The organism is Scleromatobacter humisilvae, assembly GCF_023231945.1.
Lineage (GTDB): Bacteria > Pseudomonadota > Gammaproteobacteria > Burkholderiales > Burkholderiaceae_C > Scleromatobacter > Scleromatobacter humisilvae.
The window spans coordinates 1-56,977 of record NZ_JAJLJH010000009.1 but is presented as its reverse complement, the minus strand read 5'-3'; the positions used below and the strand labels follow the sequence as shown (position 1 = coordinate 56,977).

General features: G+C 70.8%; 49 protein-coding genes (1 of these 49 cut by a window edge). 19 read left to right on the top strand and 30 right to left on the bottom strand.

Features of this window, described 5'->3' with window-relative positions; genetic code table 11:
- The 17 genes from LPC04_RS22770 to LPC04_RS22690 form a co-directional block, all read right to left on the bottom strand.
- On the bottom strand, positions 1–2,160 hold the 5' portion of the coding sequence (locus LPC04_RS22770; RefSeq protein WP_275684595.1) for a phage tail protein. Its footprint begins 888 nt before the window's first position; the window shows 2,160 of its 3,048 coding nt (coding positions 1–2,160); its start codon is at positions 2,158–2,160; its stop codon lies beyond the left edge, outside the window.
- Positions 2,160–4,466, bottom strand: coding sequence for a baseplate J/gp47 family protein (locus tag LPC04_RS22765; protein ID WP_275684594.1), 2,307 nt, complete (start codon positions 4,464–4,466; stop codon positions 2,160–2,162). Before LPC04_RS22765 ends, LPC04_RS22770 begins: the two co-directional genes overlap by 1 nt.
- Positions 4,467–4,477: 11 nt before the next feature.
- A complete protein-coding gene (locus LPC04_RS22760) occupies positions 4,478–4,864 on the bottom strand; it encodes a GPW/gp25 family protein (RefSeq protein ID WP_275684593.1) in 387 nt (128 codons plus the stop codon).
- Positions 4,861–6,924 carry a hypothetical protein gene (locus tag LPC04_RS22755; protein WP_275684592.1) on the bottom strand — a complete coding sequence of 688 codons (2,064 nt, stop codon included), beginning with the start codon at positions 6,922–6,924 and terminating at the stop codon, positions 4,861–4,863. Before LPC04_RS22755 ends, LPC04_RS22760 begins: the two co-directional genes overlap by 4 nt.
- Positions 6,925–6,934: 10 nt before the next feature.
- On the bottom strand, positions 6,935–7,651 hold the full coding sequence (locus LPC04_RS22750; RefSeq protein ID WP_275684591.1) for a phage baseplate assembly protein V: 717 nt from the start codon (positions 7,649–7,651) through the stop codon (positions 6,935–6,937).
- Positions 7,652–7,672: 21 nt separating this feature from the next.
- Positions 7,673–8,740 (bottom strand): phage late control D family protein, encoded by a 1,068-nt coding sequence (locus tag LPC04_RS22745; RefSeq protein ID WP_275684590.1) that lies wholly within the window; start codon positions 8,738–8,740, stop codon positions 7,673–7,675.
- Between the two features lie 10 nt (positions 8,741–8,750).
- Positions 8,751–8,942, bottom strand: coding sequence for a hypothetical protein (locus LPC04_RS22740; RefSeq protein ID WP_275684589.1), 192 nt, complete (start codon positions 8,940–8,942; stop codon positions 8,751–8,753).
- Positions 8,939–9,733 carry a CIS tube protein gene (locus LPC04_RS22735; RefSeq protein ID WP_275684588.1) on the bottom strand — a complete coding sequence of 265 codons (795 nt, stop codon included), beginning with the start codon at positions 9,731–9,733 and terminating at the stop codon, positions 8,939–8,941. Before LPC04_RS22735 ends, LPC04_RS22740 begins: the two co-directional genes overlap by 4 nt.
- Positions 9,730–10,200, bottom strand: a complete 471-nt coding sequence (locus tag LPC04_RS22730; RefSeq protein ID WP_275684587.1) for a phage tail protein — start codon at positions 10,198–10,200, stop codon at positions 9,730–9,732. Before LPC04_RS22730 ends, LPC04_RS22735 begins: the two co-directional genes overlap by 4 nt.
- On the bottom strand, positions 10,197–13,046 hold the full coding sequence (locus LPC04_RS22725; RefSeq protein WP_275684586.1) for a hypothetical protein: 2,850 nt from the start codon (positions 13,044–13,046) through the stop codon (positions 10,197–10,199). Before LPC04_RS22725 ends, LPC04_RS22730 begins: the two co-directional genes overlap by 4 nt.
- Before the next feature lie 4 nt (positions 13,047–13,050).
- Positions 13,051–13,506, bottom strand: a complete 456-nt coding sequence (locus LPC04_RS22720; protein WP_275684585.1) for a phage tail protein — start codon at positions 13,504–13,506, stop codon at positions 13,051–13,053.
- Positions 13,507–13,528: 22 nt separating this feature from the next.
- Positions 13,529–15,448, bottom strand: a complete 1,920-nt coding sequence (locus LPC04_RS22715; protein ID WP_275684584.1) for a phage tail sheath family protein — start codon at positions 15,446–15,448, stop codon at positions 13,529–13,531.
- A gap of 45 nt (positions 15,449–15,493) precedes the next feature.
- Positions 15,494–16,393: a hypothetical protein gene (locus tag LPC04_RS22710; protein WP_275684583.1), complete on the bottom strand. Its 900-nt coding sequence runs from the start codon at positions 16,391–16,393 to the stop codon at positions 15,494–15,496.
- A complete protein-coding gene (locus tag LPC04_RS22705) occupies positions 16,390–16,980 on the bottom strand; it encodes a Pvc16 family protein (protein WP_275684582.1) in 591 nt (196 codons plus the stop codon). The genes LPC04_RS22710 and LPC04_RS22705 overlap by 4 nt, the downstream gene beginning before the upstream one ends.
- A gap of 4 nt (positions 16,981–16,984) precedes the next feature.
- Positions 16,985–17,260: a hypothetical protein gene (locus LPC04_RS22700; RefSeq protein WP_275684581.1), complete on the bottom strand. Its 276-nt coding sequence runs from the start codon at positions 17,258–17,260 to the stop codon at positions 16,985–16,987.
- 319 nt (positions 17,261–17,579) lie between these two features.
- The gene (locus tag LPC04_RS22695) at positions 17,580–18,701 is read right to left on the bottom strand and encodes a sigma-54 interaction domain-containing protein (protein ID WP_275684580.1); all 1,122 of its coding nucleotides are present in this window, start codon (positions 18,699–18,701) and stop codon (positions 17,580–17,582) included.
- 698 nt (positions 18,702–19,399) lie between these two features.
- Positions 19,400–22,006 (bottom strand): ABC transporter permease, encoded by a 2,607-nt coding sequence (locus LPC04_RS22690; RefSeq protein WP_275684579.1) that lies wholly within the window; start codon positions 22,004–22,006, stop codon positions 19,400–19,402.
- Between the two features lie 259 nt (positions 22,007–22,265).
- Here LPC04_RS22690 and LPC04_RS22685 point away from each other — a divergent pair, with 259 nt between their 5' ends.
- Entirely contained in the window at positions 22,266–24,584 is a 2,319-nt protein-coding gene (locus tag LPC04_RS22685) for a molybdopterin-dependent oxidoreductase (protein ID WP_275684578.1), read from the top strand.
- Between the two features lie 51 nt (positions 24,585–24,635).
- Here LPC04_RS22685 and LPC04_RS22680 read toward each other — a convergent pair whose 3' ends face one another.
- The gene (locus tag LPC04_RS22680) at positions 24,636–25,325 is read right to left on the bottom strand and encodes an ABC transporter ATP-binding protein (RefSeq protein WP_275684577.1); all 690 of its coding nucleotides are present in this window, start codon (positions 25,323–25,325) and stop codon (positions 24,636–24,638) included.
- A 336-nt stretch (positions 25,326–25,661) separates the two neighbouring features.
- Between LPC04_RS22680 and LPC04_RS22675 the strand changes: the two genes are divergently transcribed.
- The gene (locus LPC04_RS22675; protein WP_275684576.1) at positions 25,662–26,432 is read left to right on the top strand and encodes a GGDEF domain-containing protein; all 771 of its coding nucleotides are present in this window, start codon (positions 25,662–25,664) and stop codon (positions 26,430–26,432) included.
- 57 nt (positions 26,433–26,489) lie between these two features.
- Here the strand turns inward: LPC04_RS22675 and miaA are convergent, their stop codons facing one another.
- Genes miaA through mutL form a run of 3 tightly spaced genes read right to left on the bottom strand, consistent with a single transcriptional unit; the run spans position 26,490 to position 30,995 of the window.
- The gene (miaA, locus tag LPC04_RS22670) at positions 26,490–27,452 is read right to left on the bottom strand and encodes a tRNA (adenosine(37)-N6)-dimethylallyltransferase MiaA (protein ID WP_275684575.1); all 963 of its coding nucleotides are present in this window, start codon (positions 27,450–27,452) and stop codon (positions 26,490–26,492) included.
- A 1-nt stretch (position 27,453) separates the two neighbouring features.
- Entirely contained in the window at positions 27,454–28,983 is a 1,530-nt protein-coding gene (locus tag LPC04_RS22665) for a pseudouridine synthase (RefSeq protein ID WP_275684574.1), read from the bottom strand.
- Positions 28,984–29,030: 47 nt separating this feature from the next.
- A complete protein-coding gene (gene mutL, locus LPC04_RS22660) occupies positions 29,031–30,995 on the bottom strand; it encodes a DNA mismatch repair endonuclease MutL (protein ID WP_275684573.1) in 1,965 nt (654 codons plus the stop codon).
- A 47-nt stretch (positions 30,996–31,042) separates the two neighbouring features.
- Between mutL and LPC04_RS22655 the strand changes: the two genes are divergently transcribed.
- Both LPC04_RS22655 and LPC04_RS22650 read left to right on the top strand, forming a co-directional pair.
- A complete protein-coding gene (locus LPC04_RS22655) occupies positions 31,043–31,675 on the top strand; it encodes a VTT domain-containing protein (RefSeq protein ID WP_420854760.1) in 633 nt (210 codons plus the stop codon).
- 218 nt (positions 31,676–31,893) lie between these two features.
- A complete protein-coding gene (locus tag LPC04_RS22650) occupies positions 31,894–33,531 on the top strand; it encodes a nucleobase:cation symporter-2 family protein (RefSeq protein WP_275684571.1) in 1,638 nt (545 codons plus the stop codon).
- A gap of 6 nt (positions 33,532–33,537) precedes the next feature.
- Here LPC04_RS22650 and LPC04_RS22645 read toward each other — a convergent pair whose 3' ends face one another.
- From LPC04_RS22645 to tsaE, 3 genes are read right to left on the bottom strand one after another with little or no spacing between them, the layout of a single operon-like run.
- The gene (locus tag LPC04_RS22645) at positions 33,538–34,350 is read right to left on the bottom strand and encodes a transglutaminase family protein (protein ID WP_275684570.1); all 813 of its coding nucleotides are present in this window, start codon (positions 34,348–34,350) and stop codon (positions 33,538–33,540) included.
- A gap of 59 nt (positions 34,351–34,409) precedes the next feature.
- Entirely contained in the window at positions 34,410–35,828 is a 1,419-nt protein-coding gene (locus LPC04_RS22640) for an N-acetylmuramoyl-L-alanine amidase (RefSeq protein ID WP_275684569.1), read from the bottom strand.
- On the bottom strand, positions 35,825–36,319 hold the full coding sequence (gene tsaE / locus LPC04_RS22635) for a tRNA (adenosine(37)-N6)-threonylcarbamoyltransferase complex ATPase subunit type 1 TsaE (RefSeq protein WP_275684568.1): 495 nt from the start codon (positions 36,317–36,319) through the stop codon (positions 35,825–35,827). The genes LPC04_RS22640 and tsaE overlap by 4 nt, the downstream gene beginning before the upstream one ends.
- Here tsaE and queG point away from each other — a divergent pair.
- From queG to xerD, 3 genes are read left to right on the top strand one after another with little or no spacing between them, the layout of a single operon-like run.
- Positions 36,302–37,429: a tRNA epoxyqueuosine(34) reductase QueG gene (gene queG, locus LPC04_RS22630; protein ID WP_275684567.1), complete on the top strand. Its 1,128-nt coding sequence runs from the start codon at positions 36,302–36,304 to the stop codon at positions 37,427–37,429. The genes tsaE and queG overlap by 18 nt on opposite strands.
- A 33-nt stretch (positions 37,430–37,462) precedes the next feature.
- On the top strand, positions 37,463–38,125 hold the full coding sequence (locus LPC04_RS22625) for a chalcone isomerase family protein (protein ID WP_275684566.1): 663 nt from the start codon (positions 37,463–37,465) through the stop codon (positions 38,123–38,125).
- Positions 38,126–38,174: 49 nt separating this feature from the next.
- Positions 38,175–39,068, top strand: coding sequence for a site-specific tyrosine recombinase XerD (gene xerD, locus LPC04_RS22620; RefSeq protein WP_275684735.1), 894 nt, complete (start codon positions 38,175–38,177; stop codon positions 39,066–39,068).
- Between the two features lie 7 nt (positions 39,069–39,075).
- Here the strand turns inward: xerD and LPC04_RS22615 are convergent, their stop codons facing one another.
- The 5 genes from LPC04_RS22615 to LPC04_RS22595 form a co-directional block, all read right to left on the bottom strand.
- A complete protein-coding gene (locus tag LPC04_RS22615; protein WP_275684565.1) occupies positions 39,076–39,555 on the bottom strand; it encodes a hypothetical protein in 480 nt (159 codons plus the stop codon).
- Positions 39,556–39,689: 134 nt separating this feature from the next.
- The gene (locus LPC04_RS22610) at positions 39,690–40,448 is read right to left on the bottom strand and encodes an SDR family NAD(P)-dependent oxidoreductase (protein ID WP_275684564.1); all 759 of its coding nucleotides are present in this window, start codon (positions 40,446–40,448) and stop codon (positions 39,690–39,692) included.
- Between the two features lie 122 nt (positions 40,449–40,570).
- A complete protein-coding gene (locus LPC04_RS22605) occupies positions 40,571–40,951 on the bottom strand; it encodes a DUF427 domain-containing protein (protein WP_275684563.1) in 381 nt (126 codons plus the stop codon).
- Positions 40,952–40,965: 14 nt separating this feature from the next.
- On the bottom strand, positions 40,966–41,712 hold the full coding sequence (locus LPC04_RS22600) for an SDR family NAD(P)-dependent oxidoreductase (RefSeq protein ID WP_275684562.1): 747 nt from the start codon (positions 41,710–41,712) through the stop codon (positions 40,966–40,968).
- 105 nt (positions 41,713–41,817) lie between these two features.
- Complete coding sequence (locus LPC04_RS22595) at positions 41,818–42,426, bottom strand: TetR/AcrR family transcriptional regulator (RefSeq protein ID WP_275684561.1); 609 nt, start codon at positions 42,424–42,426, stop codon at positions 41,818–41,820.
- A gap of 111 nt (positions 42,427–42,537) precedes the next feature.
- On the opposite strand from LPC04_RS22595, the gene LPC04_RS22590 reads away from it, so the two are divergent.
- On the top strand, positions 42,538–43,137 hold the full coding sequence (locus tag LPC04_RS22590) for a MarC family protein (protein WP_275684560.1): 600 nt from the start codon (positions 42,538–42,540) through the stop codon (positions 43,135–43,137).
- A gap of 7 nt (positions 43,138–43,144) precedes the next feature.
- Here LPC04_RS22590 and LPC04_RS22585 read toward each other — a convergent pair whose 3' ends face one another.
- Positions 43,145–44,614 (bottom strand): APC family permease, encoded by a 1,470-nt coding sequence (locus tag LPC04_RS22585; protein ID WP_275684559.1) that lies wholly within the window; start codon positions 44,612–44,614, stop codon positions 43,145–43,147.
- A gap of 387 nt (positions 44,615–45,001) precedes the next feature.
- On the opposite strand from LPC04_RS22585, the gene LPC04_RS22580 reads away from it, so the two are divergent.
- From LPC04_RS22580 to LPC04_RS22530, 11 genes are all read left to right on the top strand, one after another.
- Positions 45,002–47,416: a TonB-dependent receptor gene (locus tag LPC04_RS22580; protein ID WP_275684558.1), complete on the top strand. Its 2,415-nt coding sequence runs from the start codon at positions 45,002–45,004 to the stop codon at positions 47,414–47,416.
- 128 nt (positions 47,417–47,544) lie between these two features.
- Positions 47,545–48,321 (top strand): ferritin-like domain-containing protein, encoded by a 777-nt coding sequence (locus tag LPC04_RS22575; protein WP_420854759.1) that lies wholly within the window; start codon positions 47,545–47,547, stop codon positions 48,319–48,321.
- Between the two features lie 102 nt (positions 48,322–48,423).
- Entirely contained in the window at positions 48,424–48,972 is a 549-nt protein-coding gene (locus LPC04_RS22570; protein WP_275684557.1) for a gamma carbonic anhydrase family protein, read from the top strand.
- A 4-nt stretch (positions 48,973–48,976) separates the two neighbouring features.
- Positions 48,977–49,927 (top strand): Hsp33 family molecular chaperone HslO, encoded by a 951-nt coding sequence (gene hslO, locus LPC04_RS22565; RefSeq protein WP_275684556.1) that lies wholly within the window; start codon positions 48,977–48,979, stop codon positions 49,925–49,927.
- A gap of 122 nt (positions 49,928–50,049) precedes the next feature.
- On the top strand, positions 50,050–50,499 hold the full coding sequence (locus LPC04_RS22560) for a type IV pilin protein (RefSeq protein ID WP_275684555.1): 450 nt from the start codon (positions 50,050–50,052) through the stop codon (positions 50,497–50,499).
- Positions 50,500–50,506: 7 nt separating this feature from the next.
- Positions 50,507–51,031 carry a pilus assembly FimT family protein gene (locus LPC04_RS22555; protein WP_275684554.1) on the top strand — a complete coding sequence of 175 codons (525 nt, stop codon included), beginning with the start codon at positions 50,507–50,509 and terminating at the stop codon, positions 51,029–51,031.
- The gene (locus LPC04_RS22550; RefSeq protein WP_275684553.1) at positions 51,028–51,528 is read left to right on the top strand and encodes a type IV pilus modification PilV family protein; all 501 of its coding nucleotides are present in this window, start codon (positions 51,028–51,030) and stop codon (positions 51,526–51,528) included. The genes LPC04_RS22555 and LPC04_RS22550 overlap by 4 nt, the downstream gene beginning before the upstream one ends.
- Complete coding sequence (locus LPC04_RS22545; RefSeq protein ID WP_275684552.1) at positions 51,525–52,745, top strand: PilW family protein; 1,221 nt, start codon at positions 51,525–51,527, stop codon at positions 52,743–52,745. The genes LPC04_RS22550 and LPC04_RS22545 overlap by 4 nt, the downstream gene beginning before the upstream one ends.
- A 23-nt stretch (positions 52,746–52,768) precedes the next feature.
- Entirely contained in the window at positions 52,769–53,344 is a 576-nt protein-coding gene (locus LPC04_RS22540; protein ID WP_275684551.1) for a hypothetical protein, read from the top strand.
- Complete coding sequence (locus LPC04_RS22535) at positions 53,341–56,541, top strand: pilus assembly protein (RefSeq protein ID WP_275684550.1); 3,201 nt, start codon at positions 53,341–53,343, stop codon at positions 56,539–56,541. The genes LPC04_RS22540 and LPC04_RS22535 overlap by 4 nt, the downstream gene beginning before the upstream one ends.
- Before the next feature lie 44 nt (positions 56,542–56,585).
- Complete coding sequence (locus LPC04_RS22530) at positions 56,586–56,831, top strand: hypothetical protein (protein ID WP_275684549.1); 246 nt, start codon at positions 56,586–56,588, stop codon at positions 56,829–56,831.
- The last annotated feature ends 146 nt before the right edge of the window (positions 56,832–56,977 follow it).

Sequence of the window (56,977 nt, the reverse complement as noted above, 5' to 3'; positions counted from 1 at the left end):
GGATCGAAGCCCATCGCTGGCGCCCGGATCGGCCGCCATCGCCGGCGCGCCCGGCGCCAGGCGCGACTGGAACGCCTCGACGATGCGGATCCGCCCGGCATCGTCGTCGTCGGCGCCGGGGCCGTCGAACATGGCGGGGTCGAAGCACGGGTCGAAGGCCAGCGACAGCGCGATGCGCAGGCCATGCACGGTGCCGCGCCAGCGGAAGAAGTCCATCGCCCGCTGCACCAGCAGGCGGTGGCGGCGCTCGTCCCACGCCGGATCGAGCGCGAGGTCGAACCATTGCGCGAGCCAGGGCAGGGCATCGTACGGCACGGTGCGGGCGTCGAACAGGCGCTGCAGCGTGGCGATGCGATCCTCGACCTGCGTGAACGTGCCCTCGAGGTTGGCCAGCCAGCGCTCGAGGAAGCCGCCCTGCACCGGATCCTCGCGATAGACCGCCGGCAGGAAGCGTTGCGTGTACGAGAAGCGCGGCTCCCACGCACGCAAGGCGCGCACGCGCGGCGTGCCGCCGCCATTGATGCTGACGAAGCGCAGGCGCAGCTGCAGGTAGCGTCCCTGCGCGGCCTGCAGCAGCAGCTCCCAGGTGCCCGCGCCCGCCGACTTGCGCGTCGCGCGCGCGGCGTCGCGGCGCAGCCACGGCAGCTCCGGGCCCGTCGTGCGCAGTTGCAGCGGCGGCTCGGGCGTCCAGCGGCCGACGACCTGCCGCGGCTCGAGGCCGTCGAGGCCGTCGCAGTCGTCGCCGGCGCGGCTGTCGATCTCGATGCGGCTGTCGGACGGCACGGCGGCGTCGAGGAACAGCTTGTCCCAGGTCGTGCCCAGCTCGGCGCTGTCGAACACCGGTGTCACGAACTCGGCGAGCGTCGCGAAACGCTGGCGCGGCTGCTGAACGATGCGCGTCCAGCGCGGCGTGGCCGGGCCGCAGTCGTAGAACGCCTCGCCCTGCACGGCCAGCAGCGCGCGGCCGCCGAAGCGGCGCAGCGGGTAGAGTTCGGCCGGCGCCTGCAGCACGAGGCCCGGCTCGCTCGCGACGATCTCGAACGGATGCGCCTGGTTGCCGATCGTCGTGGCGATCAGCAGCGCGGCCCGGTCGGCCTCGTACAGGCGGGCGACGCTCGCCCAGGTCATGTCGTGCGCGAGCGCGGGCAGGTTCGGCGCCGGCACGGCGGGACTGGCGCTGCCGGACCGCACGACGTCCAGCCATTGCGAGGCATCGCACGACCAGGTCGCGCCGTCGCGCCGCACGCGGAGCAGCCGCGAGCGGGCGTTGGCGTCGTCGCGATCGAGCAGCAGCACGGCATCGTCCAGCGGCACCAGCGCGATCGCGCGGACCGCGTCGATCGGTGCGGCGAGCAGGTCGAGGCCGGCCGGGAAGTCGAGCGCCGGACGGCCGCGCGCGGGCCCGGCGAGCGGCTGGAAGTCGTCCACCTGCGCCGCGGCGACCGGCGCGAGCGCCTGCCCCGGCCGCACCGCGCCGAGCGCGCGGTCGAACTCCCACAGGCGTTGGCGCACGAGATCCAGCGCCCAGACGCCGCCGCACTCGCGCGCGCAGAGCGCGAACGCATCGAACGCGATCGAGGCGGGCCACAACGTCTCGACCGGCGATCCGCCCGCCACGAGGTCGAAGCACATCAGGCCGCGCGCCGCGCCACGCGCGAACGCGACGACCAGCGCGTCGTCGCAGGTCGTCGCCAGCGCGAGGAACACGTCGGCCACGGACGCCGCCGGCACGGCGCTGGCGTCGAAATCGAGTTCCGCGCGCGCACGCCGCGGCGCGCAGTCGGACGGCGTGGCCGGCCAGAACGCCGACTCCACGCCGGAGCCCACCGAGGTGACCAGCAGCGCGCTCCGGTCGTCGCTGACGCGATAGATGTTGCCGTTGCGGTCGGCGGCGGCGCTGCGGCGCGCGTCCAGCGTCAGCGGCGCTTCGCCGGGCGTCTGGGGCAGCGCGATGGCCTGTGGCGCGAGCGTGATCTCGTTGCTCACGTCATCCCAGCGCGGCAGGGTGGCGGGCGCCATCGTCGCTTCCAGCGCCGGACTGCCGGCCGCCCCCGACCACCACGCCGACAGCGGCAGCGCCGCGGCATCGTCGCCGTCGAGGCAGCGCGCCCAGTCGCTGCGTCCCAGCAGGAGGTGGAAGCTCGCGCCGTTGACGTTCATCAGCAGTTCTCCGGCACGATGGGGACGGGCAGCAGCTGCGTCGTCGTGGTGGTGGCCGTGGCGCTCGCCACGCCGCGCACGGCATCGATCGGCACCGGATCGCCCGCCACCACCGAGATGCCCAGCAGGCGCGGCAGCTGCAGGCCGGTCATGGCCACGCTGTCGCTCGCTGCCTGGCCGTCCTGGGCGAGCAGCACGTCGGCGACGGCCGTCACGCCCGCGACGCGCGCGACCTCGGCCAGCAGCACGCGGCTGGAGACGGCGGTGCGCAACGGCCAGCCGCGCGCGGGGTGGACGCTGCCGGGCGGCGCGAAAAGCGGCGTGTCGTCGGGCGCGCCGCCGGCCGGACCGATCGGCGCGAGGAAGGCCTGCAACCGGGTCTTGGCGGCGTCGACCACGGCGGCGATCGACAGGCCCGCGGCGACGTCCACACCCACCGAGATCCAGATGCCGACGTAGTCCGGCCCGCGCAGCAGCAGCTCGGTCGTGACGAGGCGGCGCGGGTCGAGGTAGACGCACAGCGTGTTGAGGAACAGGCGATCGGCGCGCGGGGCGTCGGGCTGGCCGGGGTCGAAGGCCGGGATGGCCATCAGCGTCACCACGCCCGGCGCGCCGCCGGGCTCCGCCGGCGCGAAGTCGGGATGGAACGCGGGCAGCATCTCGATGCGGCCGATCTGCACGCCCGGGGCGCGATAGGCGATGGTCGCGAAGTCCTCCGCGCTGACGAGGCGGTCGCGATGCTGCAGGTAGCGCCGCACCTGCTTGTCGCCGTCGTCGGCGGTCTCCGAATCGGCGCCGCCCCAGGTCTGCACCGGGTTGGTCACGCTGAAGCCCGAGCCGAGCAGCGGCGCCGAGTTGATCGCGCCGGGCTGCACGTTGCCCGCCGCGCCCGAGCAGGTGTCCGAATTCGCGAACACCTTCGCGCCGGCCGGCAGGCGCCAGCCGTTGAAGCCGTCGCCGAAGGTCAGCGCGCCGGCCTCGGCGTCGAGCTCGAACACGTAGCTGGGCGCCGCCGACGCCGCGGGCAGCGCGAGCGTGGTCGCGCGCGGATCGCTCACCGGCACCTCCGGCGCGGCCGCGGCGAGGTCGTCGATCTGCGTCCAGGTGGTCGGCGCCGCGGTGCCCACGCGCGCGGTCACCGTGACCGAGCCGTCCAGGATCGGCGCGTGCGCCAGCGTGCGCACCTGGCCGGGCGTGCCGTCGCCGTCGGCCAGCGGCTCGGCGACCGTGTGCTCGATCTGGCGCACCCAGGTCGCGTTGAGGCCGGCCCAGCGGATGCGCGCCTGCGCGGCGCCGGTGATGCGCATGCGCAGCCACGTCACCGTGCGCGCGGCGAGCGCGAGGTCGTCGAGCACGGGAGGCAGGTCGCCGACGCCGCCCTCGAGCGCGTCGACGCCATCCCACACCGCGAGATCGGCGGACGCCGGCAGCTGCAGCTGAACGACGCCGGGTTCGGCCAGCACGTCGGCATCGGTGGCGGGCGCGAGCTGGCGGTAGGCCGGCGCAGGCCGGTCGTCGGCGTCGCGCGAGAGGCTGCCGTCGGCCGCGACGCTGGGCACTTCGAAGGTCAGCAGCGTCGACGCCTGCGGCGGCCCGCCGGGTTCGATCTGGACGCCAACGTCGTCGAGCGCCGGCACCACGCCCAGCGACAGCGTGCGGCCGCCGATCAGGTCGCGCGCCGCCTTGAGCGGGTCGGCGGCGCTGGTGTCGACGTCGCCCGCGCGTGCCAGCAGCGCGATCCACAGCGAGCGGTCCGGCGTGTCCTGGTTCAGGTCGACGCTCTCGACGACGCTGCCGTCCAGCGCGACGGTCTCGTACAGCTGGACGTCGGTGGGGAAGTCGGTCTGGTAGCTCGCGTAGAGAAGCCGGTAGTAGTCGAGCAGCGCCGCGCTCGGCGCCGGCAGTGTGCGCTTGAACACGACGCGCGCCTCCAGCGGCAGCACCTCGACGCCCATCTGCGTGCGGAACGGCACCGCGCCGGCGCGCAGCTCGAAGTCCTCGGCCACCAGCTGCGCCTGCATCGGCCCGCGGTCGTTGGTGATCGCGACCAGGCCCTGCGCCGCAGACGCCGACGTCAGCGGCACGCGCAGCATCTGCAGGAACTTGATGCGGTTGCGCTCGGGCATCAGGTTGGCGCGATACAGCAGGTTCTCGGTCAGGAACGCGAACAGCTGCACCAGCGTGACGCCGGGGTCGCTCTGGTTGAAGTTGGTCCACTCGGGCGTGTACGACTGCGCCCGGTTGAGCGTGTCCTGCACCAGCTGCGCGAAGCGGCGGTCGTCGATGGGGGGCGGCGTGAGCGGCATGGCGGCTCTCGTCAGGTGGCGCCGAGCGCGACGGACACGCCGATGCGCTCGCGCGCGTCGGTCGCCACGAGGCGATAGGTGATGGTGGCGATGGCGGACTGCGCGTCGCCGGGATCCGCATCCACCTCCACCGACTCGAGCGCGATGCGCGGTTCCCAGCGCACCAGCGCGCGCATCATGGCGTCGCGCACGCTCGCGCGCGTGGCCACGTTGTTCGGCTCGAACAGGAAGCGCGCGAGGCCGGCGCCGAAGTCGGGCACGCCCACGCGCTCGCCGGGCTCCGTCTTCAGGATCAGCGCGATCGCCTCGCGGATGTTGTCCTCGCCGCTGGACCACACGAAGCGGCCGTCCGCGCCCACGCGCGGCGGAAAGGACAGGCTCTGGCCGAAGACGCTCACGACGACGCTCCCTTCTTGCCCTTGAGCCCCGGCACCGGGAAGCACAGGATGAAGTAGGGCAGCCAGTGGAAGATGAGATCCAGCAGCGAGATGATGATCATCAGCAGGATCAGCGCGCAGATGGTGATGATGGGGATCGACAGCGAGCAGATCATCCCGATGTTGATGCCGCCGGACTGGCACGGGCCGCCCTCGCCGACGTCGAGATCCTTGTGCAGCGGCCACGGCAGCACCGACAGCACGAGGTCGATGAAGCCCAGCCCCTTGGCGCGCTGCACCTGGCCGCAGAGCATGTCCGACAGCACGAAGGCCGTGTTGCGGTTGAACTTGCGCAGGCCGGCCGGGCTCGTGTCGATCGGCAGCGAGATGCGGATCGGGCGCGCGGGCGCGTCGGCGTCGAAGAAGCTGGCGACCTTGAAGCGCGCGCTCGGGGCCGACAGCACCGGCGGATGCAGTGGCCCGCAGTCGGCGTTGAGGTAGACGTGGCGCACCACGAACCAGCCGCCGTCGAGGAAGTCGCCCGGGTTCGCCGCCGCGGCCTTGGCCACCTGCGCGGCGAACGGCAGCGGCGGGCCGCCGACGGGCGGAGTCGGGTCGAGCGCGCGTGCGAACTGCGCGGTCAGCAGGTCGACCCACTGCGCCTGCGGCACGAAGAACGCCGGGCCGATGACCGGATCGGACGGCACCGGCACGGGCATCGGGCTGGACGCCAGCGACGTCAGCGCGGTGAACGGGCCGTCGGCGACGAACGCGCTGGTGAGCCCGGCCAGCGCGAAGTGATTGGCTGGCCAGCCGGCGGCCGAGGCGGTCGCGGCGTTGTACGCCACGGTCTGCGCCTCCAGCGCGTCGCCGACGCCGGCCTTCGCGATGCCCACGAGCGCGTCGCGCAGGCTCGCCCAGGGCGGCTTGACGTCGTTGGTCGTGCCGGGCACGTACAGGCCCTGGCGCAGGCCGGTGGACATCGCGGCCGTCCCCAGCCAGTCGTACAGGCCCTGGCGCGGCGCCGACAACGCCGCCCGGCCGGTGCCGTTGGCCAGCACGACGTTCCACAGGTCGGGCATCTGGGTCGAGAGGTGGTTCGCGAAGTCCAGCAGGATCAGCCACGACGCGCCGGCCTGCGCGAGGTTGTGGTTGAACGCGCGCGCCTGCTGCTGGTCCGATGGCTCGGAGTCCGAGCCGATCTTCTGCGTGCCGGCCATGTCCTTGGCCAGCTTGACGCTGGAGCGGATCAGCGTCTTCCACGGCTCGGCGACATCGAGCTGGAACTGCACCATGCGCGCCTGCACGGAGTCGGCCGACGTCGTGGCGGCCGGTGCGGCAGGCACCAGCGACTGGCGCTGGCCCTCCGCGAAGGACGACGCGACCGACGGATCGACGCGCGCGCCGAGATATTCCTCGCGCCGGCCCACCGGCACCAGCGCGGCCCACAGCGCGCGGCGCAGGCCCGAGTCGTCGCTGAAGGACAGCGCGAACGTCGGCACGCGATCCTCGTCGGCCACCAGCACCGACGGGTCCGCGCCGCAGCGCTGCCAGCGCGCGCCCTGCGCGTCCTTGACGTAGGCGAACTCGACCAGCGGCGGCGTGGTCGCCGATGACGACGGATCGGGCATCAGCCGGCGCATCACGAGCGACACCTGCTCCGCGCCGCCGGGCACCACCGAGCGGTCGGGCAGCCCGTGCTGGCGACACACCAGGCTGGCCGCCGCGATGTAGTAGCGCTGGTGCGCGGCCTGGTAGAGCTTGAGCGGGCGCGCGTCGGCCGGCGCGGTGCGAACGGGCAGGGCCGCGCCCTTGCGCACGCGGGCGATGGCGCCGCGCAGTCCCGCCTGCGACACCGCCGGCAGCGGCACGCGCGTGGCGGTGTCGGTGCCGTCGGCGGCGGGCTCGCGCCAGGTCTCCCAGCGCGCGATGCGCTGCGCGATCTCGGCCGGATCGCGCGCCATCGAGCCGAGCAGCTGCTCCATGAAGTCGTCGCTCGCGAAGCGCAGCAGCGCCGGCGCGTCGGCGCTGGCGAGCGGCGTCCACAGCGGCTGCGGCGAGGTCCAGGCGATCGGATGCATCGTCGTCCCCTCACCAGATGTTGCCGGCGCCCGGCGTGTACGAGGCGCTGATGATGCTGTTGCAGATCACCGTGTCGGCCTGCACCACGCCCGAGAAGCGCGACATGCCCGCATCGACCGTGACCATCGACGCGCTGACCGCGACCTGGCTCGCGCTGACCGTGACCTTGGCCGACGCGGTGATCGTGATGCCGCTCGCGCCCAGCTTGATCGAGTTGCCGTTGCTGTCGATCACCTCCAGCGCGCCGGGGCCGTCCTTGAGCGTCACGCTCTGGCCACCGGGCGTCTCGAGTTTCAGCTGCTCCTGGCCATCGTTGTCGTCCAGCGTCACCTTGACGCCGTTGCGCGAGCACAGCACCTTCTTGTAGTTCTTGCCGGCGCCGTCCATCTTCTCCGGCGCGCCGTCGCGGCCGTTCCAGAGGCCGCCGACCACATACGGTCGACGGGGATCGCCGTGCTCGAAGGCCAGCAGCACCTCGTCGTCGACGTCGGGCACGAACCAGCTGCCACGGTTGTTGCCGCCGAACAGCGTCGCCAGGCGCGCCCAGCCTTCGTAGCGCTGGCTGCTGGCGTCGGGCGACCAGGGCAGCGTGACCTTCACGCGGCCCTGGTTGTCGGGGTCGCGGATGTCCGTCACCAGGCCCACGCACACGCCGTACCAGCGCCCGCCCCAGCCGCCGGGCACGCGCTCCTGGAACTGCTGCTCCATCGGGGGAAGGTCGTGCATGTGCATGGTGGGTTGGCGCCGTCAGGGGCGTCCGATGAACGGGCGGTCGCAGCCGAATTCGGTGCGCAGGCCCTGGCGGTTGTCGAAGCGGATGCAGACGTCCGTGGCCGTGTAGTCGCCGTTGAACAGCGGCCCGAGGCCGGCCAGCGTGAGCGTGGCGCCGACACGCAGCGCGGCCTGCGTCTCGGCGACGCCCCGCCCGACCACGAAGCGCCGCGCGAGATGGCGGAAGCTCGCCTCGGCCAGCACGCGCGCCTCCGCGGCAGAGGCGGGCAGGCCGTGGGCGAGGGTGTCGACGCGCTCGCCGAACGCGTTTTTCAGCGTGTCGGCGCCGCCGACGCCGCCCTTCAGTTCCGACGAGACGGCGCTGGCGTCGGCGCGGTTGCTGGCGGCCTGCTTGCCGGAGACGTCCCAGCCCGTGGCCACGAGCGCGGTGCGCTGGTGCGTGAGGTCGGCGCCGACGTGGAACTCGCGCAGGGTGCCGGCCCAGGCCAGCGTGACGCCGCCGCCGTTGCGCTGCGTGCGCTGCGCGGCCTTCAGCGTCGAGCCCTCGACCCAGACCTGCGCGTCCTCGCGGCGCGCGAGGTCGCGCGCGAACGCGAGGTCGCTCTGGTTGACTTGCGCGAGCAGCGCATAGGTCGCGCCCTGCAGCGAGACGTCGGCCGTCAGCCCGTGGTCGCGCGCCACCTGCTGCAGCACGTCGGACAGCGACGCGTTGGCGAAGCTGCGGGTGCGGCGCGTCATGCGCAGGTCCTGCAGCCGGTCCTCGGCGCTGATGCGGACCTGCGGCGGTCCGCCGTCCGGGAAGATGCCCGTGATGGCCGTGACCCGGCCGTCGAACAGCGTGTCGTCGCCGAGCGCGATCGACAGGCGCTTGCCGAAGTCGATCACGTCGCGGCCGAAGTACTGGAAGCCCAGGCCCGACGGACCGCCCCAGTTCCCCAGCAGCAGCTCGCAGCGCGCGAGGCCGTCGGCCGACTCGGCCACCGACAGCTCCAGCATCGCGCTGGTGAGCGTCGCGTTGCGCTGGCCGTCGACGAGGACGGCCGGACGCGAGACGCGCAGCGGGAAGTTGGCGAGTGCGGCCATGGCGACGCTTTCAGTGGGCCCAGGTCCGCAAGGCCTGCTCGTGCAGCGCGCGCAGCGCCTCCTGCACGACACGAGGCTCGGGCGGCGGCGGCTGGTCGCTCGCGTGACCCGACGCGGCGGCGTCCTGGCGCGCGGCGGGCGCGGCCTCGGGCAGGACTTCGAAATCGTTGATGACGACGGCCATGCGACGGGTTCCCTTCATCCAATGGAGACTGAGCCGCCGAGGCTGGCTCCGGCGTTGACGCGCACGACGACGGCCGGCGGGCTGATCACCGCGCTGACCGGCGACGTCGGCGTGCCGAGCGCCGCGCCGAGATCGACCAGCGCGCCGGGGGCCATGCGCAGCGGATCCTCGATGCCGTTGGCCGAGGCGACCGACTGCCACGAGTCGATGCCGGCGCGTCCGGCCATCGCCTGCAGCGTGTCGCCCTGGCGCGCGCTGGTCAGCGGGTTCTGCCCGGGCTTGCTCGCGACGCCGTTGTCGGGCAGCTTCTGCGCGAGGATCTTCTGCTGCGACAGCGTCAGGCCGATGCTGGCGCGCAGCGGCTTGCCGTCGGGCGAGAAGAACTCGAGCGACTGCTCGATGCCGTCGACGACGCCGTCAAAGATGAACGAGCCCCACTGGAAGCGCACGGGAGGCGGGACGAGCTTGTCCTTCTCGTCCGCGGACTTGGGCGTCGAGTTCTTCTGCGGCGTCATGAAGAAGATGACTGGCTGCGTCAGGCGGCGCACGTCGTCGACGGGGTTGGTCTCCATCGCCGTGACGTCGAACCACAGCTGCAGCGCGAGCTTGGTCGTGCCCTCGCCGACGAACTGGCGACCCGGCGTGCCGGCGGCCTGGTCGCCGCCCTTGGGCTGCACGATCTGGTTGGCGTACGTGATCTTGAGCGTCTCGGGATTGAACTGGACGTCGGCCGTCGCGCCCTTGTCGAGCGGGCCGGACAGGTCGTCCGCCAGCTGGATCAGCTTCGCGTGCACGAGGCCGGCGGTCATGCGAACGCTCCCAGCGGCCCGAGCTTCAGGGTCTCGTAGGCGACCTGCAGCTCCTCGATGGCGATCGCGCCGTCGCGGGCCGACAGCGCCGGCGCCTTGATCTTGACCGGCAGGCAGCGCGTGAGCTGGAAGCGCGCGCGCATGGTGCGGCCGTCCTGCGCGAGCAGCACGATCTCGGCGCTCGCGCGCAGCGTCGGGTCGGCGATGCTGCGGTTGAACCAGTCCCACAGGCCGAAGTCGGCGGTCATGCCGCGCTTGAGCGTCAACTGGCCGAAGGCCACCGGGCCGGGCAGGCGGATCTGGCGATCGTTGCTGCCGCCCTCGCGGATCGTCTTCACTTCCTGCGTCATCTCGAGGCCGTCGCAGTCGGAGAACGCCGCGTCGACCAGCGGACGCGCGTCGCCTGCGAGCGCGATCTCGACCGCGAAGTTGAAGGTGGAGAACGGATGCGCCTGCACGTCGGTCATGAGGTCTCCTCGGCGACGCGGGCCTGCCCGCCGCTCTGCGCGAGCCGCACGGCGATGAAGCGCATCGGCAGCGACGGCGCGACGCGCAGTTCGACGATGAAGCGGCCGGCGTCGACGTCCTCGGGCGTGTTGAGCGAATCGTCGGTGACCACCTGGAACGACTGCTCGGGCGTCGCGCCCGCGAACGCGCCGCGGTCGAACAGCAGCTTCATCAGCTCGCCGAAGCCGCGCTGCACCGCGCGCCGCAGCGCCGGCCCGTTGGGCTCGAAGACCCAGGTGGCGCCGCGCTGCAGCGCGATCCGGCGCAGCAGGATCAGCAGGCGGCGCACGTTGATCGGCGTGGTCGCGTCGTCCTGCGACAGCGTGTCGGCCGACAGCGTGAAGAAGCCGCGCGGATCGTCGCGCAGCAGGTTGATCTGCGCGTCCTGCAAGGCCTGGCGGTCGCGATCGGCGACGAGCGGCGTCAGCGCGACGACCTGGCTCATCGGCTCGTTGGCGGCGGCGATCCAGGCGCCGCGCCCGGCCGCGCGCGCCGCGAGGATGCCCGTGGCCACGCCGTCCGGCGGCACGATGACGATCGCGCCGGCGGTGTCGGCGCTCGCGCACTGCAGCCATGGAAAGTACAGCGCGCCGTAGCTCAGCGCGCGCGCCTCGCGGGCCGTGAATGCCAGTGCGTCGACCACCGCCGGCGGCTGCTGCACGCCGCGCAGCCGCTGGGCGTAGCGCAGGGCCTGCGCCGTGCGGAAGTGGCGCGGCATCGCCAGCACCGCGAGCAGGTCGCCGCCGGCCGCGGCCAGGCGCAGCGCCGCGCGGTGGATCGCCAGCCAGTGCGGCTCGGTGGCCACGCTCGCGACGTCGGCGTCGAGCTGTTCCCAGTCCTCGGCGCGCACGAGCACGGTGACCGGGTCGGACGGCGCGCTGCGGTCGTCGCCGTGCTCGGCCAGCACGCGGTAGTGGTAGACGCCGTCGCGCTGCAGCGAGACGACGGCCTGCGTGCCGGCGCCGCGGAAGATCTCGGCCTCGTCGCCGAAGTCCGCCGAGCCGGCCTGCGTCAGCACGTAGTCGGCGCCGGGCTCGCTGTCGCTCCACGCCAGGCGGTAGCTGCCGGGGCGCACCTCGCCCGCCGGGCCCGTGAGCGTCGGCGTCGCGAGGCGGCGCGTGTCGCTGTCGATGAAGTTGCCGAAGTCGGGGCCGGCCAGTTCGGGCAAGTCGCCCACCGCGACGCAGGCGCCGCGATGTCGCGCCCATTGCGGCGGCGCGGGCACGGCATCGGGCGCGAGCGGCGGCGTCGCATCGATGGCGCGCCGCCGCCAGCCCAGGTGGATCGCATCCGGCAGCGCGAGCAGCGACGCCTCGTTGTAGAGGCCGCCGACATCGACGCCCAGCATCGCGTGCATGCCCAGCAGCGGCCGCCGCTGCGGCGAGATGATGCGCACGAGCTCGGCATGGTCCGCGAGGTCGTCGACGGCGTCGGCGGCCAGCGCCGGATCGATGAACAGGTCGGACGCGAACAGCGACAGCCCGTCGCGCTCGAGCGCCGTGCCGGCGGCGGGCAGGGCGCCCACGCCCGCGCCGAACAGTGGCTGCACGCCCAGCGGCAGCCAGGCCAGCGGCGGCGCCGCGGCGGAGTCGGGCGCGATCGGGAAGCGCGGCGCCAGCGTCCGCGCCACGCCGCTCGCGTCGTCGGGCGGCAGGAACCAGCTGGCGTCGTCCTGCTGCTCCCAGAAGCTGCCGCTCGCGGCGGGCGAGAGCGCGAGCCCGGGCAGGCGCTGGTCGCTGCCGTCGGCGGCTGTCGCGCGCAGGTCCAGCGCCAGGCGCTGCGCACGCGTCGGATGGGCGATCGCGGGCGGCAGCAGCGCACCCAGCTCGCGCCACACCGGGCCCAGCACCGTGGCCAGGACGGCGGTCGTGCTGCTCGCCGGCGGGCTGCCCTCGAAGGCCGGTGAGCGATCGATCTCGTCGATGCGCAGCCACGCGACGCCGGCCGCATCGACGACGCGGACCCACTGGCCGGGCGCGAGCTGGTCGCTGACCGGCAGGCCCAGTTGCAGCGTTCCCGCGTCCAGCCACAGCGCGGGGCCGGCGCCCAGCAGTCCCGCGATCTCCGCGGTCGCGGCGCTCGGCGACGGCGACGTCGCGGCCTGTTCGAGCTCGAAGGCCGCGCACAGGTGCACGGCGACCTCCAGCGGCCCGCCGGCGAGCACCGCGGCCCGGGTGCGCTCGACGAGCGCATAGGCGCAGGTGCTCGCGTCGTCGCCGAGTTCCAGCAGGTCGCCGGCGGCCAGCGGCTGCAGCGTGGTGAACGTGAAGTGGCTGGCCGGCGAGTCGGCGGCCTGCCAGTCGTCGAGGAGGAAGCCGGTGCGCTGCAGCGCCGTGTCGAGGCGCACCGCGTCCGACCACGAGCCTTCGCAGCGCGCGATCGCGTCGGCGGCGACGCACGCGCCGCCGGCCGCCGGCAGTGCCAGCACGCCCGGGATCGCGAACCGGTTCGACGTGGCCAGCGGCGCCGCGGGCAGCGCCGATCGGCCGGCCGCCGCCTCCAGCGCCGCGTTGCGCGCCACGCGCGTGACCCAGCAGCGCGCGCCGCCGTTGGCGAAGAACAGGCGCACCGCCGCGCCGAGGCAGGCGAGCACCGGCGCGTTGGTCTGCACATCCCAGGCGAGCGGCGCGTCGCCACCGAACACCGCCGCATACTCCGCCGGGCTCTCGACCGCCACCGGCAGGTGCAGCGGCCCGGTCGACGCGAAGCCGACGAAGGCCGCCACGTCCATGCGCGGCAGCGCCGCCACGGGCGGCGGCGGCGCGACGGTCATGGAGATGCCGGGCAGGCGGCGCGGAGCGGACATCGCCTCACTCCATCTCGAGCCGCTCGTACGCGAGCACCATCTCTTCCATCGCCACGTCCGTGCCCTTGGCGTTGAACGGGCCGCTGGTGTGCTTGATGATGCGCGCGCGCAGCAGCTTCCAGGTCATCACGGTGTCGGTGTGATCCTCGTTCTGCAGGTGCACGTAGACCGTGCGCAGCGCGTCGGGGTCGCCGTTGCGGATCTGGTCGAGCCACTGGTACAGGTTCAGCGAGCCGATGACGCCGCGCTTCAAGGTGACGTCGGTCATCTTGTTCAGCGTCGTCACCTTCATGACGCTGTTTTCCTTGTGGTTGCCATTGCGGTATTCCGCGACCGTCACCTCCATGCCGATGCCGGTGACTTCCTGGAAGCCGGCCTGCAGGCCTTCGGTCACGTTGTCACCGAGGTCGACGAGAAAGTTGAACGCTGCATACGGGGCGCGGGGAGTCAGTGTGGCCATGAGTGCTCCTGGCGGATGGGGGTCAGTTGGTGCTGTCGGCGGTCCACTGGCCGATGCGGAAGATCACGAACTCGGCGGGCTTCAGCGCGGCGACGCCGACCAGGCAGACGAGGCGGCCGTTGTCGAGGTCGTCCTGCGACATCGTCGAGCGGTCGCAGCGCACGAAATACGCCTGCTCGGGCTTGTCGCCCAGCAGCGCGCCGTTCTGGAACTGCCCCAACAGGAACTCCTGCACGGCGCGCCGCAGGTTGGCCCACAGCAGCGGCCCGTTGGGTTCGAACACCGCCCACTGCGTGCCCTTGTCGATCGAGTGCTCGAGGAAGGCGAAGTAGCGCCGCAGGTTGACGTACTTCCACTCGGGGTCGGAGCTGATCGTGCGTGCGCCCCATAGCCGCATGCCGCGGCCCTCGAAGTATCGGAAGCAATTGATGCCCTCGGGGTTGAGCACCTCCTGCTGCGCCTTGTTCAGGAAGCGCTCGAAGCCGAGCGCGAGGTTGACGACCTCGTTGGCGGGCGCCTTGTAGACCGCCCGGTTGATGTCGTTGCGCGCATAGATGCCGCACACCGAGCCCGACGGCGGGACGTAGATCTCCTGCTGCGACAGCGGGTCGAGGATTCGTATCCACGGGTAGTAGAGCGCGGCATAGCTGGAGTCGAGCTGCGCGCGCATGGCGCGCACGTCGGCGATCGCCTGGTCGTTGCCGCTGTCGATCACCGCGATGCGGTAGCGCATGCGCTCGCAGTGGTCGATCAGCAGATGGATGATGGTCTGGGCGGTCGGTTGGTAGGACGCGTCCTCATAGCCGAAGGTCGAGCCCGGCGCGGCGACGATCGCGATGTCGTCCAGGTCCTCGAACTGCATCAGGCCGGTCTTGCGATCGGTGACGGGATCGACCTGGCCCTCGTACTCGTCGGCCTCCGGACGCTGGCCATCGCTGCCGCCGGACATCACCATCCACAGGCCGCGCGCGGCGGCGGAGCTCGCGGGATCCGTCAGCGCCGTCCGCACGCCGGGCGCGGCGGCGAGCAGCGAATTCAGGACGTCCAGGCCGGTGCCCAGCGCGGCGACCTCGGCGTCGAGCAGCAGGAGCGGCAGCGTGCGCGCCCGCGACTGGTTGGCGGGCTGCTCCGCGAAATAGGCGAAAAGCGAATCCGGGCTGCCGCCGCGCTGGTGCATCGGATCGAGCGGCAGGTCGGCCACGACGAACTCGCCGGTGCTGCTGGCGAGCGGATCGACGTTGACCGTCGTCGTCACGATGCGCAGCTCCCAGTGGGCGGGCAGCAGGTCCGACAGGTGCACGCCGGCAGTGGCGAAGTCGTCGCCCGTGCTGGAGAAGCGCCAGCTGTCGGACGACGGGTCATACAGCGCGAGGTAGAAACCGGCGCTCGGCGCGGTTGGCGGCGACGTGGCCACCGGCGGCGACGTCGGGGCCCCGCCCTTGCTCCGCAGCCACACCACATCGCGCGGGAGCATCGAGCGCACGGCCGGCGTGCCGCCGTCGTTGACCAGCACGTTCTGGCCCGCCTTGAGCGTCAGCGTCACGCGCGCGTCGCCGGCGGCGCCGGGAAAGCGCGAATAGATGGTCAGCGGCGACGGGCTCGTGTCGAAGAAGCCGGCGGCGTGTCCCGGCAGCGAGCTGTCGCTGTCGGGCGGCGTGTACACGCGGCTGATGTACAGGCGCGTGCCGCCTTCCTCGAAGAACGAGCGCACGGCGTGCCACATGTAGTTGTCCATCGGCTCGCCCGAGTACACCAGCTGCTCGCGGCCGCCGTAGGTCCGCTCGAACTCCACGAGGCTCGTGATGATGTCCGGCTCGATGTCGAGCGGGCCGTACCGGGTCGGCCCGACGAAGCCGGTCGTCGTGGTGCCGACCCCCTCGATGGACTTCGTTTGAAAAGAGACTTCCTCGACGAATACGCCGGGTGCGAGGTATTCAGGCATCTGCTTTCTCCTGGACTCGGGGGGCTCGGGGACGAAGAGCGCGCATCACGCGGACAGCAACAGGAACGACGCGTCCGTGGGCGGCTGCGCCTCGGTGCGGGCCGTCATCGGAATGCGGTACTCGAGACGACGCGGCGTCGGCGTTCCGCTGACGGCGTCGACGACAGGACACGGAGACGCGAGCTGGCCGAGGATGTCGGCGAGGTCGGGGGCGGCGAGGGTGGCGGCACGCCAGGCCTGCAGCGTGACGGTCCAGCGGAAGTCGAACTGCGCCACCGAAGGCGAGGTCAGCGGCTGGGCGGGCGGATTCGGGTAGGGGAACATCACCGCGACGCGGCCCTGCGTGTCGGCGAGGCCGAGGCCGCGCAGCCGGCCGTCGATGCTGGCGCCCAGCAGCGTCCATGCCGGGATCTCGAGCGTGCCCTGCACGCGCATCTGGGCGTAGACGACGGCGAGCGGCGACGGGACGGCGCGGCTGGGCGTGGAGAACAGCGGCACCTTGGCGGCGAGCGTCGTCGGCGAGGCGACGTTGTCGTCGGGCCAGAGCGGCAGCGCGGGCGCGCTGACCGGCACGAGCGAGGACACGTCGAGCAGGCCCGGCTGCGGCAAGTCGACGTCGAAGCCCATGGGCAGGAAGCGGCCCAGCGGATCATTGACCTCGACCCGGTAGGCCGGCGATGGCGAAGTCGGGCCCTGCCACCACGGCAGGTCGCGGGGCGAGGCGACGACCTGTTCGAACTTGCGCTGGCCGGCAACGTCGATGGCGGCGTAGACGTCGTTGGCGTTGCGTCGCAGCTGTCGGCGCGCGAGCGGATTGGCCGCGGGAAAGACCTGGACATCCAGCCCCTCGACGATGGACGTGCCGCCCGCGAGATCCCAGAAACGGATGCCCAGCGGGGTGTTGCGCTGGAACGACCCGAGGCGCTGCGACACGACGGCGCTCATGCCGGGCCTCCCTCTCCATCCACGAGGATGGACTGAACGCGCGGACCTTCGTCGACCGACTGCTCCGAGTCCAGCATCACCGCGCGGATGCGGTACGTGGCCGACACCGGCAGGCGCGGACGCAGGCGATCCCACAGCGTGAGGTAGTCGGCGAGCGACAGCGGCTCGCACACCACCTCGAGGCCCTCGTTGTCGGCGAACGCATCGCCCTGCGCGAGGTAGTGGTTCAGGTGGCCGGCGCTGAGCACGCTGTTGTCCTCCAGCATGCGCATCACCCAGCCCAGCATGCGGTGCTGCATCTGGACGTCGGTTGCCCAGGTCGAGATCATGTAGTGCAGGTCCAGCGGCAGCGAGGGCCGCACGCGCCGGCCGTCCGGCCTGCGGCGCAGCGCGAGGTTGCGCATCGTCGGATTGACGCCGACGTGGAACAGGAACACCGAGAAGCCGTTGTCCATCGGCGCCTCGAAGTCGCGCGTCTGGTAGAGGCTCACCTGGACGCCGGCGTCGAACTCGTCGCGCGGATACTGGTCGCGGATCATGCCCTCGAGGGCACTGCTGACGGCGGCGATGGCGCGATAGGTGGCCATGGCTTCAGGCGCCGGGGTGGCCCTGCAGGAGCGCGTCGATCTGCAGGTCGCTCGCGGTCCGGCGGTAGCGCAGGTGGCCGTCGAGGGCCGCCACCGGCTCGACGATGCGGTGTTCGACCATCCAGGCAAGAGCGGGCAGCAAGAGATCCATCGGCACTTCGGACTCCATGTCAAACCACCAGAGGCGGATGCCTTCGGTCGTATCCGACGCATGCGGGTTGAGGCGCAGGTAGCAAGCCAGCGCCCGAACGACCTCATGGATTTCGAGGGACTTTCCCATCGCGCTTCGACTGGTGTGCCAGGACTGTTTGCAACGACCGTGCCAGTCGCCGGCGTCTGCCAAGTGCTTGATTCGCCGACATCTCAGGTTGGCGAGGCAGGATGATTTCGTCTGGCCAAGGAGAGGGAGGTCGTGCGCGATGGCCCCGCGCCGCGAGCGTCGGACGTCAGGGCGGAAATGTCCGTGTACCCGGCTGAAATAGTCCTGGCCGGATCGCGCGCGAGCGCGCCCATGCGCGTCGCGCGATGGATGCGAAGCGGCATCGGGATAGGATGGAAATGGCGCCGCGGTGGCGGCACGCCAGCGGCCTGCGGGCCGGTCAGGCCGCGCGCTGGCGGAAACGCTCGGGCTCGATCCGGTGCTTGCGGATCAACTCGAAGAACGCACGCCGGTCCTTCTTCGCTGCCAGCGCCGCATGCGTGACGTTGCCGCGATGCAGCAGAAGGGCCTGCTCGATGTAGTCGCGCTCGAAGCTGTCCACGACGCGCGACTTTGCAACCTGGAAGGATTCGTCGCCGGCGACGGGTGCGGCGGCGCCGCCATCGTCGATGTCGAGGTCCTCGGCGCGCAGCACCGGTCCCGGCGCGAGCAGCACTGCGCGTTCTATCGTGTGGCGCAGCTCGCGCACGTTGCCCGGCCACGCATGAGACAGCAGCTTGCGCAGCGCGGTGGGCGACAGTCCCGGGATTGGCCGCGCGAATTCATGGCTGAACTCGCGCAGGAAATGAAGCGCCAGCACCGGGATGTCCTCGCGGCGCTCGCGCAGCGCCGGCAGCCGGACGTTGAGTACGTTGAGCCTGAAGAACAGGTCCTGCCGGAAGCGGCCGTCGCGCGCGAGCTGGCGCAAGTCGCTGTTGCTGGCCGCGATCACGCGCACGTCCGCGCGCAGCGCCGCCTGCGAGCCGACTGGACGGAACTCGCGCTCCTGCAGCAGCCGCAGCAGCTTCGCCTGTGCGGCGAGCGGCAGGCAGTCGACCTCGTCGAGGAACAACGTGCCGCCCGCGGCCTCGCGAACGATTCCGGCCTGCGCAGCGTGTGCGGCGGTGTACGCGCCCTTCGCGTGGCCGAACAACTCGTTCTCGACCAGTTCGGCGGGGATCGCCGCGCAGTTGACGGCGACCCAGGGCTGCGCCGCGCGCGCCGACAGGTAGTGCACCGCCTGCGCGCAGACCTCCTTGCCGGTGCCCGTCTCGCCGGAGATGAGCACGTTGGCCTGGCAGCGCGCCATCACGGGCAACTGCGCCGCCACCAACGCGCAGGCCGCGCTCACATGCACGAAGCCGCGGATCTCGATGTCGGACGCCGGATGCATCGCTTCGCAGGCGGGTTCCTCGAGCGGCCCGGCCGCGCGCGACAGGCGCACGAACAACTCGGGCGCGCTCGTGGGCAGGCAGACGAAGTCGCGCACGCCCGCGCGCACCAGGGCGCTGAGCGCTGCCATGTCCAGGTCGGGGGCCGCGCAGACACTCGCGCACTCCGGATGGCGGCGTCGCATGGTGTCCAGGACGTGCAGCGTGGCATCCAGATGCGATGCGTCAGTGACGACGACCAGTCCGCAGATGCCCGCGCCAATCGAGTCGGGGTCGCAAACGACGCGTTCGACGGTGAATCCTTCGCCGCCCTCGCCGAGTGACAGGAGGCTGTCCGCACAACTCTCGAGACCGGCGTGCGAGTAGATTGCCCATCGAGTGCAGGACACCGCCATACCTCCCTGACGTATTGATCGTCAGTCTTCAGAGTCTGCGGCGCCCCGTCGGGCGAGGGCCATCCCTAGTCTGTCGAGCAGGAGGGTCGTTCCTCGAAACGTGGGAACGCGGTGGCGCGAGTTCGCAAAAGGAGGGTCGAATCGCGACTGCAGTGGTGGGGTCATCGCAGCATGCCGAGCGGGGTTCTGGTGAGCGGTCGCCTTGGTCGTGGTCTCAGGAGCAATGCAGTCCGAACTCAATGAGTGCGGGTGGTTCGCGCATGTCGCTGCGGTCGATGCGCGTACCGGGTCGACCGCGTCAAGTCCAGGCCTCTCAGTTGTCCGGCGGTGCGCTTCGCGCGCGCAGGAACTCTGGGCAATGGAACTTGAAACGAGGCTCGAGCACGACAGCGCGATGGGCAGGAATTCTGCATCGGCGACGAATCAAGGTCTTCTTACCAGTCCTCCTTCACCGCACGTATGACGTCGCGGCCGGCGGCGGCATGACCGCTGCCCCACGCGGTCAACGCGCCCGCGAAGATCACGCCCAGGCCCAGCGTCAGCAGGGTGCCGGGGGGCACGCTCATTTGCATGGTCCAGTGGAAGCTCTGTGGGTTGACGACCTTCACCAGCACCACGCTGACCGCGAGTCCGAGCGCCAGGCCCAGCGCGGCGCCGACGGCGCTCCACAACGCGCCTTCGGACGCCACGAGCGTCAGCACCTGGCGTCGCGTGAAGCCCAGGTGCTGCAGCGTGCCGAACTCGCGCCGACGCGCGAGCACCTGCGCCGAGAAGCTGGCCGCGATGCCCGCCAGGCCGATCGCCAGCGCGACGCCCTGCAGCCAGCGCGTGACGGCGAAGCTGCGGTCGAAGATGCGCAGCGAGTAGTCGCGCAGCTCGCCGGAGGTGGCGATCTCGATGGGTGAGTCGGCCGGGACGGCCGCCTTCAGGCGCGCGACGACCGCGGTGCGGCCGTCTGTCGCGGACGACTCCTTGGCGTCGCGATCGACCAGCCACACGGCGAGGCCGCTGACGCGCTCGTCGCCGGTCAGGCGCAGCCAGTCGGCGCGCGCCATCAGCAACGCGCCTTGCTGGCGGGCATAGTCGCGCCAGATTCCGCGCACGACGGCGCGTGCGGCGGTCGTGCGTGCCTTGGCGCCCGTGGCGGGCGCGCGCGGCGGCAGCGGCACCTCCATGATGTCGCCCTTCTTCAAGTGCTGCAGCGCCGCCAGCACCTCGCTCGGATAGACCGACAGCACGCCGGAGTCCGCCGGCGGAGGCGGTGTCGCATCGGGTGCGACGATCCACGGGAGCGCCGGCGCGGCGTTGCCCGTCGGCAGGTCGCGCACGAGCAGCGTCGCGTCGGGTTGATCGGGTGCGAGCGTGATGGTGACCAGGCGCTCGGCGCGTATCTGCCGCACGCCCGGGCCCGAGGCCGCGGCCAGCACCGCAGCCGGCAGGAACACCGGCCCTTCGCTGGCGCCGGGTGGCGCCCGCACGTAGACATCGGCGGGCAGCACGTCATCCAGCCAGACGATCAGCGAGTCGCGAAAGCTCGCGACCATCACCGTGAGCGCCACCACCAGGCTCAGGCTGGCCACGACGCCGGCGACCGCAGCGGTCGCGGCGTGGCGCTGGTCGACGGCACGCGCGACCGCGAGCGCCGCGACCGGATTGCGGGCGCCTCGAAAGCCCTTCAACAGCAGCGCGACGACCTGCGGCACCAGGCTGATCCCGCCCAGCAGCAGCACGCCGACGCAGGCATAGGCGCCCCAGGGGATCGCGCGCCAGGGCGGGACGAGCGCCAGCGCGACCGCGAGCGCGATCAGTCCGAGCCCGTACCCGACAGGCCAGTCGCTGCCGCTGGCGGTGCTGAGACCTTTGAGGCTTTGCGCGGGCGCGAGACCTTGCGCTGCACGAGCAGGCCACCAGCCGCCGGCGAAGGCCGACGCGACGCCGAGCGTGAAATACGCGAGCGCCGCCAGCACGTTCCACTGCAGATGCGGCGTGCTGGCGCCCAAGGTGCCGCTGCCCAGGTCGCCGCCCAGCGCGCGCAGCGCCGCGGCGGCCAGCGCCGTGCCGAGCGCGAGACCCGCGAGACCGCCGACCGCGCCCACCGTCAGGCTGTCGGCCCAGACGAGCGTGCGGCGCTGGCGTCCGCTCATGCCCAGCACGCCCAGCAGCGCGAGCTGCGGGATGCGCTTGGCGACCGCCAGCGACTGCACCGAGAACACGAGGAAGCCGCCGGTGAACAGCGCCACCAGCGACAGCACGCTGAGGTTGACACGGTAGGACTGCGACAGGCGCGCCATGCGCAGCGCCGCCTCGTCGGGCGCGGCGGCGCGCACGTCCGGGCCGGCGTCGAGCGCCCCCATCACGGCCTCCTGGCGCGCACCGGGCGCCAATCGCACGTCGACACGCGACAGCGAACCGACGCGATCGAAATGCGTCTGCGCGCCGGCAATGTCCATCACCAGCAGGGGCGGCCCGTCGGCGGCGATGCGGCCGCCGATCGCGAAGCTCTGCTCGCGGCCGTCGACCCGCAGCGTGACGTGGTCTGCCGTGCCCAGTTGCGCGCGCGCCGACGCATTGACGAACACGAGATCGGGATCGAGTGCCGACAGCGGCGCGACCGGTGAGGCCTGCGCGCCGGCCGTGCTCGACGCGGACGAGGCCTCGGGCTGCGCGAGCCAGCCCGGCGAGATCCACGGTGCCACCAGTGCATCAAGGCCCAGCAGGCGGGCGGGATGCGATTGCCCGTCGCGGCCGCGAAGGCCGACGGCGAGGTCGATCACCGGACTCGCTCGCGCCACGCCCGGCGTCATCGCGACGCGCGCGTACAGGTCTTCGGACAGCAGGCCGTCACGCGGACGCACGCTGAAATCGGGCGCGCCGCTGGCTGCGTGCACCGCGGTCTCGAACTCCGACAGCGCCGACGCGTTGATCAGTTGCACCGCGAACGCCAGTGCGACGCCCAGCGCGACGGCCATGACCGCCGCGGCCTGTCGCCACGGATGATGTCGCCATTCCGCCCACAACAATTGCAGGTGGAGCGCTGCCATCGAGAACGATGACGGGCGCGGCGGCGAGGAAGTCAGGGCAGGGGACACGGACGATTCGATGAGGGAGACAGCGACATCCTGCCATCAATCAAAAGGCTCGCCCGGCGCGGATCGACGGGTTTCGGGGCGAAATGACCCGTGCTGCGCATCTGGTCGCATTTGTCGCCGAAGTGGCAGCCACGACGCCGCGAGGCCACCATCATCGAGCGAGTCGCCGTATCCTTTGCGGCAGCATGACAAGACAACGACCGAGACATCCATGACGCTTGCCACATCCTCCACCGGCGCCGCCTCCGAACATGCCGGCAGCGCATCGCCCACGCGCGTCGTCCAGCGCATCTGTCCGCTGTGCGAGGCGTGCTGCGGCCTGAGCCTGACGGTGTCGGGCACGGGCGCTCACGCCCGCGTGATCGCGATCCGCGGCGACGAGCAGGACGTCTTCAGCCACGGCTATGTGTGTCCGAAGGCGGTCGCGCTGAAGGATCTGGAGGACGACCCCGATCGCCTGCGCCACCCCTTGATCAAGCGCGACGGTCGCTTCGTCGAGGCGAGCTGGAACGAGGCCCATGCCGAGATCGCGCGCCGCCTTCCGCCGCTGCTGGCCGTGCATGGCCGCGACGCGCTCGCGTTCACGCTGGGCAATCCGAACGTGCATCGGCTGGGGCTGGGCCTGTATGTGCAGCGCCTGCTGCGCGCCGCCGGCTCGCGCAACGTGTTCAGTGCCTCGACGCTCGACCAGATGCCGCGCCAACTGGCGAGCGGCTGGATGTACGGCCATCCGCTGACGGTGCCGGTGCCCGACATCGACCACTGCGACTTCCTGCTGATGCTGGGCGCCAATCCGATGGCCAGCAACGGCAGCATGTGGACCGTGCCCGACTTCCGTGGCCGCGCGAAGGCGATGCGTGCCCGCGGAGGCCATCTGGTGGTGATCGACCCGCGACGCACCGAGACGGCCGCGATTGCCGACGAGCACCACTTCATCCGGCCAGGCACCGATGTCTTCCTCTTGCTGGGGATGCTGCACGCGGTGTTCGACCAGGCGCTCGCGCAGCCCGGTCGCCTCGGAGAATTCCTGTCCGTCGGCGACAGCGGCATCGAGGCCCTGCAGGCCGCGGTCGCGACCTACACGCCCGCGCGCATGGCCGCGCGTTGCGGCGTGCCGGCCGAGACGCAGCGCGCGCTCGTGCGCCGCCTCGCCGCTTCGCCACGCGCGGCGGTCTACTCGCGCATCGGCTCGAGCACGCAGCGCTTCGGAACGCTCAACTCGGTGCTGATCGACGCCCTCAACATCCTGACCGGCCACCTCGACCGCGAAGGCGGCGTGATGTTCCCCAACGCGGCCGCGTTCGCCGCCAATACGCAGGGCAAGCCGGGTGTCGGCCGCGGCATGGCCACCGGGCGCACGCGCAGCCGCGTCTCGGGCGCGCCCGAGGTGCTGGGCGAATATCCCACCAGTTGCCTGGCCGAGGAGATCGAGACCGGCGGCCCCGGCCAGATCAAGGCGCTGATCTCGGTGGCCAGCAACCCGGTGCTGTCGGCGCCCAACGGCGCGCGCATCGCGCAGGCGCTGCGCCGCCTCGATTTCATGGTCAGCGTCGACATCTACCTGAACGAGACCACGCAGCACGCCGACGTGATCCTGCCTGGCCTGTCGAGCTTCGAGGAGCCGCACTACGACGTCAGCTTCCCGCAGCTGTCGTGCCGCAACCATGCGCGCTACAGCCCGCCGGTGTTGCCGGCGCGGCCGGACGCGCAGAGCGAGTGGCAGTCCTTGCTGCGCATCGCTGCGCTGCTGCGCGGCGAGCCTGGCGCCGATCTCCCGGACTTCGACCTCGCCGCGTTCGACGACCGGCTGCTCGCCGACGACCTGCGCCGCCAAGCCGCGGGCGTGCCCGACGAGTTGCAGGCCGCGATGCTGAAGGCGCTCGGCAGCGCGCCCGGCCCGGAACGCCTGCTCGATCTCGCGCTGCGCGCCGGCCCGCACGGCGATCGCTTTGGCCAGAAGCCGGGCGGGCTCAGCCTGGACGCGCTGAAGGCCGCGCCGCATGGTGTCGATCTCGGCGCGCTGCAGCCGCGCCTGCCCGAGATCCTGCGCACGCCGAGCGGCCGCATCGAACTGTGGCCGATGCCGGTGGCGGCCGAGCTTGCTGCAGTCGATGCCGTATTGCTTGAGCCGCCGCCCGACCTGGTGGTCGTCGGCCGGCGCGACGTCCGCTCCAACAACAGCTGGATGCACAACCTGCCGACGCTGGCCAAGGGCCCGGAGCGTTGCACGGCGCTGCTGAATCCGGCGGATGCGGCGCGCCACGGCGTGCAGGCCGGTGACCGCGTGCGCCTGCATGGCACGGCGGGGCGCGCGATCGAATTGCCGGTAACGCTGTCCGACGAGATGATGCCGGGCGTCGTCAGCGTTCCGCACGGTTGGGGCCACGACCAGGCCGGCGCGCGTCTGGGCGTCGCAGCGCAGCGACCGGGTGCCAACCTCAACGACCTGCTGGACGACCAACTGCGTGACCCGTTGTCGGGGACGTCGGTGCTCAACGGCGTGCCAGTCACGCTCAGCCGCTGTGTCTAACGGTTCGCCTCGGGCCGAGCGGTGCGCGACGGCAAGTTCGGCCGAGCGGGCCTAGCTCGACACCGGCAGCCGCACGCCCTGGGCCGTCAGTTCCAGCACGCGGTCGCAGCGCGCCGCGGCCGGCGGCGAGTGGGTAACCATCAGCACGCCGCCGCCGGTGCGGCGGGCGGCGTCGACGAGGACGTCCATCACCAGCCCGGCGCTGCGCGGGTCGAGGTTGCCGGTGGGCTCGTCGGCCAGCACCAGCGCCGGCTCGTGAACCAGGGCGCGGGCAATGGCCACGCGCTGCAGTTGTCCGCCCGACAGTTGGCGCGGGGCGCGGTCGCCGAGGCCCCCGAGGCCGACGGCCGCCAGCATGCGGTCGACACGGTCGCCGCGCGGGCGGCCCAGAAGCTGCAGCGGCAACCCGACGTTGTCGGCCACGCTCAGGTGCGGCAACACGTGGAAGGCCTGGAACACGAACCCCAGGTCCTCGCGGCGCAGCCGGGCGGCCTCGGGCTCGGACAGGCCCAGCACGTCGCGGCCGGCCAGGGTGACACTGCCGGCGTCGGCGGTGTCGAGTCCGGCCACGCAGTTGAGCAGCGTCGACTTGCCGACGCCCGACTCGCCCAGAAGCGCCACGAGCTCGCCGCGGGCCATGACGAGCGAGACGTCGCTGAAGATGAAGGCGTCGCCGTAGCGCTTGGCGAGGCCGGAGACGGTGAGCAAGGGGGCCGGGTCGGCGGACGGAGGGGCGTTCATTCGGCGCCAAGCATACGTGACCGGCTTCTGCTCGACAGCGGCCCGGGCCGAACTTCTGTCGTCGCGCGGTCGTTGCAGAATAAGGAGATTCACCATTTACGTGACATATGGGCGCGCAGGACTGTCGCCGCTGCGGGCTCTGCCGCACAATCAACTAGGAATCGGCTCATTGGCGGGCGGGCGCGGCCGATAAGGTCTGAACGCCGCCTTCCGGCTTGGGGAAGCGGCCAGGAGCCCGCGGCCCGGAGCCGGGCGCTGGAATTGCCCGCGTGCGAGTCGGCGCCGGCAGGTTTTTCTTGAGGTGGATGGGTGACGGCTGAAATCGATTCTTCGACCTTGAGCGGGCTCGTGAAGGTGCTCGAGCGGCGCAGCACGCGATTCTGGGCGGGCGCGGCGATCGCGATCGCGATCGGCAGCGTTGCCGCCGCCACCGGCATGGGGCTGCTGGCCGGCGGCCGCGCCGGGCTGGTCGCGCTGAGCGTCGCCCTGTTCTTCGCGCTGGCCGGGCTGGTGCTGGCGGGCATGGTGATCCGCCTCGCGCGAATCGTGGCCGACACGCGCGCCAGCCAGGTACTTCATGCGGTCGACGACCACCTCACCGGCCTGTCCAACCGCCGCCACTTCCTCGAACTCGTGGAACGCGAATTCGCCCGCTGCCGCCGCTATGGCGACGACGGCGCGCTGCTGCTGATCGACGCCGACCACCTGCGACGCATCAACGAACACCTGGGCCAGCTGTGCGGCGACGCGCTGTTGCTGGAGGTCACCAAGCGTGTGGGCACGACGCTGCGCCAGCCCGACCTGCTGGCCCGTTTCGGCGGCGCCGAACTCGCCGTCTTCCTCCCCAACACCGACCCGCTGGGCGCGCTGGACGCCGCCGAGCGCATCCGCCAGCAGGTGGCCTCGGCGCCCTACACCTGGCAGCAGACGCACGTCGTGGCCACGGTCAGCATCGGCGTGGCCACCGTCCATCAAGGCCAGCTGAGCGTCGACACCATGGTGCACGAGGCCGAGCAGGCGCTGGAGGCCGCCAAGGAGGCGGGCCGCAACTGCGTCCGCACCGGGCCGATCAAGCCGCGCAAGAACGGGGAGCGCGTGTCGACTTGACAGGTGCGTCCGTCCACGCCGAAGCCGTTGCCGTCCGAAAGGGTTGCAGCGGTTTTTTCAATCTGGTGCCGTGCCGGCGGGCCCGATCAGCGATTCGACGAGCGTGACGAGCCGCGCCTCGACCTCCGCCGCGTCCGCCTCGACCACCCGCCGATGGGCCATGCTCCGCAGCCACGTGATCTGCCGCTTGGCCAGCTGCCGCGTCGCCGCGACGCCGCGCTCGCGGATGTCGACGAGATCCGGCGGATCGGCGCGATCCAGCGCCTCCCAGGCCTGCCGATAGCCGACGCAGCGCGTCGAAGGCAGGTCGAGGTGCAGCCCCGGATCCGCCCGCAGCCGGCGCACTTCGTCGAGAAAACCGGATGCCAGCATCGCATCGAAACGCTGCGCGATGCGCGCGTGCAGCCACGCGCGGGACGCGGGTTCGAGCGCGATCAGCGCGCCATCGGCGGGCGGCGCCGCGCGGCGCGCGCGCAGGTGCAGCGTCGACAGCGGCGTGCCGCTTGCGCGCCAGACCTCCAACGCACGCTGGATGCGCTGCGAGTCGTTGGGCTTGAGCCTCGCTGCGGTCGCCGGGTCGACCTCGGCGAGCCGCGCATGCATCGCGGGCCAGCCGAGCTGCGCGGCCTCGGCGTCGATCGCGGCGCGGATCTCCGGGTCGGCGGCGGGCATCTCGTCGATGCCGTCGATGAGCGCCTTGAAATACATCATCGTGCCGCCGACCAGCAGGGGCCAGCGGCCGCGCGAACGGATCTCGTCGATCAGGCGACGCGCGTCGGCGACGAACTGGGCGGCGGAGTACGACTGCGCCGGAGAGAGGATGTCGAGCAGGTGGTGCGGCGCGGCGGCCTGCTCCGCGGCGCTGGGCTTGGCGGTGCCGATGTCCATGCCGCGGTAGACCAGCGCCGAGTCGACGCTGACGACCTCCACCGGCCAGCGCCGCGCCAGCGCGAGCGCCAGCGCGGTCTTGCCGGACGCGGTCGGGCCGGCGAGGCCCAGCCACTTCAGGCCCGAGTCCACGTCAGAACCGTTCGTCGTCGCGCAGGTAGCGCCACTGGCCCGGCGGCAGCTTGCCCAGCACCACGCTGCCGATGCGCACGCGCTTCAGGCCGGTGACGACCAGGCCGACGGCCTCGCACATGCGGCGGATCTGGCGCTTGCGGCCCTCGCGCAGGACGAAGCGCAGCTGGTCCTCGTTGGCCCAGCTGACCTTGGCCGGGCGCAGTTCGCGGCCGTCCAGCCACAGGCCGTGGCGCAGACGGTCGAGGTCCGTGTCGGGGAACTGGCCGCCGCGCGGGTATTCGACGCGCACCAGGTATTCCTTCTCGACGTCGGAGTCGTCGCCGATCAGATGGCGCGCGATGCGGCCATCCTGCGTGAGCACAAGCAGGCCGGTGGAGTCGATGTCGAGCCGTCCGGCGGGCGCGAGGCCGCGCGCGTGGCCGAAGTGCCAGCGCTCGCGCGACGGATCCTCCGGCCAGTGGTTGGCCTGCGTCACCAGCACCACCGCGGGCTCGTAGCCGTCCTCGGCCTGGCCGCTGACGTAGCCGATGGGCTTGTGCAGCAGGATGGTCACGCGGTGCGCCTGCTGCGTGCGCGCGGCCTCGTCGATCTCGATGGTCTGGTGCGGGAACACGCGGGCGCCGAGCACGGCGGGCACGCCGTCGACCTTCACCCAGCCGGCGTCGATCCAGTCGTCGGCCTCGCGCCGCGACGCGATGCCGCGTTCGGCGAGCACCTTGGACAGGCGCTGGTCCTCGCGCCGCGGCGCATTCGGGTCGAATGGCGGCTGCTGCGGCGGACGGGGTTGTGCGGCGGCCTCGCGCTCGAAGTCGTCGCGCCGGCGCGGCGGCGGGCGATCGTTCGGGCCGGGCGGACGACGATCGCCCTGCGGCGGACGCGGACGATCGCCCGCGAAGCGCCGGTGATCCTCGCGCGGGGCGTCGGAACGCGGACGCTCGTTGGGGCCTTGCGGATAGCGCGGGCGATCGCGGTCGCCGAAGACGGCGCGCTCGTCGATCGGCCCGCCGCGATCGTTGCCGTGGCCCGTCGGATGGCGATCGTCGCGCCGGCGATCCTGGCGCGGCGGGCCGCCGGCGTGGCGGTCGTCCTTGCGGGACGACTCGCGCGGTGCCGGGAACTCGGGCGGGCGCGAGTCGACGAACCCGGGCCGCGGACCGCGCTCCTGCCACGGGCCGGGGCTGGTGCGGCGCTCGCCGGGGCGATCCGGACGCGGCGCGTCGCCGTAGGCCCGCCTCGGACCGTCGCGCCGGTCGCGCGGCGAAGCCGGCGGCGGGTCGGCGCGCCAGACGTTGCTGGGCGTGTCGCGCCGCGGCGGCGGCAGGTCGCGCAGGTCGGGCTTCTTGCCACGCGCGGCGGCGTGCTCGGTGGGCTTGCGCTCGTGCGGTCGCTGCTCCATCACGCGCTGGCCGACGTGCGGCTTGTCGCGGCCCTCGGGCTCGGGCGGCGTGGCCTCGGCGCGCGGAATGCGGCGCGGCGGCGCGGGCGGCTTGTTCGGAGGTTCCGGCGGCGGTGAAGAGGAATCGGTCATGTCGGGGTCAGCCGGAAAAGAGGAATCGGCAAGCAAAGGCAGAGGAATCAGCGGCCGCGCAGGAACAGCGCGTCGAGTTCCTTCATCGTCACCTGGCGCCACGTCGGGCGGCCATGGTTGCATTGGTCGGAGCGCTCGGTCGCCTCCATCTGGCGCAGCAGGCCGTTCATCTCCTCGAGCGTGAGGCGGCGGTTGGCGCGCACCGCGCCGTGGCAGGCCATCGAGGCGAGGACGTCGTCGCGGGCGCGCTGCACCAGGCTGCTGGCGTCGACCTCGGCGAGATCGGCCAGCACCGAGCGCACGAGGTCGACCGGGTCGGCCTGCAGCAGCGCGGCGGGCAGGCTGCGCACGGCCAGCGTGGTCGGGCCCATCGTCGAGACGTCGAGACCGAGCGTGCGCAGCGTCTCGGCGTGCGTCTCGACCAGCGCATGCTCGGCCGGCGTGGCGGCGAAGGTGGCGGGGATCAGCAGCGCCTGCGTGGGCATGTCGTGCGTGGCGGCGCCGGCCTTCAGGCGTTCGTAGACGATGCGCTCGTGCGCGGCATGCATGTCGACGACGACCAGCCCCTGCGCGTTCTCGGCCAGCACGTAGACGCCCTGGATCTGCGCGATCGCGCGGCCCAGCGGCCAGTCGCTGGCATCGGCCTTGGCGACGGCGGCGACGGCTTCGTCGTTGCCCTGTGGACGCACCCAGGAGGGCGCCGATTCGCGGGCCTCGAGCACCGCGGTGCCGCCGGAATCGAGCACGCCGCCGGCGACGACCGCCGGCGCACTCGAGTCGCCGAAGGCGCGTGCGAACAGCGACGCCGTCGTCGCCCCCGCGAGCGGATCGCGCGTGTCGCTCGCGAGCGCCCACGGGCGCGCGGGCGCGAGGCCGGCGGCGTTCCAGCCGGGCGTCGTGGCGCTGCCGGTGCCGTTGATGCGCTCGACAGCCGCGGCGGCCGCGGCCGCAAAGCCGCCGGGCGTGCCGAACGAGGTGCCGACCACGCCCGTGCCGGGGGCGGTGGCGCCCGACGGCGCGAGCACGTCCTCCACCGCGCGCTTGACCGCCTGGTGGATCGCCCCCGAGTCGCGGAAGCGCACCTCGATCTTGGTCGGATGCACGTTGACGTCGACGCGCGCCGGATCGATCTCGATGAACAGCACGTAGGCCGGCTGCTTCTGGCCGTGCAGCACGTCCTCGTAGGCGCTGCGCAGCGCGTGCGCGATCAGGCGGTCGCGCACGTAGCGGCCGTTGACGTAGACGTACTGGTGATCGCTGCGCGTGCGCGCCGCGGCGGGCAGGCCGACGCGGCCGCGGATGGCGATCGGGCCGATCTCGGCCTCGAGCGGGCGGCTGTTGTCGATGAATTCCTCGCCCAGCACGTCCTTGATGCGCTGCGACTCGTCGCTGGCGCGCCATTGCTCGACCAGCTTGCCCTCGTGCCACACGGCAAAGCCCACCATTGGCCGCACGAGCGCATGGCGCCGCACGGCCTCGATGCAGTGCGCCAGCTCGGTGGAATCGGACTTCAGGAACTTGCGGCGCGCCGGCGTGCTGAAGAACAGTTCGCGCACTTCGACGGTGGTGCCCTGCGCGCGGGCGGCGGGCGACAGCTCGCCGGAACGCGCGTCCAGCCGCTGCGCGTGGCCGGCCGCGGGCGTGCGGCTGACCAGCGCCAGCTCCGACACCGACGCGATCGCCGCCAGCGCCTCGCCGCGGAAACCCATCGTCGTGACGGACTCGAGGTCGTCGAGCGAGCGGATCTTGCTGGTGGCGTGGCGCTTGAGCGCGAGCGGCAGCTCGGAGGCCTCGATGCCGCCGCCGTCGTCCTCGATCAGGATGGCGCGCACGCCGCCTGCCACGAGGCGGACGCCGATCTGCGTGGAACCGGCGTCGAGCGCGTTGTCGACCAGTTCGCGCACCACGGAGGCCGGGCGCTCGACCACTTCGCCCGCGGCGATCTGGCTGACCAGTTCGTCGGGTAGTTCACGGATCGTGCGGCGCTCGGACGGCGCTATCTGGACAGTCATCCCCGTATTGTAGGAACCCCGGTCGATAATCGCCGCCCATGGACTCCATGATCCCCTTGTTTCAGCATCTTCTTCACGCCGACCAGTACCTGGCGGCCTTCGTCGCGGCCAACGGCCTGTGGGTGTACGCCGTGCTCTTCGCGGTCATCTTCATCGAGACCGGCGTCGTCGTGATGCCCTTCCTGCCCGGGGACTCGCTGCTGTTCGTCGTCGGCGCCACCGCGGCGACCGGCCTCCTCGACATCACGATGGCGCTCGGCGTGATGTTCGCCGCCGCGGTGCTGGGCAACCAGACCAACTACACGATCGGCCGCTGGTTCGGCCCGCGCGTCTTCCATTGGGAGAACTCGCGCTGGTTCAGCAAGGACGGCTTCGACAAGGCGCATGCCTTCTACGAAAAGTACGGCGGCGTCGCCCTGATCGCCGGCCGCTTCATGCCCTTCGTGCGCACGTTCGCGCCCTTCGTCGCGGGCGTCACGATGATGACGCGGCGCCGCTTCACGCTCTACGACGTCACCGGCGCCGCGCTGTGGATCGGCAGCGTGACGCTGCTGGGCTGGGGCATCGGCAACCTGCCGTGGGTGAAGACGCACCTGCAGTGGATCTTCCTGTCGATGATCATCATCCCGGGCGTGCTGGCGCTGTTCGGGGTGCTGCGCAAGAAGACGCAGGCGGCATAGGCGGCGCCGGCTCGCTCGGCCGGACGACGATGGGGTTATCACGTATACAAAGCTCGAATCAGACTGTATACAGTTTTGACACGTCGCCGCGGAGCCTGCCGCGCCGGGCCCCGTGCCCTGGCCGGCAGTCGCGACGTCCACTCCTTACAGAGCCCGCTGTGGTGAGGGGAGGGTGCATGGCCCGAAGGCCTGCGCCCTCTGCCACTCTGGAGGACGCGATGGACGCACCGCTTCGTGACCGCTCGGCAACCCCCGCTGCCGCCGTTCAACCCTTCGACGAGCGGCTCCCGGCCGCACGCCTGGCCGCGCTGGGGCTGCAGCACGTCCTGGTGATGTATGCCGGGGCGATCGCGGTGCCGCTGATCGTCGGCCGCGCCCTCAAGCTGGCGCCCGAGCAAGTGGCGATGCTCATTTCCGCCGACCTGCTGTGCTGCGGGCTCGTCACGCTGATCCAGTCCTTCGGCCTGAACCGCTGGTTCGGCATCAAGCTGCCCGTCATGATGGGCGTGACCTTCGCGGCGGTCGGCCCGATGGTGGCGATCGCCAACGGCGTGCCCGGCCTGGACGGCGCGCGGGCCATCTTCGGCGCCGGCATCGGCGCGGGCCTGATGGCCATCCTCATCGCGCCGTTGATGAGCCGGCTGCTGCGCTTCTTCCCGCCGGTCGTCACCGGCACGACCATCGCGATCATCGGCATCAGCCTGATGCGCGTGGGCGTGGGCTGGGCCGTCGGCGGGCCGTCCAACGTGGCGCAGTTCACCGATGTGCCGCAGTTGGTGCAGATGGTCGAGAAGGCCCAGCTGGACGCCGCCGTCGCCGCGGCGGCCGCCGCGGCCTCGGGTGTCCATGCCGACGCCACCGCGGCCGCGCCGGAGCCCGCGCGAGCCGCGGCGGCCGAAGCGGCCGCGGCCTCCGCCCCGGCGGCTTCCGGCCTGCGCAAGTACCTTCCGAAGTTCACCCGGCTGCAGTTGCCCGGCCCCGTGCCGATGAACGACAACCCGGCCTACGGCGCGCTCGACAACATGGCCGTGTCCGGCGCGGTGCTGATGTTCATCCTGCTGCTGGTGCGCTTCTTCACCGGCTTCCTCGCCAACATCTCGGTGCTGCTGGGCATCGTGATGGGCTGCGTGGTCGCCATCGCGATGGGCAAGATGAGCTTCGCCAAGGTGGCCTCGGCGCCGTGGTTCGACGTCGTCACGCCGTTCGCCTTCGGCATGCCCACCTTCGACCTCGTCGCCATCGCCACGTTCACGGTCGTGATGATCGTCGTGATGATCGAGTCCACCGGCATGTTCCTGGCGCTGGGCGACATCACCGGCAAGACCATCGGCCAGGCCGACCTGGCGGCCGGGCTGCGCGTCGACGGCCTGGGCACCGTGATCGGCGGCATGCTCAACACCTTCCCGCACACGAGCTTCTCGCAGAACGTGGGCCTGGTGGCGGTGACCGGCGTGAAGAGCCGCTGGGTCTGCGTCGTCGGCGGCGGCATCATGATCGTGCTGGGCATGCTGCCCAAGATGGCCGCCCTCATCGAGGCGATCCCCCAGTTCGTGCTGGGCGGCGCCGGCCTCGTGATGTTCGGCATGGTGGCCGCGACGGGCATCCGCATCCTCGCGACGGTGGACTACAAGAGCAACCGCTACAACCTCTACATCGTCGCACTGGCCATCGGCTTCGGCCTGATCCCGCTGGTGGCGCCGCGCTGGATGCAGCAGATGCCGCACAGCCTGCATCCGCTGCTCGAGTCCGGCATCCTGCTGACCTCGATCTCCGCGGTGCTGCTGAACCTGTTCTTCAACGCGGGCCGGCCGGAGGCTGCGAACCGGACGCAGCAGCAACCCCTGGCGGCGCATTGACGCGGGTCATGGCGCGGCCAGGGGCGGCGGCGCCGGATCCGCGTGCAACTCCACGCGCACCGTGAGCCGCTCCGTGGTCAGGTCGCCGTAGTTGGACAGGAACGCCACGTCCGCCGCATCGCGCCCGTAGGCCACGACGATGCGGCCGCCGCGCGGCGCGTCCTGCGTGGCGTCGAACGTGTACCAGCGGCCGCCGACGAACGCCTCGAACCAGGCGTGCATGTCCATCGGGTCGAGCTCGTGCAGGTAGCCCACCACCATGCGCGCCGGGATCTGCAGGGCCCTGCAAAGGCCGATGCCCACGTGCGCGAAGTCGCGGCAGACGCCGGCGCCGCGGGCCAGCGTGTCGAGTGCGTCCGTCGCGGCATCGCTCACGCCGTAGCGGTAGTCGAGATTGCCATGGATCCATGCCCGGATCGCCTCGACCTGCGCGTAGCCCGGCGCGACGCCCGCCACGAGCTCGCGGGCGCGCTGCTCCATCTTGTCGCTGGGACAGTAGCGGCTTTGCAGCAGGAACTGCAGCGCGGCGTCCGGCACCTGGTCGACCGGCGTTGCGGGCGCGTTCGGATCGACCGCGATCGTGGCCTCGGTGTCGACGACGACGTCGACGCGGATGCGCATCCGGCCCTGCGGCACGACGAAGCGCTGGCAGAGGTTGCCGAACGAATCGACGTACTCGGTCGACGGGACGTGGGGCTCGAAGAAGTAGGCCTCGCTGGCGAGCCACTGCGCGAGTCCGCTGCTCGGTCGCAGCATGGCGACGGTGGGGCAGTCCTGAGGCGCCGAGACCTCGATGTCGCACATCGCCTTGAGCCGCATCGCGTCGCTTTCCGTGGAGATCGATGCGGCGCAATGGCAAGCGCGGCGCCCGCGGATCGCTACAGGTCGCGATGCCGCGCGATCGGCGGGTTCTTCGCGAAGTAGCGATCGATCCCCGTGAACAGCGCCTCGACCAGCTTGGTGCGGTAGTCGGCGTCGCGCAGCTTGTCCTCTTCCTGCGGGTTCGAGATGAACGCCGTCTCGACGAGGATGGACGGGATCGCAGGCGCCTTCAGCACCGCGAAGCTGGCCTGTTCGACCTCGCCGCGGTGCAGCTTGCCGACCTTGCCGATGCGGCTCAGCACCTCGCCGCCGACGCGCAGGCTGTCCTTGATCTGCGCGGTGGTGCTCATGTCGAGCAGCGCGCGCATCACCTGGGCGTCCTTGACCTTGACGCTGACGCCGCCGACCGAGTCGGACTGGTTCTCGCGGTTGGCCATCCAGCGCGCGGCCGCGCTCGAGGCGCCGCCCTGGCTCAGCGCGAAGACCGAGGCGCCACGCGCGTCGGGCGTGAAGAACGCGTCGGCGTGGATCGAGACGAACAGGTCGGCCTGCACGCGCTCGGCCTTCTTGACGCGCTCGCCCAGCGGCACGAAGAAGTCGGAGTCGCGCGTCATCAGCACGCGCACGCCGGGCTTGGCGTTGAGGCGCTCGCGCAGCTGCATCGCGATGGCCAGCACGACGTCCTTTTCCTTCAGGCCGGTCGGGCCGATCGCGCCGGGGTCCTCGCCGCCGTGGCCCGGGTCGATCGCGATGACCAGCAGGCGGTCGACCTTGCGCTTTTCCTCGGGCGTGAGCGGACGCGACGCGAAGGGCGCCTGCATCTCCATCGACGAGGTGTCGATGCCCGTGCCGCCGTGCGTCGCGGGGTTCACCTCGGCCACGCGCGGCGCGGAGGCGGGCAGTGGCGTCGGGATGGTCGCGATGTCGGTGCCGGCCAGCGAGGGCGCGCTGGCGCCCGCCGGGATCTTGCCGATGAACTCGCCGAGGGCGTCCTGCACTTCCTGCGCGGCCCGTTGCTCGGACTGCTCCTTGCCGCGCAGCAGCGCCAGCACCGGATCCTGCTGCTTGACCGGATACAGGTCGAACACCAGCCGGTGCTGGTACGCGGCGACCGGTGCGAGCGTGAACTGCTGCGGCGCGACGGCCTGCTTCAGGTCGAGCACCAGCCGCACGACGCGCGGCTGGTTCTGGCCGACGCGCACGCCGGCGATGAACGGGTCATCCGCGCGCACCTTGCCGACGAGGTCGCGCAGGGCGGGGCTCAGCTCGAGGTTGTCGATGTCGACGACGAGCCGGTTCGGGTTCTCGGCCAGGAAGTTGTGCGCGGCCAGCGGCTGGTCGGACTCGATGGTGACGCGCGTGTAGTCGGCCGCGGGCCAGACGCGGACGGCGACGATGCTGGCGCCGAACACCAGGTCGGTGGCGCCCAGGCACAACACGAGGCTGCCGCCGCGCAGCAAGTCTCTACGCTTCATGAACCCAGATTGTCGATCAGAAGCAGGCCCTTGGGGGTCATCGCGTCGTATCGGACGCGTCGAATCGTCTCGTCGTGTGGCGTGATGGTCACGCGCAGGTCGGGCACGGGCAGCAGCGGCTCGGCTTTCTCGGCCCACTCGACCAGCTTCAGGCCGGGCGCGCCGAACAGCTCGCGCAGGCCGGCGTCCTCCCATTCCTGCGGGTCGTCGAAGCGGTAGAAGTCGAAGTGCGAGATCGCGACGTGGTCGAGCTCGTAGGTCTCGACGACCGCATACGTCGGGCTCTTGATGCGGCCCTCGACGCCCATCGCGTGCAGCAGGTGGCGCACGAAGGTCGTCTTGCCGGCGCCCAGCGGGCCCTCGAGCTCGACGAAGGCGTCGCGCAGCGCGGACGCGATGGCGAGCGCGCCCGCGTCACGCGCGCACGCGGGCTCGTCGGCCCAGCTGGCCTGCGATGTTCCTAGAATCGGCGGATGTTGCAGCTGCGTCATGAGGTCGGGGAGGATCCCGGGAAGGTCGCTCTATTGCGCCGTCTCGAAGGCTGGGCGCGCGAGTTGGGATTCTCACAGATCGGGGTGGCCGAGGTGGATCTCGGCACGGAGGCCGAGGACGGCCTGCGCGCCTGGCTCGAGGCCGGCTTCCACGGCAGCATGGGCTACATGGCGGCGCACGGCATGAAGCGGGCGCGCCCGGCCGAACTGCAGCCCGGCGCGCTGCGCATCGTCACGGCGCGCATGGACTACCTGCCCGAGTCGCGCGGCGACGATTGGCAGGCGCAGGAAGAGGCGCGGCTGACGCGGCCCGGCGAGGCCGTCATCTCGATGTATGCGCGGGGCCGCGACTATCACAAGGTGCTGCGCAACCGGCTGCAGAAGCTGGCCGACAGGCTGGCGGACGAGATCGGCCCGCTGGGCCATCGCTGCTTCACCGATTCGGCGCCGGTGCTGGAGGTCGAACTGGCCACGCGCTCGGGCCTGGGCTGGCGCGGCAAGCACACGCTGACGCTCGCGCGCGACGCGGGCTCGATGTTCTTCCTCGGCGAGATCTTCGTCGACATTGCGCTGCCGCTGACCGCCGCCGCCGAGCCGCACTGCGGCCGCTGCACGGCCTGCATCGACATCTGCCCGACGCAGGCGATCGTCGCGCCGGAGCGTCTCGATGCGCGCCGCTGCATCTCGTACCTGTCGATCGAGAGCGACGACCCGATCCCCGTGGAATTCCGCCGCGCGATGGGCAACCGCATCTACGGCTGCGACGACTGCCAGGTCGTCTGCCCGTGGAACAAGTTCGCGCGCCGCACGTCTTTACCGGACTTTGCAGAGCGCGCCGACCTCGTGCACCCGACGCTCCTGGACCTGTTCTCGTGGAGCGAGGACGAGTTCCTGCGCCGCACCGAGGGCTCGCCGATCCGACGCATCGGCCATGCGCGCTGGCAGCGGAACATCGCCGTGGCGCTGGGCAACGCGCTGCATGCGGGCGAGCCGCGTGAACAAATCGAGGCTGCGTTGCGCGCGCGCCTGGCCGACGCGAGCACGCTGCTCGCGGAGCACATACAGTGGGCGTTGTCGTCCGCGCCGGTCGCTGGCGCGTTGAACGATTGAGGCGTCGCGTCGCGAAGCCCGCGAGGAGGGTTGATGATTCACGATCCATGGCGCCGTCCCGCGCGCCGCGCGTTCGCCGGCGCCCGCGCCATCGGCCAGGGCCTGCTGGGCGTCGCGCTGATCGCGCTGGTCGCGCTGGCGTTCCTGCCCGGCGCGAATGCCGCCGAGGCCGCGACGCCGATCACGCTCGAAGACCAGACCTTCCCGGCCGACGCCCGCGTCGCCGGCACGCCGCTGCAGCTCAACGGTGTCGGCCTGCGCGCGGCGTTCATCTACAAGGTCTACGTCGCGGGCCTGTACCTGCCGACGCACGCCGCCACCGGGCCTGAAGTCCTCGCCGAAAGCGGGCCCAAGCGCCTGCAGGTGCGCCTGCTGATGGACGGCCCCTCCGACGAGTTCGCCAAGGCCTTCACCGGCGGCATCGCCAGGCGCACGCCGGCCGGCCAGGTCGCCGCGATGGGCGATCGCATCGCCGCCTTCGACCGCACGCTGCGCAGCGTCGGCAACGTCAGGAAGGGCGACATCGTCAATCTCGACTACGCGCCCGCCGTCGGCCTGACGATGACCGTCAACGGCAAGCCCTTCGGCGCGCCGGTGCCGGGGGCCGATCTCTACGCCGCGCTGCTGGGCATCTTCGTTGGCGACCAGCCGGTGGACGCGCGGATGAAGGCCGGCATGCTGGGCCTCGCGAGCTGAATTGGTTGCCGCGAAGAAATCGGCCAGGCCGGTCGGCGACGCGGCGGCGATGCAGCGCAGCCAGGGCGTGATCGACCGCTTCCTCGACGGCCTGTGGCTGGAGGACGGCCTCGCGAAGAACTCGCTCGCGGCCTATCGGCGCGACCTGACGCTGTTCGCGGCGTGGCTGTCGGACGCCGAGGCGCGCGACATCGTGCAATCGCGCGCCATCGACGTGCAAGGCTACATGCTCGCGCGCCACGCGGGCAGCAAGGCCACCAGCGCGAACCGGCGCCTCGCGGTGTTCAGGCGTTTCTATCGCTGGGGGCTGCGCGAGCGCCTCCTCACCGAGGATCCGACGCTCAAGCTGCGCCCCGCGCGCCAGGCGATGCGTGTGCCCAAGACGCTCAGCGAGGCCCAGGTCGACGCGCTGCTGGCCGCGCCCATCGTCGACACGCCGCTGGGCGCGCGCGACCGCGCGATGCTGGAGCTGATGTACGCGAGCGGCCTGCGCGTGAGCGAGCTGGTCGAGTTGAAGCTGGTCAACCTGAGCCTGGCCGACGGCGTCGTGCGCGTGATGGGCAAGGGCTCGAAGGAGCGCCTGGTGCCGTTCGGCGACGAGGCGCGGCGCTGGCTCGAATCGTGGCTCGCGACGGCACGGCCCGAGCTGCTCGAAGGCCGGCGCAGCGACGCGCTGTTCGTGACGGTGCGCGCAGCGGCGATGTCGCGCCAGATGTTCTGGAACCTCGTCAAGAAGTACGCGCTGGCCGCGGGCATCCGCAACCCGATCTCGCCGCACACGCTGCGCCACGCGTTCGCCACGCACCTGCTGAACCATGGCGCCGACCTGCGCGCCGTGCAGCTGCTGCTGGGCCACGCGGACATCTCGACGACCACGATCTACACGCACGTCGCGCGCGAGCGCCTGCGGCAGCTGCACGCGAAGCATCACCCGCGCGGGTGAGCGGACGTCAGTTGTGGTGCCAGACCCAGATCGTCGTGCCGCGCGCGTCGAAGTCCTTCAGCGTGATCGTGCCCATCGAGGGGCCGCTGTTGTACTGCAGCCCGGTGGTCGATTGCAGGACGTCGGAGATGTTGAAGCTGAAGGTCACGGGCTTGGCGTCGACGACCGTCTGCGAGACCGTCTGGCCCGCGTAGTCGCTCAGCATCGAGGGCGTCAGGCCCACGCCCGCAAGCGCGGCGGAGAACTCCGACGGCGTGAGCAGGGTGGCGCCGGTGCTGCTCGAGAACGCGGCGCTGAGCCCGTTGGCGAACGGGTTCTGCGCGTTCGACGACGGCGTCTGCACGCCGGCGAGGATCGAGCCGTCGGCGCCGCGCACGGCGCTCATCTCGGCATCGCTGAGGGGCTTCGGTGCCGCTTGCGACGCGCCGGCGAACAGCAGCGCGCAGGCGAGGGCGAGGGTCTGGAGTGGGGTGGATCGGCAGTGCATCGGACTCTTCCATCGTGGAAGTTCCAATGTGCCGATCGCCCCGTTTTTCGATGGCCGAATGACGGCCGAACGGTCCCCGTTTCACCCGCTCAAGTCGGCCCCCGGCCTGCCGATGAAGCCGGGCGGCCTGGGCCTCAGGCCGTGATGCCGCCGTCCACCGAGATGGACTGGCCCGTCATGTAGGTGGCCTTGCCGGTCGCCACGAACACGATGGCGGCGGCGACCTCGTCGACGTGTCCCAGCCGCTTGGCGGGCACCTGCTCGGTCATCCAGGCCTTGCCGGCGTCGCCGCCGGTGAAGCGGTCGAGCATGCCGGTGACGATCGGCCCCGGCGCGACCGCGTTGATGCGGATGCCGGTGGTCGCCACTTCGAGCGCCGCCGACTTCGTCAGCCCTTCGACCGCATGCTTGCTGGCGACGTAGACCGAGGCGCCGGCCGCGCCGATCTTGCCGTAGGCCGACGACACGTTGACGATGCTGCCCGCGCCCTGCGCCTGCATCACGCGCAGCTCATGCTTCATGCTCAGCAGCACGCCCAGCACGTTGGTGTCGAAAGTGGCGGCGTAGGTCTCGGCGGTCTGGTCGACGACCGGGCCCGGCTGGCCTTCGGTGCCGGCATTGTTGACGGCGGCGTCGAGGCGGCCGAAGCGTTCGACGGTCTGGTCGACGAGGCTGCGCACCTCGGCCTCGTTGCGGACGTCGGCCCGCAGGAACAGCGCGTCGGCGCCGAGCGCGCGCAGCTCGGCGGCGAGGGCGTCGCCGGCTTCCTGGTTGCGGCCGGAGACGACGAGGCGGGCGCCGTCGCGCGCGAACGCGAGCGCGGTGGCGCGGCCGATGCCGGCGAGCGCGCCGGTGACGAGGACGACGGGGGCGTTGGTGCGGGAGGCAGTCATGGTGGTTCCTGGTGGAGTGAGGGATCGTCGGCTTAAACTACGTACGGACGTATTAGGTGAACTCAAGAGAACGCCCGAAAAGAAGGGCGGGGCGCGAGGTCGGCCCCGCCGCGGACGCGAACTCAGTCGCGCAACTCGATCGCGTCGACGCGATCGGGATAGAACGCCACGTGGTCGCGGATGGCCGCGACGGCGTCGTAGGGGTGTTCGTACGTCCAGACGGCATTGGCCGCGCGCTCGCCGCCGGCGGGGACGCTGTAGTACGCGCAGTCGCCCTTGTACGGACAGTACGTGGCGTGCGCGGTGCGTTCGAGCAGCGACATGTCGACGTCGGCGCGCGGCAGGTACTGGACGGCCGGATACGCGGCCTCCTGCAACGTCAGCGCGGCCCGGCTGTCGGCGACGACGCGCCCGCCGACGGTCACGACGACGCGCTTCGGCGTTGGCGTGATCGTGATCGGATGGTCGGGGCCGGGGATCTTGATGGTCCTGGTCGTGGTCATGCGGGTTCTCCGGTTCAGAAGGCGGTCTTGCCGCCGTTGACGTCGATCACCTGGCCGGTGAGGAACGTGGCGTGGTCGGACGCGAGCCAGACGATGGCCTGCGAGATCTCCGCGGGCGTGCCGGCGCGCTTCATCGGCACGCCGGCGACGAGCGCGGCCTTGCGCTCGCCGCCGCCTGTCAGCCGGGCGAGCATCTCGGTCTCGACCGGCCCCGGCGCGACGGCGTTGACCCGGATGCCCAGCGGCGCGCCCTCGAGCGCGGCCGTCTTCGTGAGGCCCTCGACCGCGTGCTTGCTGGCGACGTAGAGCGCCGCGTTGGCCGCGCCGCGGTGGCCCATGGTCGACGACAGGTTGACGATCGCGCCGCGGCCTTGCCCGCGCATCGCACGCAGCTCGTGCTTGAGGCTCAGCACGGTGCCGAGCACGTTGGTGTCGAAGACGGCGGCGTAGCTGTCGGTGGTCAGGTCGGTCAGCGGCGTCAGCGTGCCCTCGGTGCCGGCGTTGTTCACGGCGACATCCAGCCAGCCGAAGCGGGCGAGGGTGCCGGCGACCAGCGCCTCGACCTCGGCCTCGTCGCGGACGTCGGCGCGGATGAACTCCGCCTCGACGCCCAGCTCGCGCAGTTCGCCGGCGAGCGCCTGGCCGGCGTCGTCGCGCCGGCCGGAGACGACCAGGCGTGCGCCCTGGCGCGCGAAGGCCAGCGCCGTGGCGCGGCCGATGCCGGCGAGGGCGCCGGTGATGAGGACGACGGGGGCAGTCATGGGCAGTCCTTCGTAGGATGATTCAGTATGTACGGCCGTATTAATCGAGTCAACATAAAAATACGCCTGTCCGCATTCGGTTGCCGATCGAACCGCGCAGGCCGCTCAGGACGCGGAGGCCGCCTGGCCGATCCGCTTGAGCACGCTGGAGAACAGCACTTCCTTGAAGCGCTCGACCGGCAGCGGGCTGCGCTGCGCCTTGGCCAGCAGCCGCGCGCCCTGCAGCGACGCGACGATGAACGCGGCGACCTCGTCGCAGTCGGTGGACGGCGCGATCTCGCCGGCCTTGACCGCGGCGCGCAGGCAGTAGGCGATGGCCGCCTGCACCTCGGCGAAGGCCTCGACCACGCGCAGCCGGATCGCCTCGCCGCAGTCGTTGGCCTCGGCGGTGAAGTTGCCGAACAGGCAGCCGTTCTTCGTGCTCTCCGCGCTGCCGGTGTCGCTGCCGTAGTCGATGTAGGCGCGCAGCCGCTGCAGCGGCGCCAGCTCGTCGTTGCGCAGCGTGCGGCGCATCAGCTCGACGGCGTTCTCGAAGTAGAGGCCGATCACCTCGAGGCCGAAGGCCTCCTTCGACGTGAAGTGGTTGGTGAACGAGCCCTGCGGCACCCCCGCGGCCTGGACGATGTCGCGCACGCTGGCGCCCCCGAACCCGCGTTCGTGGACGACCTGCATGCCGACGTGCAGCAGCTTTTCGCGGTGGGAGGGCTTGGGCATGGGCGAATAATACACTCGTCCTTATTCCTTGGCAAACCCGGCGGCCAGGATCGCGAGGGTCGGCCATTTCCGGCGATCGCCGGGCCGGGCTTCTGACACAATCCCGCCCCCATGGACCACACCTTTCTCTCCGCGCTCATCCTGCTGCTGCTGGTGCTGGATCCGTTCGGCAGCCTGCCGATCTTCATCTCCATCCTCGGCGCGGTGAAGCCGGAGCGCCGCACCTTCGTGGCGCTGCGCGAGGTGCTGATCGCGTTCGCCGTGCTGGTCGTCTTCATGGTGTCGGGGCAGGGCTTCCTGACGCTGATGCGGCTGTCGGAGCGCTCGCTGGAGGTGGCCGGCGGGGTGATCCTGATCATCATCGCGATCCGCATGATCTTCGGCGGGGAGGGCGCCTACGGGGCCGACGTCGGCGAGCGCGAGCCTTTCATCTTCCCGCTGGCCGTGCCGCTGCTGGCCGGCCCGTCGGCGATGGCCACGGTGCTGCTGCTGGCCTCGCGCCAGCCCGAGCACATGGTCACCTGGATCGGCGCGCTGACCGCCGCGCTGGCCATCAGCGGCGTGGTGCTGCTGGCGGCCGACCGCATCCGCCGCGTGCTCGGCGACCAGATGGTAGCGGCCGTCGAGAAGCTGATGGGGCTCGTCCTGACCGCCGTCGCCGTGGAGATGATCCTGGCCGGCCTGAAGCGCTACTTCATCGGCGACCTGTGAACGGGCGCTAGTCGCGGCGAGCGGCGTTCAGCCGCGAATGGCGCAGGCCGTAGGCGAAGTAGACGAACAGCGCGGCCGCCATCCAGATGAAGAAGATCCGGAAGGTCATCGCCGACAGGTCCTTCATGATGAACAGGCACGAGAGGATGCTGAGCAGCGGCACGACGTAGGGTCCGAACGGCACCCGGAAGCCGCCGTGCGCCGGCACGTCGCCGCCCTTGTGGCGCATCACCGGCACGGCGATCGAGACGACGATGAAGGCCGTCAACGTGCCCATGCTGACCATGTCCCAGAGAAAGTTGGAATCGACCAGGGCCGCCACGATGGCAACGCCCGTGCCGACGATCAGCGTGTTGGCGATGGGCGTGCGCGTGCGCGCGTTGACGCGGTGGAACACCTTGGGGATCAGTCCGTCGCGGCTGATCGTGTACAGGATCCGCGTCTGGCCATAGATCGTCACCAGCGTGACGCTGAAGACCGAGATCACCGCCCCCGCCGACAACACGAGCGCCGGCCAGGCCTTGCCCGTGACGTCCTGCAGGATCACGGCCAGCCCGGCTTCCTGGCCGGTGAACTTGGCCGCCGGCTGGGCGCCCACGGCGGTCACCGCGACGAGCATGTAGAAGACGGTCACGATGACGAGCGCGGCCAGGATCGCGATCGGCACGCTGCGCTTCGGGTTGCGGACTTCGGCGCCGGCCGTGGCGACCGTGTCGAGGCCGATGAACGAGAAGAACACGGTGCCGGCCGCGCCGGTGACGCCCGCCATGCCCGCGAAGCCCTTGCTGTTGTCCGGATTGAAGAAGGGATGGAAGTTCTTCGCGTCGAAGCCGTGGATCGCGACGACTGCGAAGAACAGCAGGATCGCCAGCTTGATCAGCACCATCGTCGTGTTGACGGCCGCCGATTCCGTCGTGCCCTTGATCAGCAGCAGCACGCACAGCACGACCAGGATGACCGGCGGCAGGTTGAACTGCCCCGGATGGAATTCCACGCCGTTCGTGCCCGAGACGATCATCGGCGAATGCAGCGACGCGGGCACCTGCCAGCCGGTGGCGTTGACGAGGAAGTTGTTGAGATAGTCCGACCAGCCGATCGCCGTGGCGCTGGCCGCGAGCCCGTATTCCAGCAACAGGCAGGCGGCCATCGTGAAGGCGGCGAACTCGCCCAGCGACGCGTAGGCGAACGAGTACGACGAGCCCGAGGCCGGGATGCGGAACGACAGTTCCGCGTAGCACAGCGCCGTCAGGCCCGCGGTGACCGCCGCGATCAGGAACGACAGGATGACGGACGGCCCGGCCTTGGGCACCGCCTCGGCCATCGTGAAGAAGATCCCCGTGCCGATCGTCGCGCCGACGCCGATCATGGCCAGCGAGAAGATGCCCAGCGAGCGCTCGAGCGCCTTGCCGTCCGCGTGGGTGGCGACTTCCTCCGGCGGCTTGATCCGAAGCAGCTTGCGGCCCAGCGTCTCGATCATGCCCTGGCCTCTTGATGACGAAGTTTCCGGGAGACGGCTGCTGGGTCGGTCGAGAGGATCGGCGGGGTCATCGAGTGGGTCTGGGTTGGTACGGCAGCGGCCTGCGCTGCGGCATCCATGGGGCGAGGCAGTCGTCGCGAAAGCGCGGATCGTATCAACATAGTCGGCCGCGTCACAGGGTGGCGACCCGGAGCGTTGGGGTTCGGAGACGCCGGGTGTCGCGGAGGTCGATGACGGCGTTCGAAAGGCAGAGAATCGACGGCGCTCGTCGCAGGCCGGCTTTCCGTATCGACACTGGAATGGTTCTTGCGATGTCCTGCGGATGCCGCGCGGCGCGACGAATGCGCCCCGAGCCACCGCTTCACCACCGACCAGAGAAGGGACCAGATGTCCAAGAAGAAGATCGTGATCGCCGCCGGAGTCGCCTCCGGCCTCGCCTGCCTCGCGCCCATGACGGCGCTCGCCCAGGCCGCCGCCACCGCCGCCAGTCCCGCCGCATCGACGCCCAGTGGCGGCATCGCGACCGTCATCATCACGGCCCAGAAGCGCAAGGAAGACATCCGCGACGTGCCGATGGCCGTGTCCGCGCTGTCGGGCGAGCAGTTGCAGGCGCAGCAGATCACGACGGTCGAGGACCTGACGCGCAACATCCCCAACATCTCGTTCTCGTCGCAGGGCGGCCCGGGCCTGGGCACCGTGGAGATCCGCGGCGTCAGCTCGCAGGCCGGCGCGGCGACGGTCAGCGTCTACCTCGACGACGTCTCGCTGACCACGCGCAACCTCTACAGCCAGGGCACTGCCGAGCCGCGTTTCTTCGACCTGCAGGACGCCGAGATCCTGCGCGGGCCGCAGGGCACGCTGTACGGCGCGAGCTCGCTGGGCGGCACGATCAAGTTCATCAGCAAGCGGCCGGACCTGAAGTTCTTCTCGGGCTCGACGACGGAGACGCTGTCGTTCACCGAGAAAGGCGGCGTGAACTACGAGGCCCAGGGCGTGCTGAACCTGCCCATCATCAGCAACCGGCTCGGGTTGCGCATCGGCGTCGAGCATGGCCACGAGAGCGGCTACATCGACCAGGTCGACGGGTCGGGCAACAAGATCGCCAAGGACATCAACCACGACGACTACACCGTCGTGAAGCTCGCCCTGCGGGCCGATCTCGGCGCCGGCTGGAGCGTCACGCCCGCGCTGTTCCAGCAGCAGACCAACACCGCCGACATCGACGCCACCTACAGCTCGCTGCCGCGCTACGAGACGAGCAAGACGGTGCGCGAGCCGGGCCACGACCTGCTCAGCGTGCCCAGCGTGACGGTGGACGGCGACCTCGGCTTCGCCAGCTTCACGGGCGTGCTGAGCGGCTACAAGCGGCGCTTCAACCGGATCCAGGACGGCACGCTGATCAACAACCTGGCCACCAGCGTCACGGGTGCGGACGATCCCGGCAGCCTGACGGGCTCGCAGCTTGACCTGTACAACAAGCTCGGTGCCCTGCCGTCGCAGGTGCAGTTGAACAACCGGATCGACCAGACCTCGCTGGAACTGCGCCTGACCTCCAAGGACTACGACCCGAAGGGCGGCAACCCGATCACGTGGATCGCCGGCGCCTACGCGCAGGATGCCAAGACCTCGGTCTACGACAACGAGCCCGTCCTCGGCGCGCAGGCCGTCTTCACGAGCCTGGGCCTGGATCCGCTCGACCCGAACGTGTTCGGCGGCTTCCCCGGGATGCTCTCGATCGACGATTCGTACTACAGCGTCCGCCATTACAAGGACAAGCAGGAGTCCGTGTTCGGCGAGCTGACCTGGCACTTCTCGCCGCAACTGGCCCTGACCGGCGGCCTGCGCCGGCTGCACGCCACGCAGAAGTTCACGCGCGAGGCGCTGCCGTATCTCTACGACGGCCCGGATCCGTCGACGCCCGGCTACGGCGGGCAGGCCCCGGTCGACGCGGGATGGAACGCGACGACGCCCAGCCTCAAGCTGAACTGGGAAGTCGCGCCCGACGTCTCGCTGTACGCGAACGCGTCCAAGGGCTTCCGGCTCGGCGGCGCCAATCGGCCGGTGCCCGATACTCCCAAGGTCGAGGCCAACCAGGCCAAGCTGGGCCTGACCGGCCCGGTTCCCGCGTCGTTCGCGCCGGACAGCCTGTGGAGCTACGAGCTTGGCAGCAAGATGGACCTGGCCGACCACCGCATGACGCTCAACCTCGCCGCGTTCCTGCTGAAGTGGAAGAACATCCAGCAGGACATCAACCTGAGCGACGCCGGCTTCGACTACGAGACCAACGTCGGCAACGCCACCAGCTACGGCCTCGAGATGGAGCTGAAGGCACGCGTCACGCCGTCGCTGACGATGTCGACGTCGATCGGCGTCACCCACGCCACCTTCGACAACGCCTACTCGGCGTTCGGCACGATCCCCGACGGCAACCCTGACGCCGGCGGCTTGAACGTCCGCAAGGGCGACTGGGTCGAAGGCGTGCCGCGCGCCAGCGCGAGCCTGGGCGGCGACTACCACTGGGCGCTCACCGACGCCATGAACGCGTTCGTCCGCGGCAATGTCCAGTGGACGGGCAGCAGCCACGGCACTTTCGTGCGCGTCGATCCGGACCACCTGCGCGCGTCCTACTTCACCGCCGACGCGAGCGCCGGCGTCAACTGGGACAAGTGGGAAGTGACGGCCTTCGTGAAGAACCTGAACAACAACCACGTGGAGATCCAGCACCCCAATGTGCAGAGCGTCTCCGAGGCCTACTACCTGCGCCCGCGCACCATCGGCATGACCGCGAACTACGAGTTCTGAGCGACCCCTTCGTCTCCTGATCGTTCGGCGCGACGGCAGCGATGCCCTCGCGCCTTTTTCATTCGCGCGGCCATCCTGGTGCGCACGCGCACCACGATGGCGCCCGTGCCGCCACGTACCATGTGGGGGTGCGCACGCTCCGACAACGTTCCCTGGAGGTCCTGCTGGCCTCCGACCCCTGGCGAAAGGCCGCGCTCGCGCGCGAGCTCGAGACGTTCGACGGCATCGGTGCCGACGAGGCGATCGCCGAGCCCGCCGGCATCCCCGGACGGCCGGCGCGTCCGGCGCTGGTGCCGCACACCGAGATCAAGCAGCGCTCGGTGAAGTCGCCCGATGGCGTCGCCGCGCTGATGCACGCGCTGGCCCACATCGAGTTCAACGCGATCAACCTGGCCGCCGACCTCACCTGGCGCTTCGCGGGCATGCCCGGGCAGTTCTATCTGGACTGGGCCCGGGTCGCGCGCGAGGAGGCCTTGCACTTCGGCCTGCTGAGCGACCGGCTCGTCGAGCTGGGCCACGCCTACGGCGACTTCCCGGCTCACAACGCGCTGTGGGACATGGCCGAGAAGACGAAGCACGACATCCTCGCGCGCATCGCGCTGGTGCCGCGCACGCTCGAGGCGCGCGGGCTCGACGCGTCGCCGCCCATCCGCAACAAGCTCGTCAGCGTGGGCGACCGGCGCGGCGCCGAGATCCTGGACATCATCCTGCGCGACGAGATCGGCCACGTGGCGATCGGCAACCACTGGTACGGCGTCCTGTGCGCGCAACGCGGGCTGGACCCGATCGCCACCTACGCGGCGCTGGCCGAGCGGCACGGCGCGCCGCGGCTGCGCGGGCCGTTCAACCTGGAGGCCCGGCGCGCGGCCGGTTTCAGCGAGGAAGAGCTGTTGAGACTGGGCTGATCGCCCCCATTTGCTCGAATCGGGACCGCGGGCACATTGCCCGTGGCCGCGCGTGCGGCCGTCCCGATCCGTAAAATCACGCCCTCATTCCCGGAGAACTGCATGGCCCTGTACCGAATCGGCGACGAATCCCCGCGCGTGGCGCCCGACGCCTGGGTGGCCGAATCCGCCACCGTCGTCGGACGCGTCGAGCTCGGCGCCGGCGCCAACGTCTGGTACGGCGCGGTGCTGCGCGGCGACAACGAGTGGATCACCGTCGGCGAGCGCACCAACATCCAGGACGGCAGCGTGCTGCACACCGACATGGGCTCGCCGCTGACGCTGGGCGCCGACGTCACGATCGGCCACCAGGTGATGCTGCACGGCTGCACCGTGGGCGACAACACGCTGGTCGGCATCCAGTCCATCGTCATGAACGGCGCGAAGATCGGCCGCAACTGCATCGTGGGCGCGGGCTCGCTGGTGACCGAGGGCAAGCAGTTTGCGGACAACTCGCTGATCGTCGGCAGCCCGGCGCGCGCCATCCGCACGCTCACCGACGAGCAGGTCGAGGGCCTGCGCATGAGCGCGGCGCACTACGTGGCCAACGCGGCGCGGCACCGCGACGAGGTCGTGCGCATCGACGTGCCCGCGACGGGGAAGGGCGCCTGAGCAAATGAGCGAGCTTCAGAAATTCATCTTCGACGGCATGCCCGTGCGCGGCATGATCGTCCGCCTGACCGACAGCTGGCAGGAGGTGCTGCGGCGCCGTTCCGCCAGCGGCGACTGGTCGCCCGCGGTGCGCGACATGCTGGGCCAGATGGCCGCGGCCGCCACGCTGATGCAGGCCAACCTCAAGTTCAACGGCGCGCTGATCCTTCAGGTGCATGGCGACGGGCCGGTCAAGCTGGCGGTGGCCGAATCGATGTCCGACCTGCGCTTTCGCGTGACCGCCAAGGTGCAGGGCGACATCGCGCCCGATGCGCGCTTCGGCGACCTGGTCAACCGGCACGGCGAGGGCCGCTGCGCGATCACGCTCGACCCGAGCGACCGCCAGCCCGGCCAGCAGCCCTACCAGGGCGTCGTGCCGCTCGAGGCGCCCGACGGCGGCCCGGTGGGCGACGTCGCGACCATGCTGGAGCACTACATGCGCCAGTCCGAGCAGCTCGAGACGCGCATCGTGCTGGCCGCCAACGGCGAGGCCGCGTGCGGCCTGCTGATCCAGCGCCTGCCCATCGAGGGCGCCGGCAACCTCGCGGGCGCGGCCCGGGCCGAGGTCGACGAGGAGGCGTTCACCCGCATCGCCCACTTCGCGTCGACGCTGACCGCCGACGAGCTGTTGACGCTGGACACGCCCACGATCCTGCACCGCCTGTTCTGGGAAGAGCCGCTGCGCGTGTTCGAGCCGCAGGTGCCGAGGTTCGCCTGCAGCTGCTCGGCCGACCGCGTGCGCAACATGCTCAGGAACCTGGGCCGCGACGAGGCCGAAGCCATCCTGGCCGAGCGCAAGGACATCGAGATCGGCTGCGACTTCTGCGGCACGCAGTACCGCTTCGACGCGGTGGACGTCGGCGCCCTGTTCGCGCCGCCCACGAGCCAGCCCGGCGCGACGCCCAGCGTCCACTGACGCCGCCCCCGCCCCGGGGGGCGTGCCGTTCGATCTACAAATTCGACCAGTCGTCCGGTTGGGCGGCGGGGCGTCCGCGCCCGGCCGGATACTCGCCGCATCTTGTAGAAAGGGCAGTTCCCATGGACAGGGCCATCCTGCGCACCCCGGTTCGGTCTCCCGCTCGCAGCGGCGGCTTCACCTTGATCGAGCTGATGATCGCGGTCGCGATCGTCGGCATCCTGACCATGGTCGCGTTGCCGGCCTACAAGGACTACGTCAAGCGCGGCAAGCTGACGGAGGCGTTCAACCAGCTGTCGGCCTGCTCCGTGAGCTACGGCCAGTACTACCAGGACTCCCGCACGTACGTCAGCGGCCCCATCGCGTCCTGTGTCTCGCAGAATTTCACCTACTCGGTGAGCTCGCCTTCCGCCACCGACTACACGCTGCTGGCGACGGGTTCCACTTCGGTGGTGACCGGCTTCACGTTCAGCATCAACTCCCAGGGCACTCGCGCCACCACGGCGGCGCCGTCGGGCTGGCCCACGAGCACGACGTGCTGGGTCAGCAGCCGTTCCGGCTCCTGCCAGTGAGGACGAGATGAGCAGTCGAACGGGCCAACGCGGCTTCTCGGTGATCGAGCTGATGGTGACGCTGACCATCGCGGCTCTGTTGGTCACGCTGGCTGCGCCGTATTTCGGCAAGGCGTCGGCGCAGGCCAACGAGCGCCGCGTCAAGCAGCAGCTGGTGCAGGACATCACCTGGGCGCGCGGCGCCGCGGGCGCGGCCGACCAGAAATCGCTCGACGCGTCGCTGGCTTCGGGCACGCCCACCGTGACGCTGACGATCAACGCCGACTGCTCGTGGACCACGAAGGTCTCCGGCAACGTCAACGCGGCGCACACGATGGCGACGACGCCGACCGCGATGTCCTGCGCGCCCGCCGCCACGGCCGGCGTGCCGACCTTGCCGACGACCTTCACGTTCACGCCCCAGGGTTTTCTCAGCAGCACGGCCAGCAGCGGCACGCTGGTGCTGACCGGCACGACCACGAGCTACCGCTTGCAGATCCTGTATTCGGGCTCGGTCATCGAGACGCACGCGACGACGGGGGTGGATTCGTGAACCGGCATCCTTTCAAGTCCCGGCGCGCGAGGCGCGGCCAGCGTGGCTTCACGCTGATCACGGTGCTGATCGCGATCTTCCTGTTCGGCTTCGGCCTGCTTGCGATCCTGCGCTCGCTCGGCAACGTGACAGGCGGCGCGACGCAGAACCAGATCGTCGCGACGACCGCCACGATCAGCAACGGCTTCTGGGGCGTGGTGCAGGCCAACCCCAGCATCGTCACCAGCTCCGCGCTGCTCAGCGGCGGCACGGCCGTGACGTTCACGTCGGCCAACATCACGAGCGCCCCCGCCGCGCTGCAGCCCTGGCTCTACAGCCTGACCGACACGAGCTCCAACGGCCTGCCGTCGGGGACGGCCAAGATCGAGACCTGGAAGGATCCCGTCACCGGCGCGGCGTGCAGCGCGTCGGCGTGCGCGATCACGCTCACGCTGACGTGGGCGTCCTCCAAGACGACGACCCGTACCCAGGTCTTCTACTACCAGCTCGGCCTATGAACACGCCCCCGATTCTCCGTTCGCGACGCGCCCCGCGCCGCGCGGTCGCCGGCTTCACGCTGGTGGAGCTGATGGTCGCCTTGCTGCTGTCGCTGCTGCTGGCCGTGGCCATCCTGAAGATGCAGACCAAGACGGCGTCGCAGAGCGTGCGCATCGCCGACACCGGCACGCGCGACACGCAGGCGCGCGCGGCGATGGACCTGATCACGCACGACATCACCGGCTCGGGCTTCCTGTTCGGCAACCTGATGCACACCTGCGAGGCGCTGGTCACCTACAACTCCGGTGGCCCGGGCTACTTCGCGCACCATCCGGTGGATGCGGTGTCGGCGGTGTCGGGCAGCAAGATGAAGTTCGCCCCGTCGATCACGCTGAACTACCCGGCGGGTGCCGTGTCGGCCGTGCAGACGGACGTGCTCGTCACGATGGCGCCGTCCGGGACGACCCAGTTCACCAAGCCCGACAACACCGTCTTTCGCGGCGATACGGCGACCGGCGCCAACCCGCTGAGCACCGGCATCGCGCCGACGAAGCCCACCACGGGCTTCACGGCCGGCGATACGGCCATCATGCAGACCCCGCTCGGTGGTGCGCTGCCTTGCCTGCGGGTGCCCATCAGCTCGTTCACGTCCACCACGTTGACGAGCTCCGGGGGCACCATCATGCCCTCGGGCGGCTACAGCGGCTTCGTGACGCCCATGGCCAACGCCGGCTTCTCGACGGCGCTGACCAATGTCGGCATCTTCAATTCGTGGGTGACGGACATCGGCACGGCGGCGACGTCGACCCAGCAGTTTGCCGTCTACTACATCGACGGCAGCGGCTCGTTCCCCGTGCTGATGCGCGCCGTCTACAGCCTGGCCGACGACACGGTCGTCACCGCGCCGCAGCCGATCGCCGCGGGCGTCGTCTCGCTGCGCGTGAGCTTCGGCGTCGATCCCGGCCTCACCGGCGCCGTGACCGCCTACGAGGAAAGTGCGACCGTCACCAGCAGCAAGCACTGGAGCTCCGTGCGCAGCGTGCGGGTCGCGCTCGTCACCCGCACGATCAACGACGACCCCAACGTCGACAACGCGGGTGTGACCGGCCCGACCACCATCCCGATCGGGCCGGTATCGAGCGCCTGGTTCACGTCTCTCAGCGTGCCGGCCTCCAAGCATCGCTACATCGTCAACACCACCGAAGTGGGCTACCGGAACTGGCTATGGAAGTACTGACCCGACGCCCGGGCGGACGCGGCATGCGCCCGCTCCCGCGCTCCGCGCGACGCCAGCGCGGCGACATCCTGCTCGTCGTGATGGTGTTCCTGCTCGTCTGTCTGCTGGGCCTGGTGGTGTCGATGCGCGACAACATCGTGTCCACGCTGATGGGCGGCAACACGCTGCAGCGCCAGCGCAACGTGCAGGTGTCCGACGTCGCGATGCGCCAGGTCGAGGGCCTGGTGCTGGCGGCGGCGTCGGGCCAGACGCTGGAAGTCAGCGCCTATACGCAGCCCTGGATGCGCATGGTGCCCGGCGGCACCAAGGCGCCCACCGACACCTCCAGCACCTACTGGGACAGCTGCCTCGGCAACAGCGACAACACCCTGCGCTGCGGCAGCCTCACGCCGGCCATCAACGGCACGGCGCTGGGATACACGGCGCTGGTGGTCGTGCAGCCGACCGGCCGCTACGACCAGAACGCTTGCCAGCTTGGCGTGCCCGGGCAGCGCTACAGCCTGACCGCCACGTACTACGACGTCTTCGTCCATATCAAGGAAGCGAACGGCGTCACCTCCAACAACATCGAGATGGTCTACCGGCTATGCACACAATGATCCGATCCAACGGCTTTCGCAAGCTCTGGCTCTGCGGTGTCGGCACGGCGCTGTTGTCTGGCGTGAATGCTATCGCCGCGGGGGCCCCGTCGTCCGCGCCGCAGGTGTTGCTGGCCATCACCAACTCGGAGTCCATGGACGGCACCACCTCCGGCGCCATCATGGTGGGCAGCGGAAGCCTCTCGTCGGGCTACTCGTCGCTGTCGAACTCCAGTTCGCCGACCAACTTCACCGTTCCCAGCGGCTACACCCCCCCGTTGAACACGGGCAGCGGCGGCTTGGCGCCGTACACGGTCACGGGCCCGGTGACGCTGGGCCAGTACAGTTGCCCCAGCGGCGACCAGTGCGACAACGGTCCGAGCCGCATGAACTTCACCAAGGCGGCCATCGCGAACGTGCTGAGCAGCTACGGGACTTCGCTCAACTTCGGCCTGTACACGTACAAGACGAGCGGCGTGAACCTGTACAACACCTGGGTGTATTACATGAGCCCGGCCTCCGGGCCGTTCACGTTCACCAATACCGCATCGTCCTCGGGCACGTCGCGCACGGTCGCCAACCCCTGCTACAACTACAGCTCGTCGTCGTCCAACGTCAACTCGTCGTGCTCCGCCATCGACGGCCTGTATTCCACCGGCGCGCTGTCCGGCAACCAGTACATGACGATCGGCGCCAGCAGCGACGATCCGCTGATCAACGACGTGCTGTACGTCGGCGGGAACATCCGCGCCGACTTCGTCACCTACGGCGGCGCCAGCCCGGCCAATCCGTATACGTCGTATTCGCTGTCCACCTACAACACCTGCCTCGGCTGCTATTCGGAGAGCTACGGTTCCACCGCGCCGAATATCGGCTCGTGGGCCACGACGCCGACCAACGCCGGCTACGTCCCGTTCTCGAACCAGGTGATGTACAGCCAGCGCGGGTTTGGCTACGGCGCGTCCCAGTCCGCCACGACGGGCTCGGCGCTGGTGGCCATGTCCACCGACCCGACGAGCTCCGCGTTCACGGCGGCCCTGCAGCCCGAGACCAACGACACGTCCACCAAGGAGATCAAATCCTCGGCCGGACAGTCGGCGATCTACGCGCTCATGAACGGCGCCAAGTCCTACCTGGCCGGGCTGAGCACGGTCAGCTGCCAGACGCAGTTCGTCGTGCTGCTGACGGACGGCCTGCCCACGCTGGATTCGAATGGCAACGCGTGGCCCCCGCTGGGCACCACCACCGCGACGGCCTACAGCCTGACGGCGAGCTACAACACCGACGGCTCGTTCGCGTCGTCCAACTCGCAGGCCGTCACCGACGCCATCACCGCCATCAAGGCCCTGAACACCGCGGGCATCAAGACCTTCGTGATCGGCCTGGGCGCCGGCGTGGACTCCACCAACAATCCGGCAGCGGCGGCGCTGCTCAAGGCCATGGCGATCGCCGGCGGCACGACGACGGCCTACGCGGCCACCGACTCCGCCTCGCTGAGCACCGCGTTCCTGAGCGTGGTGGACATCATCTACCGTTCGAGCGCCGTGGCGGCGCCGGTGGCACCGATCTCGGTGGCCGGCGGCACCTCGTCCGAATATGAGCTGACCTCGATCGCCAACCCGGGCGCCGGCCACGTGCAGGCCTTCCCGGTGGACGCCAATGGTGTCGTCACGCCCACCGCGACCTGGGACGCCGGCGATTCGACCCACATGTCGACGACGCTGCGCGGCACGGCCCTGAAATCGACCAGCACCACTGGCAGCGTCGTGGCGCTCAGCGCGGTGGACGCCGCCGCGTTCAACCTGACCACGACCACCTGCGTGCCCGACGTGGCCACCATCGTCTCCTACACCGTCGACCCGTCCTATTCGGGCGGCCCGACGGGGTGTTCGTACCTGGCAGGTCGCCAGTCGGGCTGGCCGCTCGGCGTCTTCAGCACGCAGGACACCGGCGACTTCATGGGCCCGCCGGTCTCGGCGCTGCTGACGGAGCGCTATTCCACCTACGCGGCCTACGCGCGCAGCCTGTCCGGGCGCACGCCGTCGGTGCTGTTCACGAATTCGGACGGCTTCCTCTACTCGATCAACGCCTCCACCGGCCTGCTGCAGTGGGGCTGGACCAGCCGCAACATCCTGGCCAAGATGCAGAACTACGCCACCTTCGCGTCCTCGGGCGCGACGGACGGCAGCTTCGGGGTCGTCGACGCCATGAACAGCGGTGGCGCCTGGGGAACCTACATCGTCGGCAGCTTCCAGTCCGGCGCCGAGCACTTCTCGGTGTCGCTCGACTCGTCGGGTGCGCCCTCGACGGTCGTCTACGACTCGGTGGTGACCGGCGGGACTTCGTCGGGCGACCTGGCCGGTGCCACGGGCTCGACGCCCCTGCGGCAACCCGCGGTCATCGCATACATCGGCAACATCGCCTACGAGGTCTACGTGGTGACGTCGGGCAGCACGAGCACGCTGTACGAACGCGACGTGACGTCGACGGCGGCGGCCTCGTCGGCCGTGCTCACCGGCATCAAGGTCAGCAGTGTCATCTCGCTCGATTCGACGTCCAACCGCCTGTGGATCGGCGGTGCCGACGGCACGGTGCGATTCCTGAATCTGACGGGCGTCGCCAGCACCGACATCGCGTCGCTGACCACCGTGGGCACCACCGTCACGCCGTCGTCGGGCAGCACGCTGACGAACGTGCTGTACGTCGGCTATGTCGAGGTCAGCGGCATTCCGTATCTCTACGTCGAGAACTCGTCCCAGGTGACGGTGTTCGGCATCACCGCGACGGGCTGGGCGCCGCTCTGGGCATCGACGCCGACGCAGGGTTACGTCTACAGCTCCGGCGCCTGGGCCACCTCGACCACGGTGACCACGATGACCACGTCCTCGGTGGTCTCCGACCTGCCGATCCAGATCGGCCCCGGCCTGCTGGTGCCCGTCTACGTGCCCGGCACCGCCTGCACCTCTGGCACGGGCTACTACGACCTGTTCAATCTTGCCGATGGCACGTTCCCGTCAACGATCCTGACGGTCAACTCGGTGCTGGTGACCGCAGACCTGTACGTCGGCGCCGGGCCGGCGTTCACGCCGAGCATCACGGCCATCAAGGGCGGCATCGCGCTGCCGCCGGGTTCCGGCGGCGGGTCGACGCCGACGCCGAACCCGCCCACCATCACGGGCGGGGCGGGGCCGCGCGCCATCAGCTGGATACAACGTTGAGCACGGGCGGCGTCCGTCGCCCCGCTCGACACAGGAAGCACACCATGGGACATCTCACCGAAAGCAGACTTCATCGCGCACGCCGCCACGGCGCGCGCGGGCTCGTCGCGCTCCTGGCCGGCCTGGCCGTGACGGCCGCCTGGTCGTCGCAGAAGGCCGGCGGCACCATCGGCAAGGTCGACAACTCGGGGTCCACGTCGACCTCGACACCGGCGCCCAAGGCGCCGACCACCGCGTCCAGCGGCGTGGGCAAGGCGCCCACGAAGGCCGCCAGCGGCACGACGCGCTGATCACGGCGGGAACCCGCGGCGGCCAGCCGGCTAGTTGTGATGCTTCAATAGGTTGTATCCGGTGTTCATCCGGGTTGGGTTTGAGAGACTGGAAGTCGCCAAACACCCAATCTGCCAAGAACCGGAGCCCGGATGAACAGCCATAA

Excerpts from the sequence above, each read along its gene's own strand:
- LPC04_RS22765 (WP_275684594.1), bottom strand. The coding sequence starts at position 4,466 with ATGCCGCTCACGCCGCCCCCCATCGACGACCGCCGCTTCGCGCAGCTG.
- LPC04_RS22755 (WP_275684592.1), bottom strand. The coding sequence starts at position 6,924 with ATGCATCCGATCGCCTGGACCTCGCCGCAGCCGCTGTGGACGCCGCTC.
- LPC04_RS22750 (WP_275684591.1), bottom strand. The coding sequence starts at position 7,651 with ATGCACGACCTTCCCCCGATGGAGCAGCAGTTCCAGGAGCGCGTGCCC.
- LPC04_RS22745 (WP_275684590.1), bottom strand. The coding sequence starts at position 8,740 with ATGGCCGCACTCGCCAACTTCCCGCTGCGCGTCTCGCGTCCGGCCGTC.
- LPC04_RS22740 (WP_275684589.1), bottom strand. The coding sequence starts at position 8,942 with ATGAAGGGAACCCGTCGCATGGCCGTCGTCATCAACGATTTCGAAGTC.
- LPC04_RS22735 (WP_275684588.1), bottom strand. The coding sequence starts at position 9,733 with ATGACCGCCGGCCTCGTGCACGCGAAGCTGATCCAGCTGGCGGACGAC.
- LPC04_RS22730 (WP_275684587.1), bottom strand. The coding sequence starts at position 10,200 with ATGACCGACGTGCAGGCGCATCCGTTCTCCACCTTCAACTTCGCGGTC.
- LPC04_RS22725 (WP_275684586.1), bottom strand. The coding sequence starts at position 13,046 with ATGTCCGCTCCGCGCCGCCTGCCCGGCATCTCCATGACCGTCGCGCCG.
- LPC04_RS22720 (WP_275684585.1), bottom strand. The coding sequence starts at position 13,506 with ATGGCCACACTGACTCCCCGCGCCCCGTATGCAGCGTTCAACTTTCTC.
- LPC04_RS22715 (WP_275684584.1), bottom strand. The coding sequence starts at position 15,448 with ATGCCTGAATACCTCGCACCCGGCGTATTCGTCGAGGAAGTCTCTTTT.
- LPC04_RS22710 (WP_275684583.1), bottom strand. The coding sequence starts at position 16,393 with ATGAGCGCCGTCGTGTCGCAGCGCCTCGGGTCGTTCCAGCGCAACACC.
- LPC04_RS22705 (WP_275684582.1), bottom strand. The coding sequence starts at position 16,980 with ATGGCCACCTATCGCGCCATCGCCGCCGTCAGCAGTGCCCTCGAGGGC.
- LPC04_RS22700 (WP_275684581.1), bottom strand. The coding sequence starts at position 17,260 with ATGGGAAAGTCCCTCGAAATCCATGAGGTCGTTCGGGCGCTGGCTTGC.
- LPC04_RS22695 (WP_275684580.1), bottom strand. The coding sequence starts at position 18,701 with ATGGCAGCGCTCAGCGCCCTGGTGCGCGCGGGCGTGCGCGACTTCGTC.
- LPC04_RS22690 (WP_275684579.1), bottom strand. The coding sequence starts at position 22,006 with ATGGCAGCGCTCCACCTGCAATTGTTGTGGGCGGAATGGCGACATCAT.
- LPC04_RS22685 (WP_275684578.1), top strand. The coding sequence starts at position 22,266 with ATGACGCTTGCCACATCCTCCACCGGCGCCGCCTCCGAACATGCCGGC.
- LPC04_RS22680 (WP_275684577.1), bottom strand. The coding sequence starts at position 25,325 with ATGAACGCCCCTCCGTCCGCCGACCCGGCCCCCTTGCTCACCGTCTCC.
- LPC04_RS22665 (WP_275684574.1), bottom strand. The coding sequence starts at position 28,983 with ATGACCGATTCCTCTTCACCGCCGCCGGAACCTCCGAACAAGCCGCCC.
- mutL (WP_275684573.1), bottom strand. The coding sequence starts at position 30,995 with ATGACTGTCCAGATAGCGCCGTCCGAGCGCCGCACGATCCGTGAACTA.
- LPC04_RS22655 (WP_420854760.1), top strand. The coding sequence starts at position 31,043 with ATGATCCCCTTGTTTCAGCATCTTCTTCACGCCGACCAGTACCTGGCG.
- LPC04_RS22650 (WP_275684571.1), top strand. The coding sequence starts at position 31,894 with ATGGACGCACCGCTTCGTGACCGCTCGGCAACCCCCGCTGCCGCCGTT.
- LPC04_RS22645 (WP_275684570.1), bottom strand. The coding sequence starts at position 34,350 with ATGCGGCTCAAGGCGATGTGCGACATCGAGGTCTCGGCGCCTCAGGAC.
- LPC04_RS22640 (WP_275684569.1), bottom strand. The coding sequence starts at position 35,828 with ATGAAGCGTAGAGACTTGCTGCGCGGCGGCAGCCTCGTGTTGTGCCTG.
- queG (WP_275684567.1), top strand. The coding sequence starts at position 36,302 with ATGTTGCAGCTGCGTCATGAGGTCGGGGAGGATCCCGGGAAGGTCGCT.
- tsaE (WP_275684568.1), bottom strand. The coding sequence starts at position 36,319 with ATGACGCAGCTGCAACATCCGCCGATTCTAGGAACATCGCAGGCCAGC.
- LPC04_RS22625 (WP_275684566.1), top strand. The coding sequence starts at position 37,463 with ATGATTCACGATCCATGGCGCCGTCCCGCGCGCCGCGCGTTCGCCGGC.
- xerD (WP_275684735.1), top strand. The coding sequence starts at position 38,175 with ATGCAGCGCAGCCAGGGCGTGATCGACCGCTTCCTCGACGGCCTGTGG.
- LPC04_RS22615 (WP_275684565.1), bottom strand. The coding sequence starts at position 39,555 with ATGCACTGCCGATCCACCCCACTCCAGACCCTCGCCCTCGCCTGCGCG.
- LPC04_RS22610 (WP_275684564.1), bottom strand. The coding sequence starts at position 40,448 with ATGACTGCCTCCCGCACCAACGCCCCCGTCGTCCTCGTCACCGGCGCG.
- LPC04_RS22605 (WP_275684563.1), bottom strand. The coding sequence starts at position 40,951 with ATGACCACGACCAGGACCATCAAGATCCCCGGCCCCGACCATCCGATC.
- LPC04_RS22600 (WP_275684562.1), bottom strand. The coding sequence starts at position 41,712 with ATGACTGCCCCCGTCGTCCTCATCACCGGCGCCCTCGCCGGCATCGGC.
- LPC04_RS22595 (WP_275684561.1), bottom strand. The coding sequence starts at position 42,426 with ATGCCCAAGCCCTCCCACCGCGAAAAGCTGCTGCACGTCGGCATGCAG.
- LPC04_RS22590 (WP_275684560.1), top strand. The coding sequence starts at position 42,538 with ATGGACCACACCTTTCTCTCCGCGCTCATCCTGCTGCTGCTGGTGCTG.
- LPC04_RS22585 (WP_275684559.1), bottom strand. The coding sequence starts at position 44,614 with ATGATCGAGACGCTGGGCCGCAAGCTGCTTCGGATCAAGCCGCCGGAG.
- LPC04_RS22580 (WP_275684558.1), top strand. The coding sequence starts at position 45,002 with ATGTCCAAGAAGAAGATCGTGATCGCCGCCGGAGTCGCCTCCGGCCTC.
- LPC04_RS22570 (WP_275684557.1), top strand. The coding sequence starts at position 48,424 with ATGGCCCTGTACCGAATCGGCGACGAATCCCCGCGCGTGGCGCCCGAC.
- hslO (WP_275684556.1), top strand. The coding sequence starts at position 48,977 with ATGAGCGAGCTTCAGAAATTCATCTTCGACGGCATGCCCGTGCGCGGC.
- LPC04_RS22560 (WP_275684555.1), top strand. The coding sequence starts at position 50,050 with ATGGACAGGGCCATCCTGCGCACCCCGGTTCGGTCTCCCGCTCGCAGC.
- LPC04_RS22555 (WP_275684554.1), top strand. The coding sequence starts at position 50,507 with ATGAGCAGTCGAACGGGCCAACGCGGCTTCTCGGTGATCGAGCTGATG.
- LPC04_RS22545 (WP_275684552.1), top strand. The coding sequence starts at position 51,525 with ATGAACACGCCCCCGATTCTCCGTTCGCGACGCGCCCCGCGCCGCGCG.
- LPC04_RS22540 (WP_275684551.1), top strand. The coding sequence starts at position 52,769 with ATGCGCCCGCTCCCGCGCTCCGCGCGACGCCAGCGCGGCGACATCCTG.
- LPC04_RS22535 (WP_275684550.1), top strand. The coding sequence starts at position 53,341 with ATGATCCGATCCAACGGCTTTCGCAAGCTCTGGCTCTGCGGTGTCGGC.
- LPC04_RS22530 (WP_275684549.1), top strand. The coding sequence starts at position 56,586 with ATGGGACATCTCACCGAAAGCAGACTTCATCGCGCACGCCGCCACGGC.